Below are 57,671 nucleotides of genomic sequence, written 5' to 3'. Positions count from 1 at the left end.
GAATCAACCTACTTCAAGATCAGGTTTAACGACTTTTACCGTAATTATTATTGGGTTACTGGCGTTATTCCTGTTAATTGGAGGTATTTGGCTCGCTACACTAGGCGGTTCAATTTACTACATTATAGCTGGAGTATTACTCCTCATTGTTGCATGGCAACTCTACAAGCGTGCTTCTACTGCTTTGTGGGTTTATGCTGCATTAATGCTAGGAACTATTATCTGGAGTGTCTGGGAAGTTGGAACAGACTTTTGGGCGCTTGCACCACGTTTAGATATTTTAGGTATTCTTGGTTTATGGTTATTGGTTCCGGCTGTAACTCGTGGAATCAACAACCTTGGATCAAGTAAAGTTGCCTTATCTTCAACTTTAGCAATTGCAATCGTGTTGATGGTTTATTCTATCTTCAATGATCCGCAAGAAATTAATGGTGAAATCAAAACACCTCAACCAGAAACAGCCCAAGCCGTGCCTGGTGTTGCTGAAAGTGATTGGCCAGCTTATGGCCGTACTCAAGCAGGTGTGCGTTATTCTCCATTGAAACAGATCAATGACCAAAACGTAAAAGACTTGAAAGTTGCTTGGACTTTACGTACTGGCGATCTTAAGACAGATAACGATTCTGGTGAAACGACCAATCAGGTTACACCGATTAAAATCGGTAATAACATGTTTATCTGTACAGCTCACCAGCAGTTAATTGCGATTGATCCTGCTACAGGTAAAGAAAAATGGCGTTTTGATCCGAAACTTAAAACGGATAAATCGTTCCAGCATTTAACTTGTCGTGGTGTGATGTATTACGATGCAAACAATACAACTGAGTTTGCAACGAGTCTTCAAAGCAAGAAATCTAGCTCTACACAATGTCCACGTAAGGTATTTGTACCAGTCAACGATGGCCGTTTAGTGGCTGTAAATGCTGACACTGGTAAAGCATGTACTGACTTTGGTCAAAATGGTCAAGTGAACTTACAAGAGTTCATGCCATATGCTTATCCAGGCGGTTATAACCCGACATCTCCTGGTATCGTGACTGGTTCAACTGTTGTTATTGCTGGTTCTGTAACAGATAACTACTCAAATAAAGAGCCATCTGGTGTGATTCGTGGATACGACGTTAACACTGGTAAACTTCTTTGGGTATTTGATACTGGCGCAGCAGATCCAAATGCAATGCCGGGCGAAGGTACTACTTTTGTTCATAACTCACCAAATGCGTGGGCACCTTTAGCATACGATGCCAAACTTGACATCGTTTATGTACCAACAGGTGTAGGTACACCAGACATCTGGGGTGGTGACCGTACCGAGCTGAAAGAGCGTTATGCAAACTCAATGTTAGCGATTAATGCTTCTACTGGTAAATTAGTGTGGAACTTCCAGACAACCCATCACGATTTATGGGATATGGATGTACCATCACAACCATCTTTAGCTGATATAAAAAACAAAGCTGGCCAAACTGTTCCTGCAATCTATGTATTGACGAAAACAGGTAATGCCTTTGTGCTTGATCGCCGTAATGGTCAACCGATTGTCCCTGTAACTGAGAAACCAGTTCCACAAACAGTTAAACGTGGACCACAAACTAAAGGTGAGTTCTATTCAAAAACTCAGCCATTCTCTGACTTGAACTTGGCGCCACAAGATAAATTGACTGATAAAGACATGTGGGGTGCCACTATGCTTGATCAGCTCATGTGTCGTGTATCTTTCAAACGTCTAAATTACGATGGTATTTATACGCCACCATCTGAAAACGGTACTTTAGTTTTCCCTGGTAACTTGGGTGTATTTGAATGGGGCGGTATGTCAGTTAACCCTGATCGTCAGGTTGCTGTAATGAACCCGATTGGTCTGCCATTCGTCAGTCGTTTAATTCCTGCTGATCCAAACCGTGCACAAACTGCAAAAGGTGCAGGAACTGAGCAGGGCGTACAACCAATGTACGGCGTACCGTATGGTGTTGAAATTAGCGCATTCTTATCTCCGCTTGGTTTACCTTGTAAACAACCGGCTTGGGGCTATGTAGCTGGCGTTGATTTGAAAACTCATGAAGTGGTATGGAAAAAACGTATTGGTACAATTCGTGACAGCTTGCCGAACTTGTTCCAGTTACCAGCTGTGAAAATTGGTGTGCCTGGTTTAGGTGGTTCAATTTCTACTGCCGGTAATGTCATGTTTGTTGGTGCAACTCAAGATAACTACTTACGTGCGTTTAACGTTACTAACGGTAAGAAACTTTGGGAAGCGCGTTTACCAGCAGGTGGACAAGCAACACCAATGACTTATGAAATCAATGGTAAGCAATATGTTGTAATCATGGCTGGTGGTCATGGTTCATTTGGTACGAAAATGGGCGACTATTTAGTGGCTTATGCCTTACCAGATAACAAATAAAAAGCTTTTATAGAAAGGGCCTGGATTTATCCGGGCTTTTTTTATATCGATTTATATTAAAGCTTATCAATAAAACCGTTATTAAATATGCAAAAAAAGCATTTTATTGATGAATAAAAGCTCGCTATGCTATCCGCCTTAATAATGAATCTACTAGCCATACGCCATGTATTTATATACCGATTTCGACCAGCAACTGGTTAATGAACGAGTTGCTCAGTTCCGTGATCAAACAGAACGCTATTTAGCTGGCAAACTTTCTGAAGACGAATATCGTCCATTACGTTTGCAAAATGGTTTATATGTGCAACGTTATGCGCCTATGCTGCGTATTGCTGTGCCGTATGGCTTAATGAATTCTAAACAATTACGTAAAGTTGCTGAAGTTTCAACTGCTTATGACCGTGGCTATGCACATGTATCTACACGTCAAAACATTCAGTTAAACTGGCCTGCACTTGAAGATGTGCCAGACATTTTGGCTGAACTTGCAACTGTACAAATGCATGCCATTCAAACCAGTGGTAACTGTATTCGTAACACGACAACTGACCAATATGCAGGTGTGGTTGCTGGTGAAATTGCAGACCCACGTCCAACATGTGAGTTGATTCGTCAGTGGAGTACATTCCACCCAGAATTTGCATTCTTGCCACGTAAGTTCAAAATTGCTGTTTCTGCACTTGAAGAAAAAGATCGTGCGGCAACTGCATTCCACGATATTGGTGTTTATATCGTGCGTAATGAAGCAGGCGAGATCGGCTATAAAATTATGGCTGGTGGTGGTTTAGGCCGTACCCCTATCATCGGTAGTGTGATTCGTGAGTTTTTACCACGTGAAGATTTAATTGCTTACTTAGAAGCGGTTTTACGTGTTTATAACTTGCATGGCCGTCGTGATAACAAATATAAAGCGCGTATCAAAATTCTAGTTAAGGCATTAACTCCTGAAGTGTTTGCACAAAAAGTTGAAGCTGAATTTGAACATACACGTGAAGCATTAAAGATTCAGCCAGAAATCTTGAAAAAACTGGATGAAGAGTTCACTCCATTTGCTTACCAAGATTTAGCAGATGAAGACTTCACAGCTTTATTTGCTGAGCATCCAAAATTCAAACAGTGGTTCAACATCAATACGCATGCACATAAAGTAAAGGGCTATCGTATTGTTACGATTTCTTTAAAACGTGCAGGCATCGCACCGGGTGATATGACCACCGAAGAAATGAATTTTATTGCAGATCTTGCTGATAAATATACGTTTGGTGAACTTCGCACGACTCACGAACAAAACATTGCTTTGGCGGATGTACCTCAAAAAGATTTGTTCGATGTATGGCAAGCGCTTGAACAACAAAATATGGCGCGTGCACATATCGGCTTTATTACCGATATCATTAGTTGCCCAGGCGGTGATTTCTGTTCACTTGCAAATGCGAAATCAATTCCAATTGCTGAAGCGATTACACGTCGTTTTGATGACTTAGACAAAGTTTATGATCTTGGTCATTTGGATCTAAATATTTCTGGTTGTATGAATGCTTGTGGTCACCACCACGTAGGTAACATCGGTATTTTAGGTGTAGATAAGAAAGGTGCTGAATTCTACCAAATTACATTAGGTGGTAATTCAGACCATGATGCATCGATCGGTGACATCTTAGGACCATCTTTTGCAGCAGATGCTGTGCCTGATGTTATTGAAGAAGTATTGAATACTTATCTTGATCTACGTACTGAAGGTGAGCGTTTTGTTGATACATATCGCCGTGTAGGAATTCAACCATTTAAGGAGCGTGCATATGCTTAATACAGCTCTACCAGTGCTTTATAAAGATGGCACGATTACAGATAATACTTATCAAATCATTGCTGAAGATGGTGTTATTCCCCAAGGTGATGTTGTTGTAACAACAGCTCAACTCGATCAATTAGCTAACGTTCAAGGCAAAAAAGCTTTGTATGTGACTGTAAATGATTCACCTGAAGAGCACACATTTCCATTAAATGAACTTGATGCAATCTTCATTGAGTTTGCGGGTTTTGGTGATGGTCGTGGTTATTCATTCGCTGCACTACTACGTCGTCAAGGTTTCCAAGGTGAGTTGCGTGCAACTGGTGATGTGTTTAAGGATGTCTTAAACTATTTAAAACGTTCAGGTTTTGATAGTTTTGTGATTAAAGAAGGTAAAGATGTGCAAGAAGCGGCAGCTGGTTTGCAAGACTTTACCAACCCGTACCAAGCTTCAACAGCCGTACCTCAAGCAAGTTATCAAACTGGCGCTTAAATAGTTTTTAAATATAAAGGCTGAACTCAGGTTCAGCTTTTTTTTATGAATAATTTTTAAATGACTCAACTGAAGAACAACAATGTTAGGTTTAATTTCAAAAATAAATCCTGGTGCTTGGTGGCTACTTTTTGCTATTGCGACAGATGTACTCTCAACATTTTATTCTGCTAAGGGGAATGGCTTAGTCAATAAAACAGCTCAGGGTATTGCTCTGGTCTTGTATATTATTTCTTTTGCATGCGCTGCTATTGCTTTGAAATATATGCAAGCTGGAATCTTATATGTGCTTTGGTCTGGGATAGGTGTATTAGCAACAGCTTTTTTGGCAAAGATTTTTCTTGGTCAGAATATCGATGTGGCAGGATGGGTGGGAATTGGTTTTATTACTGTAGGCTTAATGATTATTGCGCAATATTCCAATATCGATGTTTAAAGCCCTTATAGAAATATTAAGTATCTCTATAAGGGCTAAATATTGAACATATTAGGTATCGAGCTGGCAGTTAACCATCCACTTTATACCGAACTGATCGGTAAAAGCACCGTACAATGCGCCCCAGAACGTTTTTTCTAAAGGCATTTCAATTTGACCATTAACAGATAAAGCATCAAAAAGTTGTTTTGCTTTTTCTTGCTCATCTTTTTCAAGGTTGATCGAGATATAGTGATTATTTCCTTGGGTAAAAACGCTGTTAGGGGCACAAAACTGATCATTTGTATCTGAGGCCATAAGCACAGTGTACTCATTAATTGGTAAAGAAACATGTAGAACCAGATTTTTGTCGGCTTCCGATAAGGTCACACCTTCAGGCGCTGGCATATCACCATAACGGCTTAACATACCGAATTCACCACCAAATACTGATTTATAAAAGTTAAAGGCTTGTTCTGCTTGACCTTGGAAATTGAGATAGTGATTGAGTTGCATTGTTATTGTCCATTGTTGTTTTCGTTTAAAGGAATAAGTTAAAACTTAAAAGTGATTTTGTGGGTCATTTTTTGTAGTTTTTTCATAAAAAATCCCACCGAAGTGGGATTTTAAAATAATGAATTTGGATTAAATGAGTTCAATTGCAACCGCTGTTGCTTCACCACCACCAATACAGAGTGCAGCAATACCTTTTTTACCGCCAGTACGTTTCAGTGCATGAATAAGTGTAAGAATAATACGAGAGCCCGTAGAACCTACAGGGTGACCTAGTGCACAAGCACCGCCATTGATATTCACTTTCTCTGCATCAAGTTTGAAATCATCAATTGGACACATTGTAACCATAGCAAAAGCTTCGTTAATTTCCCAAAGATCGACGTCTTGAGCATTCCATCCCGCTTTTTTAAGAACTTTTTCAATAGCACCAACTGGAGCGATCGTAAATTCTGAAGGATGCTGAGAGTTTGATGCTGTCGCGATAATTTTCGCAAGTGGTTGTAAACCGCGCTGTGCTGCAACTTCACTTGAAGTTAATACTAATGCAGACGCACCATCCGAAATAGAACTTGCATTTGCGGCGGTAATCGTACCGTCTTTTGCAAAAGCTGGTTTGAGTGAAGGAATCTTGTCAATCTTGGCATTTAAAGGTTGTTCATCCTGATCAACAACGACATCACCTTTACGACTAGGTACGGTAACTGGAACGATTTCGTCTTTGAAATAACCTTCAGTAATTGCTGTTTGAGCACGTTTCAAAGAGCGAATCGCAAAGTCATCCATTTGCTCACGTGTATAGCCACGAGTATTTGCCATATCTTGAGCAAAAGAACCCATTAAACGCCCAGTTTCAGCATCTTCAAGCCCGTCAAAGAACATATGATCTTTAATTTCACCATGGCCCATGCGGTAGCCAGCTCGTGCTTTTGGTAAAACATAAGGTGCATTTGTCATAGACTCCATGCCGCCGGCAACAACAACTTCAGCACTACCTGCTTTAATCATATCAGCGGCTTGCATAACAGCTTTCATGCCAGAACCACAAAGCTTGTTAATCGTTACTGCACCTGTAGAGTCTGGTAAGCCAGCTTTACGCATCGCTTGACGTGCTGGGCCTTGCTTTAGGCCAGCAGGCAGTACACAACCCATAATAACTTCTTCGACATCAGTAGGCTGTAAACCTGCTCGTGCGATTGCTTCTTTAATCGTTACCGCACCTAATTCAGGCGCTGTAAGTCCTGATAGTGATCCTTGAAAACCACCCATGGCAGTACGAGCACCATTTACAATTACGATGTCAGTCATTGTTGTAATCTCCGATTGTTCTTAATCTCAAAATAAGAAATGTTTAAAACCTAGGCAGTATATTGCAAAAATCAAAGAGAGATATCTTCTGCATTAGACTGTAGAGTTCTAACAATTTTTAAGGTCTTCTAAACGGGTGTGTCCCATTTTGCTGAGAATTAATTTAAAGTTTTTAAGCTGGTTATAAGAACAGTAAGTAAAAGTGCCGTTAGATTCGCGTGGGAGTCCTGTGTCGCCCTGAAATACAATACTATTTAGTTTTTTTCCAAACTTTTGAAATTTTAAAGAACCGTAGCGATGAGCAAATTCAACATTGGTTAATACTTCTTCATTATTTTCTCTTTGTAGATTCTGATTCGTGTCTACAAAGCTTATAAGACTTGTATCCCAGTTACTATTACATGTAGACAAATCAACACTTGGGCAAAGTACGACACTCTTATGTCGTAGAATTGCGTCGTATTTGGCTTTTTGTATATGAATTGTGAGTAGTCGAGACGAATTTTTTAATTCTACAGAAGCCATAAATTGATGATATAAAGGAAGCGCTATAGTGGCCATAATCATAAGAATTGCGAGCGTTATAGCGAGTTCCAACAACGTGAAACCGGGAGATTTAAACATTAAAATTCCTTAATATATAAATAGGTATTTTGATTTTATGCTTTCTATCAATGATTTATAATGATTTTTATAGTGAGGAAACACAAAATTAAATAAAGGTTATCAGGATGCTAGAATACTGGTAAAATCACCGTAAGCGAAAGAAAGAAGTTGTTCATATTTGCTAGTTGAGTGAAAAATTACCGAATTACAACGGAAATTGTAAGTAATTTTGTCAATAATTTACTTGATTAAAATTATCAAGCACTTGGAAAGTCTATCAAGTGTTTGTATGATTCAAATGTGAATAGCTTAAAAATAATACTGGGGTGAAAATATCTCAGGGGCCAATAAATTTAGGCTGAGCTTGAACAACAATTGTTATCTCTGGAGGATATCCATGAAATTGAGTCGTATTGCACTTGCTATGCTTGTCGCTGCTCCATTAGCTGCTGCTAATGCTGGCGTAACTGTTACTCCATTATTGCTTGGTTACACTTTCCAAGACAGCCAACACAACAATGGTGGTGACAAAGGCGAGTTAACTAACGGACCTGAATTACAAGACGATTTATTCGTTGGTGCAGCTCTTGGTATTGAGTTAACACCATGGTTAGGTTTCGAAGCTGAATATAACCAAGTTAAAGGTGATGTAGATCCTAACTACGGTGAATACAAACAAAAACAAATCAATGGTAATTTCTATGTTACTTCTGATTTAATCACAAAAAACTATGACAGCAAAATTAAGCCATATGTATTGTTAGGTGCTGGTCACTACAAATATGAGTTTGATGATGCTCGTTTAGCATATCATGATGGCGAAGAAGGTACTTTAGGTAACGCAGGTGTAGGTGCTTTCTACCGCTTGAATGATGCTTTATCTCTTCGTACGGAAGCTCGTGGTACTTATAACTTTGACGAAAAATTCTGGAACTATACAGCTCTTGCTGGTTTGAACGTAGTTCTTGGTGGTCACTTGAAGCCTGCTGCTCCTGTAGTGGAAGTTGCTCCAGTTGAACCAACTCCAGTTGCTCCACAACCACAAGAGTTAACTGAAGATCTTAACATGGAACTTCGCGTGTTCTTTGATACTAACAAATCAAATATCAAAGACCAATACAAACCAGAAATCGCTAAAGTTGCTGAGAAGTTAACTGAATACCCTAACGCTACTGCACGTATCGAAGGTCACACAGATAACACTGGTCCACGTAAATTGAACGAACGTTTATCTTTAGCTCGTGCTAACTCTGTTAAATCAGCTCTTGTAAACGAATACAACGTTGATGCATCTCGTTTGTCTACTCAAGGCTTCGCTTGGGATCAACCGATTGCTGACAACAAAACTAAAGAAGGTCGTGCTATGAACCGTCGTGTATTCGCGACAATCACTGGTAGCCGTACTGTAGTTGTTCAACCTGGTCAACAAGCTCAATAATTTGAGTTTTTGAACAGTAAAAAAGCGACTCGTTAGAGTCGCTTTTTTTATTGCGATTTTTAAAATATTTAGTCATTTCTATGTCTCCTTAATAATAATTACTTTCGATCTTGGTTTAAATTATTTACCAAACACCTTTCTTCAATTGCTGTTTAGCGTCTTGTCTATCTCTACGATGTTGAGCACGAGGTTTCTCTGTTTCATGTATTCCACCTTTGTGAAGTAAAGGGGAAAGAGCCACTTGATTACGGACTTTGATTTTTGACATTTCTTTAATTTTCATGTTTTAACCTTTAATACATAAAACTTGTTTAAGTGTGTGAACGACTTCAATGAGGTCTGACTGATTCGCCATGACTTCATCAATGTCTTTATAGGCGCTTGGAATTTCATCGACAACGCCACTGTCTTTACGGCATTCAATACCTTGGGTTTGTTCAATAAGATCTTGCTGATTAAAAAGAACTTTTGCTTTACTTCTGCTCATCTTGCGACCAGCGCCATGAGAACAAGAACAAAATGATTCAGGATTTGCTTTGCCTTTAACGATATAAGATCGTGCTCCCATTGAACCTGGAATAATACCTAACTCATCTAAGCCTGCTCTAATTGCACCTTTTCGGGTAATCAATAGATTTTCGCCAAAATGTGTTTCACGGCTTACATAATTATGATGACAATTAATCGCTTCTTTTGTCATTTGAAAAGAAGGGAGAGGAGGGCGGATCGCTTCTAAAATTAATCGCATCATCTCTTTGCGGTTTTCAAAAGCATATTCTTGTGCCCACTCTACAGCTTCTACATAATCATCAAAACTTTTTGAGCCTTCAGCAAAATAACTTAAGTCTTTATCAGGAACATGGCCAAAGCGATGCTGAGCTTCTTTTTTGGCTAACTCAATAAAGTAAGTACCAATAACATTACCAAGCCCTCTGCTACCTGAATGTAGCATTACCCATACGTCTTGATTCTCATCAATACATAACTCTATAAAGTGATTACCACCACCCAAAGTCCCAAGTTGCTTTTGCCATGTTGCATCAAATTGTCGAAGCATTCGGACAAGACCAGGATGCTTTTTGATAATTGGTTCTAAGCATTTTTCAAGTGGAATAATGCTAGAAGCTTTCGCTTTGACTTGTTTATGCAAAGCAAAGCCAACAGGGACTTTACGTTCAATTGCATCACGCAAACGACTTAAGTTATCAGGTAATTGTGAAGCCTTTAAACTCAAGCGAATTGCATTCATCCCACATCCAATGTCAACTCCTACAGCAGCAGGAATAATGGCGTGTTTGGTTGGAATAACACTACCTACAGTAGCGCCTTTACCCACATGCACATCAGGCATAACTGCAATGTGAGAATAGATGAATTGCAGCTGAGCCATTTTTTTGAGTTGTTCTATACTTTCACTATCTATATCTTGAGTGAAAATTTTAACAGGGACACCATAGAGTGCCTCCTTGTTTAATATTTTTTGTATGCCCATAATTTTTCTCTTATTTTTCCGTCCGAATAGGCATAAAAAAACCTAGCGAATGCTAGGTTCTAAGTTTAAGCATTCGGACAAGTGGTGTGAATTTGTACACTTGTCCGTGAGCTGACATCGTGCCAAATTATTTAATCTGTTTTACCTTGTACTAATGGCATGATGTCCTCCTTATTTAAAAGTGCCGTTGAAAATCTGAACGGCATTTTACGCTTTTTAAATCAAAGATCAAGCTTTTGATCTTTGATTTACTTTAATGAGCAGTTTTAATCTTGCTCAGGTTTGACGTTCATTTGATCGTAAGAGATCAATTTGGTTTTATTTTTCCACTTATAACCTAACCAAATGATCAAGAACAGTGGCAAGCTAATATAAGTTGAAAGTAAGCCTAACCAATCAATTTTTCCACCTAAAATGGCTTGGTAGTTCTGTCCTAAGATAATGATTGAACAGAGAATAAATGCAAACCAAGGTGCAAATGGGAAAAACTTGGCACGATATGCTAAATCTTCTAATTTATAGCCTTGAGCAATGTATCCTTTACGGAAACGATAGTGTGAAATCGCGATTCCTAACCAAACAATAAAACCACACATACCCGACATATTGAGTAGCCAGTTAAATACTTGTTTTTCACCAATAAATGTCGTTAAGAAACAGAATGCAGCAATAAACGTCGTTGCATATAGCGCGTTCATTGGAACGCCACGACCATCGAGTTTTGCAAACCACTTTGGTGCACGGCCTTCTTGAGCCATTTTAAACAACATACGAGTTGAGGAATACATGCCTGAATTACCTGCTGATAAAATAGCAGTAAGAATGACAGCATTCATTAAACTCGCAGCAAAAGCAAAACCTACTCTTTCATAAAGCAATGTAAATGGAGATAGTGCGATATCTTCAGTGGCAGCTGCTTGCAGTAAATTCGGGTCATCATAGGCAATCAGAGTGCCGATAATGAAAATACAGAGGATATAGAATAATAAGATTCGCCAGAAAATCTGTTTGATTGCAAGTGGAATTGTCTTCTTTGGATCTTTTGATTCGCCTGCAGCAACCCCAACCATTTCGGTTCCTTGGAAAGAGAATCCGGCAATCATTGCTACACCAATCATGGCTTGTAAACCGCCTACAAAAGGTGCCTCTTTATAGGTCCAGTTACCAAAGGTTGCAACACCTGGAGTTAGCATAATCTTGATGATCATGGCTAAGCCAATAATAATAAATGCAACAATCGCAATTACTTTAACCATCGAAAACCAGAATTCGCTTTCCCCAAATCCCTTTACTGTCATGGCATTGATCAGAAAGATAACGATAAGGAACAGGGCACTCCAATAGAACCCTGGAATATCAGGGAACCAGAACTTCATAATAAATTGAACCGCAACAAGTTCGAATGCAACCGTAATTGCCCAGTTATACCAATAGTTCCAGCCTAGAGCGAAACCAAAGCCTTCTTCGACATAACGACTGCCGTAAGTAAAAAAGGCACCGGATGTTGGTGTGTGAGTTGCAAGCTCACCTAAGCTGGTCATTAAGAAGTAAATCATAATGCCAATGAGTGAATAGGCGAGTAGCGCTCCACCAGGGCCAGCGTTTGCAATGGTTGATCCAGAAGCAAGGAAGAGGCCTGTACCAATGGAACCACCAATGGCGATCATATTCAGATGACGAGCCCCAAGCTTACGCTGGAGTTTTTCAGGAGCATGTGTTTCGCTCATGGAGATTCCTTACATAGTTTGTTATGCACAGGCATATAACACCTTAAAGCCTTGATGATCAGTTTTAATCTGGCACTGACCAAAGTGCTTCTCAATTAAGATCGGATAGTTTAAAAAACGGTTTGCTACAATCCATAGCTCACCTGATGCCTTTAAATGTTTTTTAGCGTTCTGGCAGAGTCCTTCACTTGCATCATAGTTGGTATGAATACCCTGATGAAAAGGGGGATTACTGACAATGGCATCGAGTTCTGTTGGAGCGTCTGCAATTCCTGTAACAGGCTGCAATCTCAACTGGTCTGAACCTATTCCATTTCGACTAAAAGTCATTTCCGTTGACCGTAAAGCGAAAGCATCAATATCTAGGGCATGAATAATATTACTTGAATTTATTTTTGCCAAATAGCAACTGATAATTCCAGCACCACACCCGAAGTCGGCAATTCTACCTGATTTCACCTGATTAAGATAAGGGAGTAAAACAGCAGTTCCGACATCTAGATGATTTTGACTAAATACACCGGGAAGGGCACAAATCGTAAGCTCTTGTTCATTAACATGAACAGTGTAAGTTTTAAGCCAACTTTCGAGAGGTTTAAGCTGTTCTGTTTTTTCAATCTTTAAGTGCCATAGCTGACAGTGACGTGCACTATCAAGTTTAAGTACTTTGCCGAAGCTTTGTAATTGTTTGGCAGCGCGTTCAACACCACCTTTTTTTTCACCTACTAAAAAAACAGATTGAGCAGTTTTAAGATTGCTCATTACGACATGCAATATGTAATTTAACAGTTCTTTAGATTTGGGAACAAAAATGACAGCTTGATCGAATTCTTGTAATGGAAACTCAACTGAGAAATGCGCATTTGTTCCACTATTTATAAAGCTCTGGTAGTCAGCATGGTTCCATGTCCAGACTGACGCATCAATATCAGCTGGTAGTTGACTAACTAAGGCATCATTCGGTGCATTAATGAACAAGATTCTACCTTTTAAATAGTCTTGCTGTCTTAATATCACTTCACTTCTAGGATCCATGTACATCTCTCATGAAGAAGAATGCCCAGTGGAAACTGGGCAGTAATCAAAATTAAAAAAATAGTTATTTATGTGTTTCAGGAAGTACAACATTTAAAATTAATGCTGCTATACCACCCGTCGCTACGCCAGAGCTAAAAATATTTTTAAATAATTCTGGTAGGTGTTCCAAAATTTGAGGAACTTGAGCAACACCCAAACCTAATGCAAGTGAAATTGCGATAATCAAAAGTGCTCTGCGATCAAGGTGAATCGATGAAAGAATGTTAATGCCTGATGCAGCAACCGCACCGAACATGACCATCACAGCACCACCTAAAACTGCTTGAGGAACTGCTTGTATTACACCAGCTACTGCTGGAAATAAGCCCAATAAAATAAGTAAAGCAGCAATCCAGATACCCACATAACGACTTGCAACCCCAGTGAGTTGGATTACACCATTATTTTGAGCAAAAACAGAACTTGGGAAAGTATTAAATAATCCAGCTAATAAAGAGTTTGCACCATTTACTAAAACACCGCCTTTAATGCGTTTCATCCATTCTGGACCATTAACGGGTTGGTTTGAAAGTTTACTGGTTGCAGTCACGTCACCAATCGCTTCTAAAGATGTAACTAAATAGATAAAAGCCATTGGAATGAATAAGCCCCAAGAAAAGCTTAAACCAAAGTGCATTGGCGTTGGAATCTGTACAAGAGGCACATCTTTAATACCTGAGAAATCTAGGTAACCCATAAATCCTGCAAGAATGTAACCAATTACTAAAGCAATTAAGATTGCTGAACTTTTAATCCAAACCACCCGAATGCGGTTTAGCACAATAATAATAGCAAGTACGGTACATGACATAATAAGGTTGTCTGCACTTGCAAAAGTATGGTCTTGCATGGCTTGGTAGCCACCACCCATACTAATCAAGCCTTCCTTAATAAGCGTTAAGCCAATTAATAGAACAACAATACCAGTCACCAAGGGAGTAATTAATCTTTTTACCCATGGAAGAATTTGCGAAACACCCATTTCAATAAAGGAGCCAGCAATTACTACACCAAAAATTGCAGCCATAACTTGGTTTACAGGAGTTCCTGCGGCAACCATTGCACTACCAATACCAATAATTGGTCCAATAAAGTTAAAGCTTGTGCCTTGTACAATCAGAAGACCTGCACCAAACGGGCCGACTTTTTTACATTGAAGAAATGTAGCAATACCCGAAATCACCAAAGACATAGATAAAATCATGTTAGTTTCGGTGCGTGATACGCCTAAAGCTAAACAAATTAAAAGCCCTGGTGTAACAATTGGTACAATAATCGCAAGCAAATGCTGGAAAGCTGCTAAAAAAGCGATCAAAGGTTTTGGTCGATCATCTAAGCCATAAACAAGGTCAAGATGGTCTTGAGAGTGTTGATTGGACATGGGTGTAGGTACGCCGCAATTTCGCAAATTGGCGCTATTCTAATCGAGATACCTATCTTTACAAAACGAAATACAGGCTATTGGAAAATTTTTTTGTCAATGTCAATAAACTGTCACTACTCAAGAGTAGTGTTTTTCTGTATAATTTGCCCTCAAATTTCAGGCGTTTCGAATTTTCATGTCAGATATCAAAAATCTCCGTAATATCGCAATTATTGCGCACGTCGACCACGGGAAAACCACACTTGTCGATAAACTACTTCAGCAATCTGGTGCTCTCGGTGAACGAGCAGGCGAGATTGAGCGTGTCATGGACTCAAATGCGCTTGAAAGTGAACGTGGTATTACCATTCTTGCAAAGAACACTTCTATTACTTGGTTAGATAAACGTACTGATACAACTTACCGTATCAACATCGTGGATACCCCGGGACACGCCGACTTCGGTGGTGAAGTAGAACGTGTTATGTCGATGGTTGACTGCGTATTACTTTTAGTTGACTCTCAAGAAGGCCCAATGCCACAAACTCGCTTTGTGACACAAAAAGCCTTTGCTCGTGGTTTAAAACCAATTGTTATTATTAACAAAGTTGACAAACCAAGTGCACGTCCAGATTGGGTTATTGATCAAGTATTTGATTTATTTGATAACCTTGGTGCAACTGATGAGCAATTAGATTTCCCAATCGTTTATGCATCAGGTTTACGTGGTGTAGCGGGTCCTGCTCCAGAAGAACTTGCAGAAGACATGACTCCGTTGTTCGAAACGATTGTAGACATCGTTGAACCACCAGCAGTTGACGTTGATGGTCCATTCCAAATGCAGATTTCATCACTTGACTATAACAGCTTCGTAGGTGTTATCGGTGTTGGTCGTATTCAACGTGGTTCAGTAAAATTAAATACTCCTGTTACTGTAATTGACAAAGAAGGCAATACACGTAACGGTCGTATCTTAAAAATCATGGGTTACCATGGTTTAGAGCGTATTGATGTTGAGTCAGCATCTGCTGGTGATATCGTATGTATTACTGGTATCGACGCACTTAACATTTCTGACACGATTTGTGATCCGAAAAATGTTGAAGCATTACCAGCTTTATCTGTAGATGAACCTACAGTATCTATGACTTTCCAAGTAAACAACTCTCCGTTTGCTGGTAAAGAAGGTAAGTTCGTAACTTCACGTAATATCCGTGAACGTCTTGATCGCGAATTAATTCATAACGTAGCTTTACGTGTTGAAGACACTGACAGTCCAGACCGTTTCAAAGTATCTGGCCGTGGTGAACTTCATCTTTCAGTTTTAATTGAAAACATGCGTCGTGAAGGTTTCGAAATGGGCGTATCTCGTCCACAAGTAATCATCAAAGAAATTGATGGTGAAAGACAAGAGCCTTATGAAAACGTAACTTTTGACGTTGAAGAACAGCATCAAGGTGCTGTAATGGAACAAATGGGTCACCGTAAAGGCGAGATGACCAATATGGAAGTTGACGGTAAAGGCCGTATCCGTATTGAAGCAACTGTACCTTCACGTGGTTTGATCGGTTTCCGTTCTGAATTCTTGACCATGACTTCTGGTACAGGGATCATGACTTCAAGCTTCTCGCATTATGGTCCTGTTAAACAAGGTACTGTTGCGAAACGTCAAAACGGTGTATTGATCTCTATGGTTCAAGGTACTTGCTTGGGCTATGCATTGTTCAGTTTACAAGACCGTGGTCGTTTATTCGCTAAACCACAGTTAGAAGTTTACGAAGGTATGATCGTGGGTATTAACTCTCGTTCAGACGATATGGTTGTAAACCCGACTAAAGCGAAACAATTAACTAACGTTCGTGCATCTGGTACAGATGATGCTTTAACTTTAGTACCTGCAATTGAATATACGCTTGAACAAGCGCTTGAATTCATTGAAGACGACGAATTAGTTGAAGTAACACCTAAATCAATCCGTATCCGTAAGCGTTATTTAACTGAAAATGAACGTAAACGTAATCGTGATAAATAATTTTTCTTAATTGAAAAAGAAGAAACCGCTAAATTAATTTAGCGGTTTTTTTAATCGTTATATTTGAAATTAAAGTAAGCTTAAAATCATATTTTTCTTGTAAACGAATATGTTGTTAAAGTGTGAAATAGCTTTCTTTTTTTGATAAAAATATTAAATTATCAATATCATGGCGAGAACTATCTAATTCGATAAGATGCCAATGAAAAAGAAAAATATGACGTGTTTCTGCCCCCGACATCTGGAGATGTTTAGATGAGTATTATTCAAGAATTTAAAGAATTTGCCGTTAAAGGCAATATGATGGATTTAGCCATTGGTGTGATTATTGGTGGTGCTTTTGGCAAAATCGTGGACTCTTTAGTGAAAGATATTATCATGCCACTTATCACTGTAATTACTGGTGGTGGTGTTGATTTTTCACAAAAATTCATTGTATTAGGTGCAAACCCTAATAACTTGCAATCTTTAGATGCTTTGCAAAAAGCAGGTATTAATGTTTTAACTTATGGTAATTTCCTCACCATTTTAATTAACTTTATTATTCTGGCGTGGGTTGTGTTCTTAATGGTGAAATTATTAAATAAACTTCGCCGTAATAAAGAAGAGCCAGAGGCTCCAGCTGCAACTCCAGAAGACATTCAATTGTTGCGTGAAATTCGTGATGAGTTAAAAAAGCAAGCTTAATAAGATTTGAAATAAAAAACGGTGCCTTGAGTACCGTTTTTTATTACTTAGTATTTTATGTTGTACTAAAACTATTGGTAACATTGCCAGTAGAGAGAATTTCAACTCAGCATATTGTAAAAGGTATATAAATTAATGAATCAGCTTTTTGTGTATGGAACATTATGTCCAAATAAAGCAAATGCACATATTCTCGAACAGATTGGGGGAACGTGGACCAAAGCTTCGGTAAGAGGAATCATACATATTTTAGATTGGGGACCAGATCAAGGCTTAAAAGCAATTGTGTTAGATCCTCAGGCGGAGTGGGTAGAAGGCTATCTATTTAGCACAGAAAAACTTGCTGAAAACTGGCAGATGCTTGATGATTTTGAAGGCTTTCAATATGAACGAGTTATAGTAGATGTAATGCTTGAATCAGGGGAAACTGTTAAAGCTTGGACATATCAAATGAATGCTCATGCTAAAAATATTTAAATACAAAAGCTGACTTCACGAACTCAATTTTTCTCTTTTAGATCTAATTTAAAAAATAATATATAGAGGCTCTTGTTTGAGCCTTTTCAAATCACACATAGTCTTCGTTTTCTTTCTAATAATCATTAGTTCTTTTATCCAACCTTGCTTGGAATATAAGTGAGTGTGGAAAACTCACACTTAAAAAGGAATTTTAAATGAAGAAGTCTCCTTGGATTATTGGAACTACGTTTTATGCCATATCGCAAATTACTTTCGCTACTGAAATTGGAGGATATGTACGTACAGGTATAGGAGTTACAGAGAGCGGGGAATTACAAGAATGTTTTCAGCTCACTGGCGCACCTTCAAAATATCGTCTTGGAAATGAATGTGAACAATATGCGGAGCTATTTGCCAAACAGAATCTTCTAAAATTGAATGATAATTCTGAGATTAGTATCAATGGAATGCTTCAATTTTATAATCAGTATGGTCAAAGTTTAAGTTTTAGTGGTGACGATGGCTATACGCGGCTAAATCAAATCTATCTAGATTGGAAAAATATTTCTTATTTAAATGGAGCAAATCTTTGGTTAGGCAGAAGATTTTATAATCGAAATGATATTCATATGTCTGATTTATTTTATTGGAACCAAAGCGGAACAGGGTTCGGGATCGATAATTATAAAATTAATGACCTGTCATTAAGTTATGTTTTTTCTAGAAAAGATAATATATTTCAAAAGAAATATATTAATAGACATGACTTTACCCTAAAAGACATTCAACTAAACGATACAAATAAACTGAATACAGGCTTATCTATTATTGATGCAGATCATACAGGTTGGGCCTTAACATTGCAGAATATAACTTCCGATGTCTTAAATGGTAAGAATACAGTTGCTTTGCAATATGGCGAAGGGACAGGTATGGGGTTAAGTTATACTGGCAACCCTGAGTTGGACCGAGATAATTCTTCTTTAAGATTCATTGAAGTTTTAGATTGGGAATCTGAAAATAAAGTTTTCAATGGACAGGCTCAATTTATATATCAAAAAGATAAATTTAAGAATCAGAATGATAGTGAATGGTTTTCCATAGGCTCCAGAATGGCTTATGTTGTACAAGACCATTTTAAAATATCGACTGAAATTGGCTATGACCGGATAGATAACAATGATCAAAATCGAAGCCTAACAAAATTGACTATTGCACCAACTTGGTCACTAAAAGAGACAGGATATTACGACAGACCTGAACTTCGGTTGTATTACACCTATGCTTTTTGGAACAAGGATGAACAAAATTTGAGAGATCGTTTATATCCTGATAGTGATTTTTATAACACAGGACATGGGTCAAATTTTGGCATGCAACTAGAATATTGGTGGTAAATTTAAAAAATAAAAGAGGTCGGTAATGGCCTCTTTTATTGAGTAACTGGGCTATTGTTTATGAATTTAAATTAACTTGTGAGGGGGCTTATCTTAAGCTACCCATTCTGAATTTAACTTCTAAAAGATGATAGCCAAACTGACTTTTGATCGGACCTTGTAACACACGTTCAGCAGCTGTAAAAACAACTTTGTCGATGACGGGTACCAATTGCCCTTTTTTGATTTCACCAAGTTCACCACCACGTTTTGCCGAATTACAGGTAGAGTATTGCTTGGCAAGTTTGGCAAAGTCAGCGCCACTTTGAAGCTTCTTTTTTAGCTGCTCAGCTAAGTCTTTATCTTTAACTAAAATATGTCGGACAATTGCTGTTTGCATGTTGTCTTCCTCCAAAAAATTAAGGCTTTCTCAGCTTTTTAAGCGGTTGGCACTGTGGGCAAAATACGCTGGCACGCTGACCAAGTTTTAAGTTTTCTAATGTGGTTTCACAGTTAACACACATTTCTCCAGCACGACCATACGCGAGCAATGTTTGCTGAAAATAACCATTTTCTCCCATGGCATTGCTGTAGTCTCGTAATGTCGAGCCACCTAAATCAATTGCCGACTTTAAAATGCGCTTAATCTCGACAACAAGTTTCTCAATTTGTTGCATGCTTAAGTCACCAGCAGGCTGTGCTGGGTGAATACCAACATTAAACAAACTTTCAGTTGCATAAATATTGCCTACACCGACGACTACATGATTATCCATGAGTGCAATTTTTATGCCGACAGATTTATTTTTGAGTTTTGAAGCTAAATATTCTGCATGAAAGTCAGTACTTAAAGGTTCAGGTCCTAAAGTATCTATGAGTTTGCCTTGAGTCTCGGGATTAAGCCAAAGAATACAACCAAAACGGCGAGGGTCATGGTAACGTAATTGCTGATCTTCAAATTGAATAATCAGATGGTCATGCTTTCTCAGTTCGTCATTTGGCTCGGTTAGACGAAAGCTTCCTGACATGCCTAAATGCCAAAGCATTTGATCTTGTTCAAACTCTGCCAAAATATATTTTGAACGTCGATTTAACCCAATGAGACGTTGCCCAACAAGTTTCTGAACATCATCTGGTATAGGCCAGCGTAAGCTAGGATTGCGTACTTCAACACTTAGAACTTTTTGATTCAATAATGGAAATAAACTGGTTTTGGTGGTTTCGACTTCGGGTAACTCAGGCATGCCAACTCGCAGAATTAACAGATATACTGGATTAATCAAGTATAACGTGTGGTATGTAATATTTCAGAGATTACTATGTCAGATATTTTACCATTAAGCTGGTTTCAACGAGAAACCTCAGAAGTAGCTTATGATTTAATCGGCTGCGTATTGTGTAAGCAACAACCTGATGGCCAAGTGATCCGCTGTACAATTAGTGAAACTGAAGCTTATTTGGGCGTTCGTGATAAAGCTTGCCATAGTTACAATAACAAACGCACCGCTCGAACAGAGGTAATGTATTGCCCTGGTGGCACAATTTACGTCTATTTAATTTATGGCATGTATGAAATGCTCAATCTTATTACTCAGACAGAAGGTGTGCCTGAAGGGGTAATGATTCGTTCTGCATTTTTAAATGGTGCTTCAACCAAAAAAGAATATAAGCTTTTAGCTGGGCCCGGCAAATTGACACGCTATTTAGGGATTGATCGATCTTTAAAGGGACAAATCTTGGGAGAGGAGTCTGGACTGTGGGTTGAAGCAGCATCAACGCAACCAGAAGTTGTTTTAACACCACGGATTGGAATTGATTATGCCGAAGAAGCAAAACATTGGCCTGAACGATATTGCTGGAAAGATCATCCATCTTTGAGTCGATAATTTTAATCTGGAAATCAGTTTTTAGATATCGAGGAAGAGTGTTCCAGATTTACAACAATGCAGATCGAATTCAATATCCAGACAAGACACCGCTTTTTGTTATCATAACTACAATATAAATAAAGGAAATAAGCATGTCCTTATTACGCTTAGACCGACTTCATTACTGTATTTTGATGAGTATGGGCTGTATTTCTAGCCCACTTGTTTGGGCAGAAGATTTAACACAAGACGTAACTGTATTGCCAACATTACATGTGGAAGCAACTCGTACAGATACAACCTATTTACAGACACCAGCTTCGATTTTCCGGATAGATGCACCTCAAGTCGATACTTCTTCACAAGTAAATTTAACCGAAGTTGTAAAGGGTATACCGAGTTTACAGCTTCGCAATCGTGAAAATTATGCACAAGATTTACAGTTATCTATGCGTGGTTTTGGTGCACGTTCTACTTTTGGTGTTCGAGGCATTCGCCTATATGTGGACGGTATTCCTGCAACAATGCCGGATGGACAAGGCCAAACGTCTAATATCGATTTAAGTAGTCTGGACCATGTCGAAGTTCTAACAGGACCTTTTTCTTCACTTTATGGAAACTCATCGGGTGGGACAATTTTAACTTCTACTAAAGAAGGGCAAGGCAAAGATTCAATTGAGCTGAGCTATTCGGGAGGCAGTCACGATAAAAGCCGAGCAGGGCTCGTGCTACAAGGTGGAGCAAAGGGTGCGAATGAACCAAGCTATGTTATTAGTTCATCGTATTTCGATACTGATGGTTACCGAGAACATAGCGGTGCAGAAAAAGTACTAAATAATGCAAAGCTCAGTTGGGATCTTGATGATGGTAGCAAAATCAACTGGATAACCAACTATGTCAAAATTCATGCAGACGACCCGCAGGGTTTAACGCATGACCAGTGGAATGCTAATCCAAAGCAACAAGTTCCATTTTTAAAGCAATTTAATGTCCGTAAAGATATTGAACAAACTCAAACGGGGGTGACATGGTCTAAACCGATTAATGATAAAAATGAACTCTATGCCATGGTATATTTAGGTAATCGCCAAGTTACTCAATATCAATCTATACCTAAATCAACACAAGATGCCAGCATCAATCATGCAGGCGGGGTGATTGATTTTGAACGTGATTATTATGGCGCTGACTTCCGTTGGACGGGCAAAGAGTTACTTCCTAATACCACGCTAAGTGTCGGTGTTGCACTCGATGCAATGGATGAAGATCGTAAAGGTTTTGAAAACTTTAATTTAGTAAACGGACAGCCTTCTTATGGTGTCAAAGGTAATTTGCGCCGTGATGAAGATAATACTTTGTGGAATATCGATCCCTATTTACAAGCGTCATGGCAGTTCTTACCAGCGTGGCGTTTAGATACAGGCGTACGCTATAGCAATGTCCATTACAAATCTAAAGATAACTATTTAAGTAATGGCGACGATAGTGGTAAGACTGATTACAGTAAAGTTTTGCCTTCGGCTGCTTTAAGCTGGCAAATTTTACCTGAACTCATGGCCTATGTGAGTTATGCCAAAGGATTTGAAACGCCAACTTTTACTGAAATGGCATATCGTCCAGATGGAGAAAGTGGTTTTAATTTTGATTTAACAGCATCTACAAGCGATACCTATGAAACAGGCTTAAAGTCACAAAATCAATTCGGTGATTTCACTTTGGCGGTTTTCCAAACTAAAACCAAAGATGACATCGTTTCAGCAGGAAACTCAAATGGCCGATCAAGCTTTCGTAATGCAGATAAAACCTTACGTGAGGGCGTAGAGTTTGCATGGAATAAAAAGTTGTGGCGAGATTTAACAGCGACTGCTAGCTATACATATTTAGATGCAACTTTTGATGCTGATATTCCAGCTTTAGGAAGTATTGCTCAAATCCCATCAGGCAATGCTATTCCTGGAATTGCTAAAAACCAAGCTTATGCTTCTTTAGCTTGGCAGCCATCACACGGTCTATATGGCGGTGTAGATGTACAGTATATGGATAAAGTATACGTGAATGATACCAACAGTGACGCAGCACCAAGCTACAGTGTAACCTCAGCTAATGTGGGTTATGCCTGGGTAATGGGTGACTGGAAAGTGAATAGCTTTGCCCGTGTAGATAACCTATTTGATAAAAACTATGCAGGTTCAGTGATCGTAAATGATGGTAATGGACGTTACTTTGAACCAGCGGATGGACGTAACTGGAGTGCAGGTTTACGTGTAATTAAGCAATTCTAGGAATTAAAAATGGCAAAATTATTTGAAACGGTTAACTTTGGTTCACTACAACTGGTCAATAGAATTGTAATTGCTCCGATGTGCCAGTATTCGGCAACAGATGACGGTGAAATTACCTATTGGCATGAACAGCAATGGGCAAATTATGCATTGTCTGGTGCGGGCCTTTGTATTGTAGAGGCGACTGCTGTACAACCTGAAGGTCGGATTAGCTATGCTGATCTTGGGCTTTGGAATGATCAGCAACGTGACCAAATCAAAGCGTTGTTAGCTAAGGTTCATACACTTTCACCGATGCCATTTGGAATTCAGTTAGCTCATGCAGGGCGTAAAGCATCTACTGAAAAACCGTGGTTAGGTAAAGGTCAGATTGCAAAAAATCAGCCTCATGGTTGGCAAACGGTTGCTCCAAGTGAAAGTACCTTTTCTGTTCATGATGCAGCGCCCCATGCTTTGACTATTGCTGAGATTAAACAAGTTCAGCAAGACTTTGCAGCGGCTGCAAAACGTGCTGTAGAAGCTGGGTTTAAGTTGATTGAAGTTCATGCTGCGCATGGTTATTTACTACATCAATTCTTATCGCCAATTGCCAATCAGCGTACTGATGAATATGGCGGTTCTTTAGAAAACCGTATGCGTATGACTCTTGAGGTTCTTCAGGCAATTAAACTCGCTGTACCAGAAGGTTATCCTGTTGGTGTTAGACTGTCTGCAACCGATTGGTTAGAGAGTATCGAGCACTGGGATGTTGAATCTACGGTTGGTTTATCAAAAGCTTTAGAGCAATTGGGCGCAGCCTATGTGCATGTGTCTAGTGGTGGTTTGCACGAGCATCAATCTATTACGATTGGGGCTGGTTACCAAGTTCCATTTGCTGAACAAGTTAAAAAGCATGTGTCTATTCCGGTCATTGCTGTAGGGCTAATTACTGAGCCAGAACATGCTGAACAAATTTTGGAAAACCAGCAAGCTGATGCTATTGGTCTTGCTCGTGCAATGTTATATGACCCAAGATGGCCTTGGCATGCAGCAGCGGCTTTAGGGGCAGAAGTTAAAATTGCGCCTCAGTATTTACGTTGCCAACCACATGGATTAAAGCAGCTTTTTAACTCTTTTTAATTGTATTGGGCAAAGTCATCTTTGCCCATTTTTCTTTCGCTAAGTGAGGACGGTCAGTGGTTTTTCAGGTTATTTTACCTATCTTGATATTGCTATTGATGGGCTATGTTTGTGTCCTCATCAAATTGGTAACACCTGAACAGATCAGGGCTCTTAGCGCATTCGTAATTAAAATTTCCTTACCAGCTTTTTTAATTCACTCATTAGCAAATAAAAACTTACAAGACATTTGGCACCCAGCTTATTTTCTTGCTTATGGTGGCGGGTCTTTAATTTTATTTTTCTTTGCTTTTATTCTCTATAGAAAATATTTTAAAAATAGCTTAACCCATAGCGCCGTCATATCGATGGGGGCATCTATGTCGAATACTGGATTTATGGGAACAGCTATTCTAACCATGTTGATAGGTAATCACGCTGCGATCTATATTTCTTTAACACTCATCATTGAGAATTTATTGATTGTGGCGCTGATGCTCATTTTGGCCGAAGCTGGTTTACATCAACAACAAAATCTTTTACCGCTTTTAAAACAGACATTTTTAAACTTACTCAAGAATCCTGTCATTATCGCGATTTTGGTTGGGATGGGGTGCATTCTTTTAGATGTTAACCTTCCTGCGACGCTTGATCAGTCTCTAGAGTTACTTGGGCGTACAGCTTCGCCTTTGGCCTTGTTTGCAATTGGCGGAAGTTTAGTAGGTATTGGAATAACAACGATAAATATAGAAAGCGTTTTGTTAGCGACATTTAAAGTTGTGCTAATGCCATCTGTTATTTTTGCACTTTTTTTAATAACCCCAAATGTAAGCCGTGAAATGCTTTACGCAGGAACATTAATCGCTGCTTTACCAATGCCGATTGCTTTTGGAATTTTTGGACAAGCCTATGGCTTAAATGAAAAAGCGTTAACACCGCTTATGATTAGTACAATTGTTGGTTTTATTGGGGTGAGCTGTCTTATTGCTCTGTGGTGGTAAAAGAAAAGCCCCATAAGGGGCTCATCATTTATTATTTTTTCGGTGCTGGCTGTGCGGGAGCATTTGCAGCCTGTTTGCTCTTTTCTGCAATAATCTTATCAACCGAAGCTAACGATTCTTTAGCGTTAGGCACATTTTGATTGGCAAGTTCAGTAAAGATCTTTTTAGCCTGCGGTAGGTTTTGCGGAATGATATTGCCATTCGCCATCATGGTTGCTAAAGCCATCGACGCAGGCGCATAACCTTTTTGCGCAATTGACTGTAAAGCTTCGATACCTTGGCGTTTCATTAAAGGATTTTTATTTTCAACCCCTTGGCTAATGTCATAGAGTGCTTTGACCTGAATAGCAGGGTAGTTACCTTTTCGAATTAAAGGTGCCAATTTTTGAAGGGCAATTTGATGTGACTGCGGTTTTTTCTGTGCAAATAAAATTGTCGCAATTTTCACAGTTGCATCATCAGAACCTTGAGCCGATGCCTTTTGAATATATTGACTGAATTTGTTGCTGTCTTTGGCAACCCCTAATTCACCAGTCTCATAAATTTGTGCAAGCGTGTAACTCGCTTGAGCATAACCTTTATTAGAGGCATCTTCATAATATTTAATAGCTTTAGAAGAATCTTTTGCTGTACCTTGGCCCATTTGAGTCATATAGCCTAAGTTATAGATGGCTTGGGCATTACCTGATTGAGATAAGCGTTGCATTTCCTGAAATGCAGCAGAATAATTTTTTGCTGCGTAGAGTTGTTCAGCTTGTTTGAAAACATCGGTTTTAGCAGCAGTCGCTGTGTTATCAGCTGCAAAAATTGATGCACTTGAAAGGGTGATTAGGCTTGCGATTAGTAATTTCTTCATTTCTTTTTAACCTTTTACTTCGTAGCTACATCATTCCATTGATGCATGAAAGAGTCTCAATTTCTCATCATAAATATTGATTGATGAAAGTAAACAGCCGATTTGTATATAAAGCACTGCACTTTGGGCAAATTGTGGAGAAAAAATACCCACTCACATTCATATAACGGAGTGGGTAATATTGTTATTTTGCAGTCTGGAGTAATGCTTCAATTTGTTTGGCATCACTTGGTACACCAGAGAGTCTTTGGCCATCTTGCAAGAACAGGGTAGGTGTTCCATCAATATTTAATTTTTGACCTAAAGCGATATTTTTCTGAATTGGGCTTGAGCAACTTTTGCTATTAGTCGGCAATTTGCGATTAAGCATATAGTTTGTCCAAGCTTCTGCCGGATTTTTTGAACACCAGATTTGATTTGAAACTTTTTCAGCATTTGGATGCAAACTAGTAAGAGGATAAAGGAACACATATACGGTTACGTTATCAACCCCAACCATATTTTGTTCTAGGCGCTGGCAATATGGGCAATCTGGGTCACTAAAGACATAGAGCGTACGTTCGCCTTTACCTTTTACATATTTAATCGCCTGATTTAATGGCAAACTTTTAACGTCAATCTTGCCCAATTCGGCAATACGTTCTTCAGTCATGTTTTTTTGTTGTTTGATGTCGACTAAATTACCAACAAAAAAGTACTTCGCATCTTGATTAGTATAAACAATGCGGCCGCTTGTATAGACTTCATAAATGCCCTGTACAGGCGATTGATAAACACCTTTTACAGGCAAATCGGGATAATTCGTCTTAAGATTTTGTTCAAGTGTTTTAACATCAGCATGAGCAGAACCGAAAATAGCCAGACTCAACATGAGTGTAGCAAGTTTAGTTTTCATCTTTTTTCTCTTTAATTTCAATAGGGCTAATGATGGCATATAAAGCTTAAAAAATTGACGTTCTAATCTAATGAAATCATTAGTGTTTTGTATCTATAAAAAAGCCCACTAACTTAGCAGTGGGCAGTTTGAACTAATAAAAGTTATTATTGTGGTCTTGCTACGTCGCCACTTAAAGCTTCTGGTAACTCAAGAACTTGAATCCCTAACTCTTGAAGAGCAGCAGGTTTAGCTACAACTAAAGCAAGATAGCCTTCATCATTTGCAATACTATTGACGACTTCAACATCATTATTTAATTGAGTTGCTGAAGCAGGCGCTTCACCTGTACCCTGAACCAGATGTAACCAGTGTTTTGGTTTTGCTTTAAACCAAAGACGCGCCACAATTTCCTGACCTAGGTAACAGCCTTTGTCGTAATTGACGCCTTCACGTTGATGTAAACGTAATTCCTGTGGTTGGAATTCATGTTCAGTAGCCTGTGTAATCCAAGCTTGACCAGTCATAATGGCTTGTTTTTGCCATTCGGAAATATCAGTTTCAGCAGTAGTGAATTCAGTTTGATGATCCTCAACTTTTGGGAACACAGTGCCTTGTTCACTTAAGGTCATTTTTGAAAAGGCACCATACTTTTTAATATGCTTGGCAAACTCTTCAGCTTGATCTTGAGTAACTACAATTTCAAAACTTTCAGGATTCATCTTCTTTAGCCATAAGCCAAAGTGAATACGGCCTTTAAGATCACAAATCGCTGTATAGCGAGTTTCATTTTCAGCTAAACGTTCAGTATCTACAGTAACTTGGCCTTGTAAAAACTTTTGTGCATCTACACCGTTTAAAGCATATGAGGAGAAAGCGAGCAGACTCATGATTAATCTCAAATTCAATATGTTTCTTTATGATTGCTGACTATTTTGCTCCATTTTTACTAAAAAATCAGCCATAGTTTTCGTAATTTGAGTTTGTCCTGAAGCTGGCTTTTTTGTTTAAAAAAACACCAAAAATATACGTTCGGATAAATCGGAAGGTTTAAGCTAATAGCCATAATTTCAATAATTTTAAGGAAATTAAAATAAGGAGAATATGATGGCAACAGGAACAGTGAAATTTCATCGCGTGTTTAAGGCTCCAGCCGAGCGAGTTTACCGTGCATTTTTAGATCCAGATGCTTTAGTCAAGTGGTTACCGCCCCATGGTTTTACTGCGAAAGTTCATAGTTTTGATGCAAATGTTGGTGGCTCATACAAAATGAGTTTTACCAATTTTTCAACAGGTTCAACCCATGCTTTTGGCGGAACATATGTGGAATTAGTTCCAAATGAACTAATTCGCTACAACGATCAATTCGATGACCCAAATTTACCTGGGACTATGCAGGTTACTATTACATTAAAAAGCGTATTGGTAGGTACAGAAGTGCATATTACGCAAGAAGGAATACCGGAAGTTATTCCTGTAGAAGCTTGTTATTTAGGGTGGCAAGAATCCCTATCTTTGCTTACCTTATTGATTGAAGCTGAAATTCCAGATCAATAAAGTCACTCTACTTTCTTATAAAAGAGTAGGTCGTATGACCTACTCTTAACATAGTTCAAATTGGTTTTGTTGTTCCAATAGCTTAACTATGGCTGAAAAATCAACTTGTTGTGCATCGGGTTTGGAAACCTGATTAAACTGTTGCTGAATAAGATTAAAAGCTGGGAGTTCCAAATTATTTTGAGTAACGAGATTTAGTGCAATTCCAATATCCTTTTGTAATAAATCTAATGCAAAAGTTTTTTCAAATTTGCGGTTTAAAACGCGTTGCATCATGATGTGTTCTGAAACATTACTTTTGCCGCTAGAGTGGTTAATGCAGTTCATTGCGGAGTGTAAATTTACGCCTTGGGATTTAAGGATACTTAATCCCTCTGCCAACGCCCAAAGATGTGTTGCCATTAACGTATTATTAATGGCCTTTACTGCAAAGGCAGCACCACTTTCGCCGACATATTCAACTAAATTAGCAAAGGCTTGAATGATTGGTTTTGCTCTTTTAAAAGCAGACTCGTTACCTCCGACCATTACCGTGAGAGTTCCTCGTTCAGCCCCAATCGTTTGTCCTGAAACTGGTGCATCTAAATAATCAACTCCACTTAATTTGAGCTGTTGGCTGAGTTTTCTTGCAGTCTCTGGCACACCGCTAGTGCAATCCACCCAAATACAGCCTTGTTTTAGTTGAGAATTCGCAATTAAATTTTCTACATCTTGGCTAGTCGGTAGGCATGAAAAGATAATATCTGCTTGTAGAGCTTGTGTCAGGTCTACAGCCTCCGTACCAAAGGTTTGTTCATGTTGCTTTGCTTTAGCAAAAGTACGATTCCAAACATAGACTTGGCTACATACTTGGGTTAAATGGGAAGCCATGTGCCATCCCATTGCACCTAAACCGATAAATGAAACACTTTGAATCAAGGAGTTTCTCCAGAATTAGAGATGTGGGACAGAATTAAGCGGTTCTACTGATTTTTCAATAGATTGACTTTCAGATTTTTCCGTTCTGTTGAGTAATAGGTTAAGCACAATTGCTGCAAGTGTCGCAGTTCCAATACCCCCTAGGTCAAATGGCCCAATATGTAGGCTTAAATTACCAGCACCCATAATCAGGCTGACTGCTGCAATAATTAAAGTACTATTTTTGGTGAAATCAACTTTGTTATCGATCCAAATTTTTGCTCCAGCCACAGTAATTAAACCAAAGACAACAATGGATGCACCGCCTAATAAAGCGACAGGGATGGTACTAATGATTGCTCCAAATTTAGGAGATAGACCGAGTAGAATTGCAAATAGTCCCGCAACCACAAAAATAGTCGTTGAATAGACTTTAGTTACAGCCATTACTCCAATATTTTCAGCATAAGTCGTCATGCCTGTACCACCAACAGAAGCTGATAAACTTGTACAGATACCATCTGCAAAAAAAGCACGCCCCATATATGGCGATAAATTACGTTCTGTCATGGCAGAAACCGCTTTAAAATGTCCCAAGTTTTCAGCGACTAAAATAAGCGCAACAGGTGCAATCAATAAAATAGCTTTGGCATTAAAAACAGGTGAGTGAAAAGTGGGTAGGCCAAACCATGCAGCTTGACTGATTGCATTAAAATCGATGGGTTTGCCTAACCCTAAGATATTGGTGAGTAGAAAATAAATAAAATAAGCACTGATGAGCCCGATGAGTAATAGAAGGCGGCGAATCATACCTCTTGTAAAAACAGCAACAGCACTAATGCATAAAATGGTAATGACAGCCATCCACGTGTCAAAGCTATTTGTCGAAACGCTTTTAATTGTTACAGGTGCAAGGTTTAAACCAATAATCATGACAATTGCACCAGTGACCACGGGTGGCATGAGTTTTTCAATCCATGCAGTTCCAGTTTTCATCACAATTAAACCGATGCATGCATAAACCAAACCGCAAATGATTGTACCGCCAAGCGCCACAGCTAAATTGGGATTTGATCCAACCCCTGCATAGCCTGTGGCGGCAGCGACTGCGCCAATAAACGCGAAGCTTGATCCGAGATAGCTAGGCATACGCCCACCTGTAATTAAAAAGAACAAGATGGTGCCAATACCAGTAATAAAAATGGTGAGGTTCGGATCAAAGCCCATGAGTAACGGAGCTAAAACAGTTGCTCCGAACATAGCAAAAGCATGTTGTAACCCCAAAACAATACTTTTACCGGGAGGGAGATATTCATCAATTTGTACGGGAGTTTCTAAATTACCTGTGTGCGGCTTAAATTTAGGAAACCAAGATTCTTTTGTTCGCATAACAGATCCTCTTTTTCATTTTTATCTGCATTAGCATGCTGTTTGTAATTCGCAATAACTGCGGTTGAAGTACATAAGTGCATTAAGTCCACTTTGGTGTTTCATTGCTTTGACTGCACAAAACAAGACGTCATGACTACCGATACTCATGCTTTGTACAATTTCACAATCAAATGACACCAAGGCCTCATTCAAAATCGGAGAACCAGTGAGTAGCTTGCTCCATTCCCCATGAGCAAAGCGTTCTGGCATTGGTGTTTTTCCGCCGAATATTGTAGATAGCGTACTTTGATGGGCAGCTAAAGTATTGACACAAAGCACCTCGTTTTGTTTAAAAGTATTAAACACAGATGCTGAGCGATTGAGACAAACCAATAGTGTCGGTGGTGTATCGGTTACGCTACATACAGCGGAGGCTGTAAAGCCAGCCTGTCCCGCAGGTCCATCTGTCGTGATGACATTCACTGCTGCTCCAAGATTTGCCATGCCTTGTCTAAAAGTATGCTGATCTACTTCTAAGTGTGTTGAGCATGTTTGAGCCTGCTGAATAGCAGATGGAGTTAAAACCTGTTTCTCTTCTCTTTTTTGCATGATTGCTCTCCAACCCCAATGCATGATCATTACAATGAATCGAGGCTAAAACATCACATCAGTTATGATGCTGAAGGTTTTTATCAGTGACATCGTTTATCCCACATGGGCAATCGATGCAATTTCAATTAAGGCATCAGGTTTCACCAAGCCGCACTGGATACAAAAGCGAGCAGGTTTGTCACCCGGAAAATATTCTGCATATACCGTATTTACTGCGCTATAGTCGGCCCAATCTTTAATGAAAATGGAATTGAACGTTACGTCATCCATGGTGCCACCTGCAGTTTCAATCACTTTTTTGATCGTTTCTAAAATATGGCGAGTCTGTCCTGCGGCATCACCAATACAGACCACATTATTATTTTCATCAAAAGCCAATGTGCCTGAGACATACACAATATTGTCTGCTTTGGTTGCAGGAACATAGGGTGCAAGTGGTGCCGCTGTTCCTTCAGGAATAACAACTTGTTTAGACATAAGATGCTCCAAATCAAAAAATTTAGATAAAATTAAATGCATGAATTAGGCAGATTGCTGTAGCAATGTTGATGCCGAATCAAAGGTTTCAATAAAGCTATTGGTGTCAGATACCCAGCCAAAAAAAGTTTTAATGTTATATAGCGCTGCGTCGTGAGCCTCTTGAGGTCCGGCTTGATAGCAAGCATCTTTAAGTGCAACACCGAAATATTCCAAAAAGAAACCATCACGTAAGGTCGACTCGACACAGACATTGGTGGCAATACCTACAAAGACCAAATTACGAATGCCACGAGCACGTAAAATGCTGTCGAGAGCGGTGTTAAAGAAACCGCTATAACGTGGCTTTTCAATAATGATGTCTTGTGGAAGAGGTTTTAACTCATCAATTAAAGCAAAGTCCCAACCGCCTTTAGATAAAAGTTGGCCTTGTAACTCGGGGCGTTTACGCATGGTTTTTAAGGCATTGGATTTATGAAAATTTGGTGAGCCTAAACCACCAGCCTCAACGTAGTTTTTATCCCAACCATTTTGGAAATAGATGACCTGAATCCCTGCACTATGTGCAGCATCGATCGCCTTTTTAATATTTTCGACTACAGGTTTAGTCTTTGAAACATCAAAACCTGCTAAATCTAAATACCCACCTAAAGAGGTGTAGGCATTTTGCATATCAATGACAACAAGCGCAGTTTGTTCTGCTGCTAGTTGAATATGTTCAGGTTCGGCTTTTAATACTTTGCCTGTACCAATCTGTGCCGTGAATTCTGCACACACAATATTAGACATTTCATTCATGCGCTTTTCTCCAAAACAGTTGGTTCGGCTTGCTCTGCCAGTTCGGTAACGACACTTTCACGACATTTCATGAGCGGTTGAATGCGTTGACCAAAATCTTCTACACCTTGTACAAAGTCATCAAAGGTCAACAAAATTCCTTCTGTACCTTCAATCTCGGAAATTTGATCAAGCATTTTTGCGACATTTTTAAAAGAGCCAACAATGGTGCCCATATTGATATTGACTGGAGAAACACTAGAGGCCATGTGACGAATATTGGTGTCAGTGCCAGACACTTTATCTTTTGCACCTTGGTCTTGTAGCCAACGAATAGCTTCCATGTCCGCACCATCGTTATAGTGTTGCCATTTCTGCATTGCAGCAGCATCTGTTTCGGCTGCAATTACCATAAACAACACATAGGTCTGTACATTCCGTCCAGTTTTGTCAGTTTGAGCTTTTAAACGATCATTAATTTCGGCATAGGCTGTCGGTGTGTTTAAACCTTTTCCAAAAACAAAGTTGTAATCGGCATATTTTGCGGAAAAAGCTAAACCAGCATCAGACTGTCCTGCACAGATAATTTTCATATCAGCTTGAGGCTGTGGTTTGACCTGACAATCATTCATCTGGAAGAACTCGCCTTTTAGGTCTGATTTTCCGGTTGCCCAAAGTTCACGCAAAACTTCGACATACTCAGATAAGTAGTCATAGCGCTTAGCAAAATATTCATCGCCAGGCCACATACCCATTTGGGAATATTCAGGCATTTGCCATCCCGTCACGACGTTTAGTCCAAAGCGACCGTTGGAAATCGAATCTATGGTCGATGCCATACGTGCCACAATTGCAGGAGGCATGACTAGTGTTGCAGCGGTTGCATAAATTTGGATTTTACTGGTGACAGCGGCGAGACCTGCCATGAGGGTAAATGTTTCCAGGTTATAGTCCCAAAACTCAGTTTTTCCGCCAAAACCACGTAACTTAATCATGGAAAGGGCAAAGTCAAAACCGTAGTGTTCAGCACGCTGTACAATTTGTTTGTTTAATTCAAAGGTAGGTTTATATTGCGGTGCATTTTCTGAAAGCAGCCAGCCATTATTTCCAATTGGACAAAAAACGCCGATCTTCATCTTGATTCCCCATCGTGAGTTTAGGAAGTCGAACTGAAAGCTATAAACGATATAATTTTCAGTATTTGTTTGTATTTTTAATAATGCATAGCGCGTGCCAACTTTAATATTTATATATTTATCAATGTATTGAGTTTATTGTTTGGTATAATTTTTATCAAATGGTAAAAAATAATGCGATTGTGCACCAAGGAGGAACTAACTTGCTTCATTGTGCATCATTTGATCAATTTTACTTTTGGAGTGTGTATTACATCCAATTTTATAAAACAGCAGAACAAAAAAAGGCGACATTGAAGTCGCCGTGTAGGACTAAAGTATTTCTCTTTTGAGATTGAAGAGGGTGTTATGGACTTAACTCATTCCACTCGACAAGCCTCTTCAAAATTTAAACGAGGAAGGCGTGTATAAACTTTCTGAGGGTCGCCATAGCCGATGTTAATGATGAGATTAATATGATGATTTGTCCCTGCAAAAAATAGCTCATCAACTTGTTTCGCATCAAAACCAGACATTGGACCCGTATCTAAACCTAAACTACGGCATGCCATAATTAAATATGCAGCTTGCAATGAACTATTACGAAAGGCAGTTTCATGTGCTACGGCATCACTTGATGTAAACCATGATTTTGCATCGGCATACGGAAATAGTTCTGGCAGTTTGTCATAAAATCTTGCATCGGTTGCAACCAAAACAGTGACAGGAGCTGTTATCGTCTTTTCTACATTGCCAGACGACAATGCTGGCTTGAGTTTTTGTTTAGCTTCAGGTGTTGTTAAAAATACAAAACGAGCAGGACTACAGTTGGCAGAAGTCGGTGCCATTTTGACCAGATCATAAATTTGTTGAATTTGCTCGGGGCTGACGGCTTTATCTAACCACGTGCTGTGGGTTCTAGCTTCTAAAAAGAGTTGATCTAACATATTTAATGTTTTTGCATTCATGATAAGGCCTTAATGCTATGGAAAAATTGAATGAAAGTTTGATTTAGTTGTTGAGATTCGATCACTGTGGAAGCATGGGCACCAGAGGGTAAAATGCAGAGTTGACCATGACCAAGTTTGGTAAAAAGATCTTGTGATTTATGTGCTGGAACTAAAAAATCATCTTGATTGGCAACGATATGAATTGCAGTGTCTTGTAGTGCTTGTACGTGCTCTGATTGTAATTGAAAGCGCATCAATGCTTTGAGTCGTGCAAATACATTTGTCTTGGGCGGAAAACCTTGGAGCTGAATATCTTCGGTACTTTTAATGTGGCTATGATTCTGAGAAATCCATGCTGGAGGATACAAAAATAATGCCTGTGCACGCACATAGGCTTCAGCACCTGCTGACGCTAATAATGCGATACGGGCATCAAAACATTTTTGTGTATGGGCATCTAGCTCATCCCACGCATTAATCAGTGTCAGGCTGAGCATGGTAATTGAGCTAGATTGTAGTTGCTTTGCGAGTTCCATTCCGATGATGCCACCCAAAGCATGCCCGATCATATGGAATTCATGAATTTGAAGATGTTCTAATAAATGTAGTACTTGATTGGCCATGTCACACATATGGTAATGTGAAGGTAATAAAGCACTGTCTTGATGACAGCCTTCTTGGTCATAAGTCACAATGTTGAAATGCGTACTCAACGATTCAAGTTGTGGGCTCCAAAAACTAGCATGACCACCTAACCCAGATGAGAAAATCAAATAAGGGGCATCTTTTTGAGATGAACACGGATAAATATAATATTTCATTTTTTACCATTTGATAAAATAATGAAAAATTCAAAAGCAATTTATATGCCTGAATTAATCAGTAATGGCAAATTGAGACAATATTTAGCACAAAAGATTTAGATTGTAGAGGAAGGCAAATCAATGTGATGATTAAGCCAATGATATTTAGATTGAGCTGAGTAGGTGTCAGAAATGGATATACATATTAAAAGAATTTATGAAACTGCTGAGCCCAGTGATGGAAAGCGGATTTTGGTTGACCGTTTATGGAGTAGGGGAATTAGTAAGGAAAATGCTCATTTGGATTTGTGGCTAAAAGAAATAGCACCCTCGACAGAACTTAGAAAATGGTTTCATGCTGCAACGCCAGATCATTGGCAAGAGTTTAAACAGCGTTATTTAAAAGAGCTTGAAACCAACTCCGCCGTTGAAGAGCTACAACACATCATAGCAAAACATACAGTTACGCTTTTATATTCAGCAAAAGATGTTGAAAATAACCATGCAATTATTTTGAAAGAATATTTATTAAGTAAAAACTTAAAATGAATATATAAATTTTTTTTTGGTAAAAGTCTATTATTTAAAACTTTAAAAAATGAGTCATATCTCGCATAATATACTTTTTGAGATTTTTTTCATGTCTTTGCCAAACTGCCCAAAATGCCAATCAGAATATACTTACCAAGATGGCGACTTATTGATTTGTCCTGAATGTTCACATGAGTGGAAAGAAGGAGAAGCATCAGCAACTGAAGAACAAGAAATTATTAAAGATGCAAATGGAAATGTCTTGGCAGACGGTGATAGCGTCACTGTAATTAAAGACTTAAAAATTAAAGGCTCTTCTTCAGTCGTTAAAGTAGGGACAAAGGTAAAAACGATTCGTTTAGTTCCAGATGCAAGTGATGGCCACAATATTGATTGCAAAATTGATGGTATTGGTCAGATGAAACTTAAATCTGAATTTGTAAAAAAAGCTTAAACTGTTAATTATTATTACATTTCAGCAGAGATATACGTTTATATCTCTGCTTTTTAAATTCCTAACATCATTATAATTTTATTACGAAAAAGTATAAAAAATGGACTGTTCAAGGGATATTTACGCCTTTATATTGTCATTAATAACAAATAACTTTCGTCCAGAATAATAACGAAAGTCATACCCACACCAACAAAAAAATGAGGTTTTTATGGCAGGATGGTACGAAATTTCACAAGCGAGTGATGGACAATATCGTTTTATTTTGAAGGCAGGAAATGGTGAGCCTATTTTAAATAGCGAGCTATATAAGGCAAAAGCCTCTGCTGTAAATGGTATTGAGTCAATTCAGAAAAACAGTGGTGATGATGCCCGATATGAGCGTTTAACTGCAAAGAATGGGAAACCTTATTTCAATTTAAAAGCTGCAAATCATCAAATTATTGGCACGAGTCAGTTCTATGCGAGTGAAGCTTCACGAGATAAAGGAATCGAGTCGGTTAAAAACAATGGTTCATCAACCAATATCAAAGACTTAACCGTTCAGGCATAAAATTGAGTTAAAAAAAGCAGCTTCGAAAAGCTGCTTTTTTATTTAGGTATTTATTAACGCGCTAACTTAGCTAAAAGTTCTTCTTTAGTTAAATTGCTCGCTTCAGCATCGCGGCGACCTTTATATTCAAAAGTACCCGCATCAAGACCTTTTTCACCAATCACAATACGGTGTGGAATACCCATTAATTCAAGGTCAGAGAATTTAACGCCTGGGCGTTCGTTACGATCATCAAGTAACACATCAAAACCTTGAGCTTGAAGTTCTGCATAAAGGGATTCTGCTGCTTCAAGAGTACGTGGTGATTTGTGCGCATTCATTGGAACAATTGCAATTTCAAATGGTGCAATGGCTTGAGGCCAGATAATACCTTTGTCATCGTAGTTTTGTTCAATTGCAGCTGCAACAACACGTGTTACACCAATACCGTAGCATCCCATAGTTACTGTAAATGGTTTGCCATCTTCACCTAAAACTTTACAGCCTAAAGCTTCAGAGTATTTAGTACCTAGCTGGAAAATATGACCTACTTCGATACCACGTTTAATTTGTAGTGTACCTTTGCCATCTGGAGATGGATCGCCTTCAACCACATTACGTAAGTCAAAAATTTCGCTAATTTGCGCATCACGTTCCCAGTTTACGCCAACCGCATGTTTGTCCGCTTCATTTGCACCAGCAACGAAGTCAGAAAGAACCGATGCAGCACGGTCAACAATTACGGTTAAGCCTTTTTCGACTAAACCTTGTGGACCAGTAAAGCCAGCAGTTAAACCAAATGCTTGAAGTTGTTCTTCAGTTGCAAAAGTAAGAGGCGAAGCAACTAAAGGATGCTTCTCAGCTTTAATCTCATTAAGTTCGTGGTCACCACGTACAAATAGAGCAACGACAGGAACATTACCTTTTTCATCAGCAATGCCTTGTACCAATAATGCTTTAACAGATTGCTTTGGATCAGCATTTAAGAATTGGCAGACATCATCAATCGTTTTTTGGTTTGGCGTTTCAACCAATTTAAATTCTTGTGTCGGTGCTGCACGTTCATCCACTAAAACAGCCTCAGCCATTTCAACGTTTGCTGCATAATCAGATTCAGTTGAAAATGCGATGTCATCTTCACCACTAGCAGCCAATACGTGGAATTCGTGGGAAGCTGAACCACCAATAGAACCTGTATCAGCTTGTACTGGACGGAAATCCAAACCTAAGCGAGTGAAAATACGGCTATAAGTGTCGTACATCACATCATAAGTTTCTTGTAATGATTCTTGAGTTGCATGGAAAGAATAAGCATCTTTCATGATGAACTCACGTGAACGCATTACACCAAAACGTGGACGGATTTCATCACGGAATTTAGTTTGAATTTGATAGAAATTTACAGGAAGCTGCTTATAACTTTTTAATTCGTTACGCGCCATATCTGTAATAACTTCTTCATGCGTTGGCCCAAGTACAAATGGGTTCGTATGACGATCTTTAAAACGTAATAACTCAGGGCCATATTGTTCATATCGACCTGATTCTTCCCAAAGACTTGCGGGTTGAGTCACGGGCATGAATACTTCCATTGCGCCTGAACGGTTCATTTCTTCACGAACAATCGCATCTACTTTTTTAAGCACACGTGTTCCCATCGGCAGCCATGTATATAAACCAGATGCCAATTTACGAATCATCCCCGCACGTAACATGAGCTGGTGTGAAATCACTTCAGCATCATTTGGGGTTTCTCTCAACGTTGCAAATAAAAAGCGGCTTGCGCGCATGGAAAAAGTCCTAAAAGTTAAGCGTTATAAAAACGCAGATTATACGATAATCGCTGCATTATGACATGAATCGTCGTGTTTGACGCAGCATAAAGTTTTTCAAGTCATCCAGATAAGTGAAAATGACGGGTACAACCACAAGAGTCAACAGAGTAGAGGTTATCACACCACCAATAACCGCATGAGCCATTGGTGCGCTTTGCTCACCGCCTTCGCCCAGACCTAAAGCTAAGGGAACCATCCCCATCACCATAGCACTTGTGGTCATCAAAATTGGACGTAAACGGGTCTTACCAGCTTGTAAAATAGCGTCATAACGGCTCACACCCTGATCCATCGCTTTCTTAATAAAATCGATCAGCAAAATTGCATTTTTAGTGACAAGCCCCATCAGCATAATAATACCAATAATCGAAAACAGATTTAGCGTGCTTTGGAACAGGAATAAGGCAAGAAAAACACCAATCAATGACAAAGGTAAAGAGGCCATAATTGCTGCGGGATGAATAAAGCTATTGAACTGAGAACCTAACACGATATAAATAAATACAATCGATAGGGTAATGGCTGTTAATGCGTATCCCGCAGATTCAGCCATATCGGCGTTTGCTCCTTGAGTATCGAATGTATAGCCCGCAGGTAACTTAAATGCCTTTTGCATTTTATCGATGTCTTGACCAATATCTCCGCTCGGGCGACCAGAGGTATTCGCCTCAATAAGAACCTCACGTTCAAGGTCACGTCTGTTAATTTGTGAAGCACCGAGCTTTTCTTCGGTCGTTGCGACTGCACTCAATGGAACTAATATATTTTGTCCAGCTGTATTGGTTTTATTAGAGTTGATATATAAATTTTGAACATCTTGCGGAAGCATACGTTTATTTTCATTTAAACGTAAATTCACATCATAAGTTTCGCCATCACGATCTTCCCAAGTGGTGACATTATCGCCCGCAATTAATGGTCGAATGGCATTCGCAATTTGGGAAACAGATAAGCCCAAATCACTTGCTAGCACGCGATTAATATGAACACCCAAAGTAGGTTTGGGTTCTTTCAATGAACTTTCTAAATCAACTACGCCTTTAATTTTTTCCATTTCAGCAATAAAGCGATCTGAAATTTTTTGTAGTTCATTTAGGTCAGATCCTTTAATAGAAATCATGATTGGCTTTTGTCCGCCAGAGACAGAGTCTTGTGCTGCGGCAACAGAAGTTACTCGAATACCCGCTACAGTTTGCAAACGATCACGGAACTCATTGTTGAGTGTATTCAGATCTGAGCTACGTTCTTGTTTTGGCTTTAAGGTCACCCCTAAACCAGCATGGTTTTTACCAGAGTCTACTTCACTGTTAACCACACCATACGTAGAAACCACATCAGGGAATTGTCTAATAATTTGATCGACCTGATGTAATTTGGCTTGGGTATATTCTAAAGAAGAATCTACAGGAGTCTCGAACTGGATACGGACTTCACCTTTATCTGGTGTAGGTACAAATTCGGTTCCGATGAGTTTAGATAGTCCTAATGCAGCAAATAATGAAGCGATTGCAACAATGACTGTAATGAAACGGAAGCGTAGAGCAAGCTTTAATAGCTTTTCATAAACATGAGTAAGCCGATCTAACAAATTAGAAATATGGTTAAAAAAACGTTGTAGCCAATTATCTTTTTTCTTTACAGGATCTTTCCAATGAGCTGAAAGCATTGGATCCAGCGTAAAGCTAATAAACATTGAAATTAAAACAGCCGTACTGACCGTTACACCAAATTGATAAAAGAAGCGTCCAATCAGACCACCCATAAAGGCTACGGGTAGAAAGACTGCCACAATAGTAAGCGTGGTTGCGAGTACAGCTAAACCAATTTCTTTTGTCCCTTCAAGAGCAGCGGTCACATGGTCTTTGCCCAGTTCAGTATGTCGGACGATATTTTCGCGAACTACAATTGCATCATCAATGAGTAAACCAATACTGAGTGATAAAGCTAACAGCGTCATCATATTAATGCTAAACCCGAAAGCCCAAATAAAAGTTAAGGTTCCGAGCAAAGTAATCGGTAAGGTTAAACCAGTAATAACTGTAGAGCGGAAAGAGCCTAAAAAGAGTAAAACAATGAGAACTGCTAAAGCAGCACCTTCAATAATTGTTCGAACCACATCTTTGATTGAAGCGCGAATACCTTTAGAGCTATCAGCTACGACTTTGTAATCTAAGCCCGCAGGCATTTGATCTTTTAATTTCTCTAACGTTAGATAAGTCTGATCGACGACTTTAATTACATTGGCATCGGAACTTTTTAAGATATCGACTGAGACCGCAGTTCTTCCATTATAAAAGGCACTCGATTGTAGTTCGGCTTGTGTGTCCTCAACAGTTGCCACTTGCTTTAAAAAAATGGGTGAACCATTTTTATTGGCAATGACCAAATCACCAAATGCAAGGGGATGAATAACTTTTGATTGAATCTGTACAACCAGTTCAGAATTTTTTTGCTGTAAGGTCCCTGCAGGCACTTCAATATTTTCATTTTTTAGCGTGTTAATGACCTGATCAATACCAATGCCGTAGCTTTGCAATTGTGCAGGAATAACCTTTATTCGTATTTGCCGTTTAGCGTCGCCCAATAAATTCACATTACCGACACCCGAAACCGTTTTAAGCTGAGGTACGATTTTTTTATCTACATACGAACTTAATTGCGCCAAACTCATGCTGTTTGATTCAAATACGACTGACATGATTGGGCTAGAAGAGGGGTCATAGCGTTGCACAATCGGTGTATCAATTTCATCACGGAACTGCGCTGTGACGGGTGCAATTTTGTCACGAACGTCTTGTGCCGCAATCGCCGAAGAAGTATCAAGATTAAACTCGGCAATCACCATTGAAAGGCCTTCACTTGAGCGTGAAGTAATCTGTTTAATTCCCGAAATTGTATTGATTTGATCTTCAAGTTTTTTTGTTATATCTGACTCAACAGCCTCAGGCGACGCACCCGCATATTGTGTAGTGACTACTACGAATGGGAAATCTATATTCGGAAACTCTTCGACAGTCATACGTTTCCAAGATGCCAACCCGAGTACCATTAAGCTGAGCATCATCATAATGGTAAAAACGGGGTATTTCACACTGATTCGAGTAAACCACATACGCTATTTGCTACCTTATTTATTTTTGTCGGTTGTAACCGTCACTTTTTTATTAATGTCGGAATCTTCAAATTGAATACGGCTGACCAGATCTGTGCTTTGTAAACCTTCGACTAAAGCAATATTGTCGTTATAGCGCTGTTCAACCACCCGAATTTTAACTTTTTGAATAGTGTGATTGCGTATCACCCATACAAATGGATCATGTTGTATATTTTGAATGCTGTCTAAAGGAATAGTTTGGCCTTGATGAGTGTCATTGCGCAAAATGTTTCCATTAATGAAGGCTCCAATACTTAACGAGTCAATTTTTTCTTTAGGAGCAGCAAAAAACTCAATTTGTCGACTGTCTTGATCGGCAACAGGTGAAATGCGAGTTAGCGTTGCATTTAATTGTTTAGAATTGCCCTGAATTTGATATTGAATGTTACTACCGATCTTAAGCGCAGATTGCTGTTCAATTGGCAACTTGGCTTGTATTTCAAGTTGATCAGGATTTACGATTTCAAATAGTGTTTGTCCAACTGAAACTGTTTGACCGGGTTCAACTTGGCGTTTAGTAATCACACCTGAAATTGGACTAGTAATAATTCCGTCTTGATCCGCTTTTTTAGCAATATCAACATTGGCTTGTTGTGCTTTTACACTTTCAAGCTGACCTTTATAGTCAACCTGACTCTGTTCAAACTCGACACGAGCAATAAAACCTTGATTAAATAATCTTTGTTTTCGGTTCATCAAATTACGAGCAAGTTCAGCTTGTGATTGAGCCGATGCAAGGTTGGCGCGTGCTTGCGCTAATCGTGCAACATTGTCCTGATTATTCAATCTCACCAGAACTTGACCTTTTTGTACCTGTTGGCCGACATTTGCAGTGACATTCGTCGCTGTTGCACTCACTTGTGCCTGAATGGAACTTTGCTGAACCGCACGAATAGTTCCTGTAAATGCAGTTTGAGAATCAAGAGCTCCTTCTTTAACTGCAATAAGATCTTGAGGAATAAGCTCAATTTTGACAGGAGCTGATTCAGTAGTTTTGGTTGTTTCTTGCTGATTACATGCAGCTAAAATTAAACATAAACTAATAATACTCAGTTTAAAAAAAGTAGAAGGGGTGAGATGCATTGTGTGCATACAGCATCATCCTATAATTCAAATTTTATTTTGCCCCTATTCTTGATAAACCTTTGCAGTTATTCAAGCTTTTTTAAACGATCGATAATATTTTCATACTCATTGTTGGTTCGATTATAGGTCTTGGAAAGTGTTTCAAGTGTTTGTTTAACCCGATTAATATTATTTAGATTGTTTTCAATCAACGCCTTATGACGCTCAGGAATCGGTTCTCCTTTTCTGAAATACTCCATTTCCTGACGCTTAAATAAAATTTTGTCTTGTTGTAATTGATTAAGTTGTTCCTGTTGATAATTAATTTGCTTTTTTATAGACACTAATGCCTGATCTCTTTTAATCGAAGCTGTCTTACTATTGCTATAAGCTTTTTTTAATTTGATATCTTGTTCTTTATGTCGCGCCAATAATGCCCGTTGACTTGATTGATTTAAATCAGCTTCAGCATTATAAGAATGGTTTCTTTTTATCACTTGCATATTACGATCTAGAGCTTCATAACCATAACGAATATGAGCAGGTGTGACCGATGTACTAATATTGGCAATACCATGTTGGTCATAATAACGATACCAAACCGCTTTAGGTGTATCGGCAACAGCAACACTAAAGGGTAAGAAAAAGAGTGATCCGAAGGAAATAATGCCTATAGATACAGACAAACAGTTCCTGTAAAAGGCATATTTCATCCTGTCATTCATTGAAAATCCCCAAAAAAGATAGCTAAGTCGCTTATTTTTAAATATTTAATCTTCATTATATTAATTATTATTTAGCTGAATAAAAATATAGTCATTATAAAAAAAATGATAATTTTAATTAAAGTGTGATGAGGTTAAAAGTTATTGTTTATAAATGAGAAAGTAGACAAAAATGCCTCATTGAAAATAGAACGTGAGATATGTTAAAAATGCGTATAAATGTGTAAAAACAAATTTAAGTTAAATTGCATTTATATTTTATTTTTATGGGGATGGAAGATTAAATGGAAGATGCATTCCAAAATCTGAAAGTAATGGTGATTGATGACTCAAAAACCATTCGCCGTACAGCAGAAACCTTATTACAGCGCGAAGGCTGTGAAGTGATTACTGCTGTGGATGGATTTGAAGCTTTGTCCAAAATTGCAGAAGCAAATCCGGATATTGTTTTTGTCGATATCATGATGCCTCGTTTAGATGGTTATCAAACTTGTGCTTTGATAAAAAACTCTCAAAATTATCAGAACATTCCCGTTATCATGCTCTCTAGTAAAGATGGTTTATTTGATCAGGCAAAAGGGCGTGTGGTAGGTTCAGATGAATACTTGACGAAACCTTTTAGCAAAGATGAATTGTTAAACGCGATTCGTAATCATGTAAGTTCATAAACAATAATTTGAGGGCAAAAAAATGGCACGTATTCTCATTGTAGATGATTCACCAACCGAAACTTTTCGTTTTAAAGAAATCCTAACCAAACATGGTTATGACGTGCTTGAAGCATCAAATGGTGCAGATGGTGTAACTCTTGCAAAAGCAGAGCAACCAGATCTTGTATTGATGGATGTTGTAATGCCGGGTGTAAATGGTTTTCAGGCAACACGTCAGATTACTCGTGATGAAGACACTAAGCATATCCCTGTTGTGATTGTGAGTACTAAAGATCAGGCAACTGACCGTGTATGGGGCAAGCGTCAAGGTGCAATCGATTATTTGATTAAGCCAATCGAAGAAAATCAATTGATTGATGTAATTAAACAATTTCTAAATTAACTCATCCATCCATAAAAACATAAATAACGGGCATTTTGTACCCGTTTTATAGGATCGAGTATGGCAGCGAATGGATTTATCGAGTTACTTCGTTTGTCTAAACGGGGTAATAAGAATTACGCTTCAGTTCAAAATGAAGCACAGCGATGGTCAGGAATTGCTTTTGAAATGAGAGGGCAATACTTCGTCGCACCACTTGGGGAAGTGTCAGAAGTAATCTATCCACCAAAATATACACCAGTTCCAAATACCCAAAGTTGGGTAAAGGGATTGGCAAATATTCGAGGAAGACTACTTTCAGTGTCTGATTTGGCGCATTTTATTTTAGGGCAACGAAGTTCATTTTCGTCAACTCAAAAAGTATTGTGTATTAGCCATCGCGACCAGTATGTGGGGTTGGTCGTGGATCAGGTTTTGGGGATTCAGCACTTTAATAAAAAAAGCTTTTTTTCTCAAAGCTTAGACTTAGAGGAAAATCTAAAAGAATATTGCCAAGGTTATTTTCATCAACATAACCAGCATTGGCATGTCTTTTTATTTAGTCGTTTATTGCAAAACCCACATTACATGAATGCATCGACAAAATTTATAAACTAATTTTTACGCTGTGAAAACAGAGTATTTTTCTGGGGAAAAGCTATGGGCTTTAAGCTTAAAAAGAAAGGCAGCAGTCGGGTTGCGTCCGAAAAATCGGGTGTCAATTTTATTGCAACAATCCAGTCAAAAATTGAGCAGTTTGCCAGTTTATTTGGGGAAAGTGAAAAGTCCAAGCCAATCCTATATGCAGCACTTTTATGTTTTGTGCTTGCATTAGTTTCTCTAGCCTATCTGTTCTATAACGTTCCACGTCATAACCAGTTAATTCGAAGTCTCGGTGAGTTGCGTTTGTTATCTCAAACGATTTCTAAACAAGCAACTGAAGCAACTGAGTCTGGCTCTCAAGAGGCAATCACCAAGCTACAGCAGTCTCAAAAAGACTTTAATGAAAACTTACTTGAGATTGAAAATATTCACGGTAAATCGACTGATGAATATCAAAAAGTTCAAGTTATGTGGACTGAACTTTCAAAAAACATCGATTTGATTTCAGCACATCAAAAAGTCCTTAACCAGTTATATGACACCAACATCTCTATTAGCGAAACCGTCCCTGAGATTCAGGCAGAATATAACTTGATGGTTGACCAAATGGCGCGTCAAGGTTTGCCAAGTAGTCAGGTAATTATTGCTAAAAACCAGGTATTTATTGCCGAACGTATTTTACGTTCTATTAACTCGGTATTAAGTGGTACCGATGGCAATGTATCGACTAGCGATTTTGGTGTAGACATTGATACGTTTGGTACGTATTTAAATGCTGAACTTAATGGTAATGCTGAATTGGGTGTTGATCGTATTGCTGATCCGGCTTTACGTGAATCATTAGAAAGTATTAAATCTGAATATGACAAAGTCTTAAAATCTGCTGCTGCCACGGTATTAAAAAATGGTAACCAGATTGTCAATGTTCGTCAGGCATCTTCTCAGATCTTCTCTAAATCAGATGTGATGTTAGATAACTTGGGGCATTTATCTGATGTAGCAAGAAAGAACTGGCTTACTTTATTGTTAGGTGCGGTGCTAATCAGTTCTTTAGCAGGCTTAATCTTCTCTGTATTTAAATTGATCACATTACGTAGTGTGATGGATAAGCAACGTGTTACTCGATTACAAGACGAATATGACCGTAACCAAAACGCGATTTTACGTTTACTTGATGAAATCGCCGATCTTGCAGATGGTGACTTACGTTCATATGCAACTGTATCTGAGGATTTTACGGGAGCAATTGCCGACTCGATTAACTTTGCGATTGACCAACTACGTGACCTTGTATCCCGTATTCATGAAACCTCTCAAGAAGTTGCTCGCTATACGCAAGATACGCAGAGTATTACGAACCAATTAGCAGAGGCGTCTGAGCATCAGGCTCAAGAAATTGCTGGTGCATCAACAGCAATGAATGAAATGGCGCAATCGATTGACCAAGTATCTTCAAATGCATCTGAATCTGCTGAGGTAGCAGAGCGTTCGGTACAAATTGCCTCTAATGGTGCGCAAGTGGTAAACCGTTCAATTGAAGGTATGGACACAATCCGTGAACAGATTCAAGAAACGTCTAAACGTATTAAGCGATTGGGTGAGTCTTCACAAGAAATTGGTAACATCGTATCGCTCATTAACGATATTGCCGACCAAACTAACATTCTTGCATTAAACGCAGCAATTCAAGCATCTATGGCTGGTGAAGCAGGCCGTGGTTTCGCCGTAGTTGCTGACGAAGTACAGCGTCTTGCAGAGCGTTCTGCATCGGCAACTAAACAGATCGAAACTCTGGTTAAAACAATTCAGACTGATACAAATGAAGCTGTTATTTCGATGGAACAAACCACCACTGAAGTTGTGCGTGGTGCAAACTTGGCAAAAGACGCGGGTATTGCCTTGGATGAAATTCAAAAAGTATCGGGTGACTTGGCAAACTTAATTGCCAGCATTTCTGATGCAGCAAAACTTCAATCTGCATCTGCCAGCCATATTGCGACCACCATGACAGTCGTACAAGAAATTACTTCACAAACGACAACTGCAACCTTTGATACAGCACGCTCTGTTTCTGAACTAGCAAACATGGCAGAGTCATTACGTGAATCGGTAACGGACTTTAAATTACCTGATTAAATTGGGGATGAGAATAGCTGTTTCAGTACCGCTATTCTTCTAAAAAGTATTAACAACACCAGATAAATATTGGGGAAACAGCTATTTTTCTGGTGTTGACTCTGTCGTTTTTCTCCATTTAGGAGACAAGCAAAAGAAGCCTTTGCTATGAAAGAAATATTAAAAACTTTAACTGAAGCAATGATGCTACCGGAAGATAGCTACTCTCAACAAGATGATGAATTTCTTGAAATATTTGTCGAAGAAATTGAAGAAATTTTTGTTGAATTACAATCTTTGATTCACGAATGGATGCAATCTGAAAATGTTGCTACGCTTACTGAAATCCGCCGTCATTTTCATACATTGAAAGGTTCAGGGCGAATGATTGGGGCCAAATCTTCTGCTGAGCTTGCTTGGACTGTGGAAGATACGCTTAATCGGGTAATCAATCAGAGTCTCGGATTAACTCCTGACATCCAACAATATGTTCAGTTGGTATTTAAGTTCTATTTCTTTAAGTTAGTAGATGACTTCGAATCTAAAAAAAATCATACCCTAGACTTTAGGCCCCTAATTTTATTGGGACAACAATTACAGCAACAGCAAAGTATAGAACCCGCGTTAGACGAACTTTTATTATTATCAGATATTCTTACTGCTGAAACTCAAACTGGTTTAGAAGCGAATGACTTAGAACCAGAATCTACAGAAGTTTTAACTATTTTGACTCCAGAAGTTGCTATAGAAACTGAACAGACTCTTGCTGAAACCTTAATTTTATTTATGGAAGAAGCAGAAGAGCACTTAGCGACAATTGATCAGTTTTTGGAAAAAGAAATACATCAGCATGAAAGTTATAATGCTCTAATACGTGCGTTACATACATTACGTGGCAGCTCTGCCATGGCTCATGTAGAACCAATCTTTGAAGCTAGTACCAAAGTTGAGCATTTATTTAAAATACTATTACAAGAAGAGCTTTCTTCTCATTCAGAAGAAGTTTCATTACTCCGTGATTATCGTCAGTTTATTCGAAATAGTTTAGATCTATTGGCTGCACATTGCTCTACTGAGCAATTGGAATCTGATCTACAAAAATTTAATCAGGTTTGGGATGCTTACATGGAGCAGCATGGTGAGCATTCGAGCCCACTCATGCCTCCACATGGTTTAGTGTCTCAGCTATTACAGCTAGATGTTGCTGAATTACTTGATGCGGAATTAGACTTTGAGAAGGGAATACGTACAGAGTTTCCTCATTATCTTGAACGTTTAAGTGAACAAGCAGATGTTTTGCTGCAACATACTCAGTCGCAGGCAATGATTGGTTTATATGAATATACTAACCAGTTGAAAGAAAGCTACGACATATTGCTTGATCGACCTGATTTATTGCAATCAGATTATATTTTTGAAATTTATCAAAAAGCGCACCAACAATTAATTCAGTTATTTGATGCATTAGCTGCGGGACAAAGAGTAAGTATCATCGAGCAACACCAAAATGTCTTGGATGAGCTAAAACTATATACTCAATATATTCCAAATCTTAATTCCGAATCATTAGAAACTCATCAAGACGTTTTTGAACCATTGTTTAATGCTGAAGTTGAACAAACGGCGAATGAACCTCTGATAGAAAATGTATTCACTGATCAGGTCACCATAGGACAGAGTGTACAACTAGATCGACAGTTTATTTCGTCTGAGCATGTAAACCGTCATTTTGATCCAGATCTTTTAGATATTTTTCTTGAAGAAGCCGATGAGTTGCTTGAGGGAATGGATACAGATCTTAATCTTTGGGTTAATGATCAAGAAAACTTTGCCGCTCTCAATAATCTGATGCGTTATTTGCATACCTTAAAAGGTGGGGCAAATATGATTCAGGCAACTTATATTGGTTTAATTGCACATGAGTTAGAAAGTATTTATGAGCGTTTAATTCAAAAACAGTTGATAGTTTCGTCTGCTCTCATTGATTTTATTCGACTAGTTCAAGATGACTTGGCTGACCGTCTTCAAATAGTGCGTGAACAGCACCTAGATTATGCTGCTTCTCATACTATTCAAGCACTTAAAAATGCAGGTCAGGTATTTGATTCTCATATTAAAGAGAGCAAAACAGAACCTGAAACGTATGTTATACCTGAATTAAATTTTGAAGTATTACAACAAGAAGCGATAAATAATACGGCGTTAAACCTCAGTGAGTTAACTTCTGCTTCTGAGCAGATTGCTAAGTCTAATAATCAACTTGTTGAGCAAACCGAATTACAAGTTCTTTATGCTGATCACGATCATACAGAGAGTATCCCAGATCAAGATATTAATACTGTTGTCGAGCAGACATTCATGGAGGAAGCGGCCGAACTATTAGAAATGGCCGATCACTTATTAAAACAATGGTTCGAGCAACGTACTAACCGTAGTATCTTGCTTCAACTACAAAGAGCAGTGCACAGCTTGAAAGGCGGTTCCCGTATGCTGGGACTTGAAACCGTGCAAGCGATTGCTTATCAACTTGAGAATGCTTTTGAACAATTTGCGCTTCATCATTTCAGCTCAAATATTTATGACAACTTATTAGAGAGTGCAATTGTCTGGTTAAAAGAGGCAATTTTTAAACAAAATTATCAACACTTCGATGGTTTACAACAAAGTCTGGAAAATATCCAGTTCATTGAAAGAGCAATTCAAATTCCTAGTAAGTTAACTAGAACTGATCTATTCAGCACGGAACCTGTAATGAGTTTTGTGCAAGGTGACGGTACAGAACCACCGCCAATGATGGGTGAGTGGGAACAAGCACAACGCCTTGATCAAAATAATGAGATGATTCGAGTCTCGGCAGATTTAATTGAAAAAATGATTGATCTGTCTGGTGAAAATTCGATTAACCGTTCGCGAATTGAAATGGATTTAAGCCAATTTGGTCATACCTTAGCGGAAATGGAATTGGCTATTCAGCGACTTGCAGATCAGTTGCGTCGAATGGAAGGTGAATTGGAAACCCAAATTATTGCAAAGCACGGTATTGAGAACTCACGTTATACGGAATTTGATCCTTTAGAGATGGACCAATATTCTTCATTAAATCAGTTATCAAAGTCTCTTGCCGAGTCTGCATCGGATTTAGTAGATTTTAAAAATACATTATCTGAAAAGATCAGAGACACTGAAGGTTTATTGGTACAGCAATCGCGTATTCAGGCTGAAATTCAAGAAGGTCTTATGCGAACACGCTTAGTACCATTTTCTCGATTATTGCCTCGTCTGCAAAGAATTGTGAGGCAGACTTCTACCACGTTAAATCGACCAGCGGAGCTTTTTGTTAATAATACAGAAGGCGAGCTGGACCGGACAATGTTAGAACGTTTGGTTACGCCACTTGAGCACATGCTTAGAAATGCAATTGACCATGGATTAGAAGACCGTGCGCAACGTGAACAAGCTAAAAAACCAGAAACTGGACGCATTGAACTCAATATTCATCGTCAAGGTACAGATGTTGTAGTTACATTTAAGGATGATGGGCAAGGTATTGATATCGAGAAGGTTCGTCAAAAGGCGTTAATGTCTGGTTTGATTAATCCAGAGCAAGTATTAGAACATCAAGATATTTTACAGCTGATTTTCCATCCTGGTTTAAGTACAGCCGATCAAGTCACTCAGATTTCAGGCCGTGGCGTCGGACTGGATGTCGTGCAAAGTGATATTAAGGCCTTAGGTGGCCATGTGAGTGTCGACTCTGTATACGGGCAGGGAACTGTCTTTACCATACGTGTTCCAACGACAGTAGCTGTTAGTGATGCTTTAATGGTTAAAGTTGCTGATCAGCAATTTGCAATCCCACTGGCGCAGATTGATCGAATTGTACGAGTTTCACCAGCATCATTAGAACAATATTTCGGAAGTGAACAAGAGCTCTTTGAATTTGAAAATAAGCGCTATCCATTACGTTATTTATCTGAGTTTGTTGGTAATCAACCAATTCCGCGCTTAAGTGGAATGATGTATTCATTACCAGTATTAATGATTAAGGCAAATAATGGACAAACCGTCGCCTTATTAGTTGACCAACTGATTGGCTCACGCGCACAGATTGTAGTTAAGCCAATAGGACAACAATTCTCTAGCATTGGTGCGATTGCAGGAGCAACTATTTTAGGTGATGGTCAAGTTTGTCTAATTTTAGATGGACAAAATATTGCTCGCCAAATTCAATCTACTCGCCGACATAAATCGCTTAATGAAACTATCTATAGACAACGCGAGTCTGATGAGCGACGTCTTATCATGATTGTAGATGACTCGGTAACTGTACGTAAGGTGACGTCTCGCTTACTTGAACGTCAGGGCTATGATGTAGTCACAGCTAAAGATGGGGTTGATGCGATTGAGCAATTGGAAAATATTAAACCAGATCTCATGTTACTTGATATTGAAATGCCACGAATGGATGGCTTTGAGGTACTTAATCTCGTTCGACATCATGATCTACATCAAGATATACCAGTGATTATGATTACATCACGAACTGGTGAAAAACACCGTGAACGAGCATTTACTTTAGGTGTGAACCAATACATGGGTAAACCTTTCCAAGAAGAAGACTTACTTGACAATATTGATGCGTTATTCATGACATTTGAAGGGAGACTTGCCTAATGAAAAGTAATATAAGTACATCCTTAATTAATGAAATGGACCAGCAAGAGCTTCAGCATTTAATTACTGTCTCAACTGGTTTTATTGATGCATATATTATCGAGTGTCATCAGCAAGTGCCGATGCTATTGCCGCAAAATATAGTGTTATCTGCTATGGATGTTAAAAACGGTATCAAGCATATTGAATGGCATGATGTAAAACTCCCTGTTTATTCGGTTCACAACGAAATAGATTCTCGAGCAGTAGCTTTAGTCATTGAAAGCGAAGACATTAGTCAACGTTTTGCACTTGTGTGTAAATCGATGCCAGTTTCAGTTCGCCTGCGTATTTCTGAAGTCGTAGATGAAAATGACGATATACAAGAGTCTTTACAGCACCCAACTGTATTTAAATATATTCGTATGGACAATCAACGCTACCATGTTCCTAATTTGCAATATATTCAAAATTCATTTCATCTATAAAAAAAGGAACTCATTTTGAGTTCCTTTTTAACTTTTACTTAGCTAATAAATTTTCCAAAATTTGCTCATAAATATCAGTTAGTGGATCAAGGTCTTGTACATCAACATGTTCGTTAATCTGATGAATTGTTGCGTTTAGAACACCTAATTCCAATACCTGTGCGCCTGTTGGAGCAATAAAACGACCATCAGAAGTACCACCACTCGTTGAAAGCTCAGTTTCAGTACCCGTTACGTTCAAAATAGCAGTTTGCGCTGCATTAACGAGTTCACCCACAGGTGTTAGGAATGGTAAACCAGAAAGATTCCAAACGATTTCGTACTGTAAACCGTGTTTATCTAAAATCTCATGCACACGTTGTTTAAGTTGTTCTGCTGTTACTTCTGTTGAATAACGGAAGTTAAAAGTAACTTCTAGTGCACCAGGAATGACATTTGTTGCGCCAGTGCCAGCATGAATATTTGAAATCTGAAATGATGTTGCTGGGAAATATTCATTTCCATTATCCCAAACAGTTTGGCACAGTTCTGCTAAAGCTGGTGATGCTTCATGAATTGGATTGCGCGCCAAATGTGGGTAAGCCACATGACCTTGCTTACCTTGAACTTTTAATACGGCATTAAGTGAACCACGACGACCATTTTTAACAATATCACCCAATTTATGAGTACTAGAAGGTTCGCCTACCAAACACCATGTCATCTTTTCGTTACGTTTTTCAAGAGTCTCAATCACTTTAACCGTACCGTTAATAGCAGGTCCTTCTTCATCAGAAGTAATTAGAAAAGCAATCGAACCCTTGTGATCAGGATGTTTTGTGACAAAACGTTCAGATGCAACGACCATAGCTGCAAGTGCTGTTTTCATATCGGCCGAACCACGACCATATAATTTTCCATCGCGAATTTCAGGTACAAACGGATCTGAATTCCATGCTTCTAACTTACCTGTCGGAACTACGTCAGTATGACCGGCAAAACAAAATACAGGTTCTTCAGTTCCGCGACGCGCCCAAAGATTGTCAACTTCACCAAAACGCATTGGTTCAATATGAAAACCAATTTTGGCTAAACGGTCTGCCATGATGGTTTGGCATGTATGATCAATAGGAGTAACAGAAGGTTGTTGTAACAGTTCTAAGCTAAGCGAGAGAGTGTCTGAATGGTTCATACCGAAAATTGCGTGCTGATCAGGTGAAATATAGTCCGATATAATAGGCGAATCTCTAAGGGATGGGTACGTAAAAATAAAAAAACCTTATCGGAATGATAAGGTTTTTGAAGTAACAACTCTAACTTACATTTTATCTTGTGTTTTTTCAGCAGTATTTGTTACAGCATCACCTGCTTTAGAAACATCTTGCCCAAAACCTTTAAACGTATTACACCCTGTTAAAATAACAGCAACCATTACAGACGCAGCTAAAACTTTTTTCATCATTTTCTCCGTTTAAATTTAATAATGAAGTAAATTTAGATTAAAAAACAAACGGAAAAAGAAACATGACTGTTTAATAGTAAAAACGTTATAAAATGTTTCTAGAAGCTTAAAACTTATTGTTAATTAGCTTAATTTTTGCAGGTGAGGCTTAATGTTTAAGTACGAAGGATGTCTAAACATATAAAACAAAACCTCTTCACTATTTTTACAATATAGACCGTCTGTCCACCAATGTGCTGGATTTGAAGTCTGCTCTTTATTTGGACACAACCATTCGTGTCTTTCCAATCGATAAAAAGAAGAATGGGGAATGGTATTCCCCCAATATCCCAAACGACGCTTTAAATTTATCCAGTCTGGTAGCGACTTTTGAGAATTTAACTGAACTGGCAGGTAGAGTTGTCCTTTTAAAACCGCAAAACGTTGTTGAATCTTAAAATTTAATGCTTCAGAAAATTGAAATTGCTTATTCGTAAAATGATAAAGTTTCTTGCTTAAAGTATCCTGACGATTCAATCCAATCCATTGTTCTAAATGTAAGTCTGCCTCGCCCAAATAGTATTTTAACGCGACCTCCCAATGTTCAATTTGTTGAGTTTCTTTATTTAAAATTAAAAAATCTAGCTCACCTAAAGTTTTTGCTCCATCAATTTTTTGAATACTATGACCTAACAGTTGGTAAGGATGATAATTATCCTCTTGTAGCCAGAACCAAAGTAAATTCTCAAAGCGTAAACCTAAGCGTGTACTTTTAAGTTGAGATAAAAACTGGATTAAAGGCTCTGGTGACTGATCGAGCTCATTTAACCGTGGTAAATAATTTTGGAAATGCTCTTCCCATACTTCGGTTGGGTGCAGCTTAAAGTCGTGTTGTATAGAAAAACTTTTTGGTAATTGGCAAAGTAAATTTGGACTAGCAATACAAAAAGCCAACTGTCGCACTATAGGATGTTGAAATTGAAGCCATGGTTCGAAATAGGAAGTTTTCACTGAGGCAATATTCATATATTTAATACTCGAAGTAATTCATCCTAATTTCATAAGGGATCAACAAACAATATTAGAAAAACACTTTATACTAACGCTAACAGCAGGTTAAGGTTTATATATGCGAACATTGTTCTGGCGCTCTTTGGTCGTGATTTTTATCACACTAGGCATTATTGGAGCAATTTTACCAGGTATGCCCACAACAGTGTTTTTGATTCTAGCTGCATGGGCAGCTTCGAAAGGATGGCCACAAATGGATGATTGGTTATTAAACCATCCCAAATACGGCCCAACATTACGTGATTGGCGAGCCAATGGTACAGTACCACGTAAAGCCAAATGGATTGCAAGCATAATGATGGCAATCAGTGGCCTTATAATGCTGTTTACTTCAGCACCGCTTTGGGTCAAGGTTTTTACTGATACTACCATGTTCATCGTTGCAGTTTGGTTATGGCTACGCCCTGAGCCAAAATTAAAAGATTGATAATCTTTTAATTTTGGCGCAAGACAAGCAGTGAAACTGCGCGTAGATAAGAGAAGATTGATAATCTTTTAATTTTGGCTCAAGACAAGCAGCGAAACTGCGCGTAGATAAGAGAAGATTGATAATCTTTTAATTTTGGCGCAAGACAAGCGGTGAAACCGCGCGTAGATAAGAGAAGATTGATAATCTTTTAATTTTGGCGCAAGACAAGTTCTTCATATAAATTTTTACTTAAACTCAAAGTATTTGAGTTGATATAAGAGAATAAGTTCAATGTCTCAATTTAAGCTCGAAGATGTAGATGTCCTCATCGATTTAGCAAATCAAACATTAACTTTGCCTAAACATAATAAATTTTATGTCATTTCTACCGGAAAGAACGGAATCGGTGAGCAAGAGAATACTGGTAGGACTCCACGTGGATGGCATAGGGTTGCAAAAAAAATTGGTGCACAATCTCCTCAAAATGCGGTTTTTATTGCACGTAAGCCCACAGGGGAGGTCTATAGTAGTGAACTAGCAGCACAATTCCCTGAAAGAGATTGGATATTGTCACGTATTCTTTGGTTAGATGGCTTAGAAGAAGGCTTTAATAAAGGCGAAGGTCATGACACCATGCAGCGTTATATCTATATTCATGGCACTCCTGATAAAGAACCGATGGGCGTTCCCATGTCACATGGCTGTATTCGAATGCGTAATGAAGAAATCATTGAACTGTTTGATTTAGTCGCTGAAGATGCATTGGTTTATTTGTCTGAGCAATCTTTAACCTAAAATAAGATTTTAAAAATTTTTATTTAATTAGCTGAATGATCAAAATATTAAAATAAGTGCTTAAATAAAATACAAAAAATTGTTTTTTACTTAATAATGACTTATTTTTAATCATTCATTCGCATTTTTTTGAAAAGTTGTCGAAAAGCGTTTGACACCTGTTAAAGATTCTCTATAATGCACCTCACAAACGATGAAGACGTTAAGGGCGCTTAGCTCAGTTGGTAGAGCGTCTGCCTTACAAGCAGAATGTCGGCGGTTCGATCCCGTCAGCGCCCACCATATATGTGACCATACTTTATTTTAAAGTATTGTAGTGCAGCGGTAGTTCAGTTGGTTAGAATACCGGCCTGTCACGCCGGGGGTCGCGGGTTCGAGCCCCGTCCGCTGCGCCACTTTTCAGTTCGGGTTGTGTTTGGAAGAAGATTTGAGATGTAAAAGTTTTAAATCGAAAAATTAATAATTTATTAGTTTTTTCTTCTTGGGGCGCTTAGCTCAGTTGGTAGAGCGTCTGCCTTACAAGCAGAATGTCGGCGGTTCGATCCCGTCAGCGCCCACCATATATGTGACCATACTTTATTTTAAAGTATTGTAGTGCAGCGGTAGTTCAGTTGGTTAGAATACCGGCCTGTCACGCCGGGGGTCGCGGGTTCGAGCCCCGTCCGCTGCGCCACTTAAGACTTAACATCGTTTACCCCACAATTTCGACATTGTGAAAGTGCAGCGGTAGTTCAGTTGGTTAGAATACCGGCCTGTCACGCCGGGGGTCGCGGGTTCGAGCCCCGTCCGCTGCGCCACTTTTCAGTTCGGGTTGTGTTTGGAAGAAGATTTGAGATGTAAAAGTTTTAAATCGAAAAATTAATAATTTATTAGTTTTTTCTTCTTGGGGCGCTTAGCTCAGTTGGTAGAGCGTCTGCCTTACAAGCAGAATGTCGGCGGTTCGATCCCGTCAGCGCCCACCAAGCCTTTACGTTAAGCTCTCAAGTGCAGCGGTAGTTCAGTTGGTTAGAATACCGGCCTGTCACGCCGGGGGTCGCGGGTTCGAGCCCCGTCCGCTGCGCCACTT

54 protein-coding genes and 7 tRNA genes (1 of these 61 running past the window's edge) are annotated in these 57,671 nt (G+C 38.8%); 32 read left to right on the top strand and 29 right to left on the bottom strand.

Annotation, left to right across the window (positions count from 1 at the left end):
* The 4 genes from J536_RS08180 to J536_RS08165 form a co-directional block, all read left to right on the top strand.
* Positions 1-2,404: the 3' portion of a glucose/quinate/shikimate family membrane-bound PQQ-dependent dehydrogenase gene (locus J536_RS08180; RefSeq protein WP_005064285.1), read on the top strand. 2 nt of this gene lie to the left of the window's left edge; the window shows 2,404 of its 2,406 coding nt (coding positions 3-2,406); its start codon straddles the left edge of the window (only 1 of its three bases is visible, at position 1); it ends in the stop codon at positions 2,402-2,404.
* 166 nt (positions 2,405-2,570) lie between these two features.
* Complete coding sequence (locus J536_RS08175; RefSeq protein WP_005064287.1) at positions 2,571-4,214, top strand: nitrite/sulfite reductase; 1,644 nt, start codon at positions 2,571-2,573, stop codon at positions 4,212-4,214.
* Complete coding sequence (locus tag J536_RS08170; RefSeq protein ID WP_017385604.1) at positions 4,207-4,692, top strand: DUF934 domain-containing protein; 486 nt, start codon at positions 4,207-4,209, stop codon at positions 4,690-4,692. The genes J536_RS08175 and J536_RS08170 overlap by 8 nt, the downstream gene beginning before the upstream one ends.
* Before the next feature lie 82 nt (positions 4,693-4,774).
* On the top strand, positions 4,775-5,128 hold the full coding sequence (locus J536_RS08165) for a DMT family transporter (protein WP_002116446.1): 354 nt from the start codon (positions 4,775-4,777) through the stop codon (positions 5,126-5,128).
* 51 nt (positions 5,129-5,179) lie between these two features.
* Here J536_RS08165 and J536_RS08160 read toward each other — a convergent pair whose 3' ends face one another.
* From J536_RS08160 to J536_RS08150, 3 genes are all read right to left on the bottom strand, one after another.
* Entirely contained in the window at positions 5,180-5,623 is a 444-nt protein-coding gene (locus tag J536_RS08160) for a VOC family protein (RefSeq protein WP_005072758.1), read from the bottom strand.
* A 129-nt stretch (positions 5,624-5,752) separates the two neighbouring features.
* Positions 5,753-6,928 carry a thiolase family protein gene (locus tag J536_RS08155; RefSeq protein ID WP_014207591.1) on the bottom strand — a complete coding sequence of 392 codons (1,176 nt, stop codon included), beginning with the start codon at positions 6,926-6,928 and terminating at the stop codon, positions 5,753-5,755.
* Positions 6,929-7,036: 108 nt separating this feature from the next.
* A complete protein-coding gene (locus J536_RS08150; protein WP_017400271.1) occupies positions 7,037-7,552 on the bottom strand; it encodes a GspH/FimT family pseudopilin in 516 nt (171 codons plus the stop codon).
* Positions 7,553-7,931: 379 nt separating this feature from the next.
* Here J536_RS08150 and omp38 point away from each other — a divergent pair, with 379 nt between their 5' ends.
* Positions 7,932-8,972 carry an outer membrane protein Omp38 gene (gene omp38 / locus J536_RS08145; protein WP_002116311.1) on the top strand — a complete coding sequence of 347 codons (1,041 nt, stop codon included), beginning with the start codon at positions 7,932-7,934 and terminating at the stop codon, positions 8,970-8,972.
* Positions 8,973-9,096: 124 nt separating this feature from the next.
* On the opposite strand, the gene J536_RS25845 is transcribed toward omp38, so the two are convergent.
* The 5 genes from J536_RS25845 to J536_RS08120 form a co-directional block, all read right to left on the bottom strand.
* Entirely contained in the window at positions 9,097-9,255 is a 159-nt protein-coding gene (locus J536_RS25845) for a hypothetical protein (RefSeq protein WP_002116121.1), read from the bottom strand.
* 3 nt (positions 9,256-9,258) lie between these two features.
* Positions 9,259-10,464: an RtcB family protein gene (locus J536_RS08135; protein ID WP_005064298.1), complete on the bottom strand. Its 1,206-nt coding sequence runs from the start codon at positions 10,462-10,464 to the stop codon at positions 9,259-9,261.
* Positions 10,465-10,730: 266 nt separating this feature from the next.
* Positions 10,731-12,191 carry an amino acid permease gene (locus J536_RS08130; protein WP_014207587.1) on the bottom strand — a complete coding sequence of 487 codons (1,461 nt, stop codon included), beginning with the start codon at positions 12,189-12,191 and terminating at the stop codon, positions 10,731-10,733.
* Between the two features lie 21 nt (positions 12,192-12,212).
* A complete protein-coding gene (locus J536_RS08125) occupies positions 12,213-13,226 on the bottom strand; it encodes a methyltransferase (RefSeq protein ID WP_002116028.1) in 1,014 nt (337 codons plus the stop codon).
* A 64-nt stretch (positions 13,227-13,290) separates the two neighbouring features.
* A complete protein-coding gene (locus tag J536_RS08120) occupies positions 13,291-14,649 on the bottom strand; it encodes a uracil-xanthine permease family protein (RefSeq protein WP_032056691.1) in 1,359 nt (452 codons plus the stop codon).
* Between the two features lie 178 nt (positions 14,650-14,827).
* Between J536_RS08120 and typA the strand changes: the two genes are divergently transcribed.
* The 4 genes from typA (at position 14,828) to J536_RS08100 (ending at position 19,206) form a co-directional block, all read left to right on the top strand.
* Positions 14,828-16,663 (top strand): translational GTPase TypA, encoded by a 1,836-nt coding sequence (typA, locus tag J536_RS08115; RefSeq protein ID WP_002116501.1) that lies wholly within the window; start codon positions 14,828-14,830, stop codon positions 16,661-16,663.
* A gap of 255 nt (positions 16,664-16,918) precedes the next feature.
* Positions 16,919-17,350 (top strand): large conductance mechanosensitive channel protein MscL, encoded by a 432-nt coding sequence (gene mscL / locus J536_RS08110; protein ID WP_002116334.1) that lies wholly within the window; start codon positions 16,919-16,921, stop codon positions 17,348-17,350.
* Positions 17,351-17,485: 135 nt separating this feature from the next.
* Positions 17,486-17,827: a gamma-glutamylcyclotransferase family protein gene (locus tag J536_RS08105; protein WP_032036936.1), complete on the top strand. Its 342-nt coding sequence runs from the start codon at positions 17,486-17,488 to the stop codon at positions 17,825-17,827.
* A gap of 197 nt (positions 17,828-18,024) precedes the next feature.
* Entirely contained in the window at positions 18,025-19,206 is a 1,182-nt protein-coding gene (locus tag J536_RS08100) for a maltoporin (RefSeq protein WP_032056690.1), read from the top strand.
* A gap of 88 nt (positions 19,207-19,294) precedes the next feature.
* Here J536_RS08100 and J536_RS08095 read toward each other — a convergent pair whose 3' ends face one another.
* Positions 19,295-19,585 carry a peptidylprolyl isomerase gene (locus J536_RS08095; RefSeq protein ID WP_032056689.1) on the bottom strand — a complete coding sequence of 97 codons (291 nt, stop codon included), beginning with the start codon at positions 19,583-19,585 and terminating at the stop codon, positions 19,295-19,297.
* 19 nt (positions 19,586-19,604) lie between these two features.
* Positions 19,605-20,429, bottom strand: a complete 825-nt coding sequence (gene mutM, locus J536_RS08090) for a bifunctional DNA-formamidopyrimidine glycosylase/DNA-(apurinic or apyrimidinic site) lyase (protein ID WP_032056688.1) — start codon at positions 20,427-20,429, stop codon at positions 19,605-19,607.
* A gap of 75 nt (positions 20,430-20,504) precedes the next feature.
* Here mutM and J536_RS08085 point away from each other — a divergent pair, with 75 nt between their 5' ends.
* From J536_RS08085 to J536_RS08070, 4 genes are all read left to right on the top strand, one after another.
* Entirely contained in the window at positions 20,505-21,071 is a 567-nt protein-coding gene (locus tag J536_RS08085) for a DNA-3-methyladenine glycosylase (RefSeq protein WP_032056687.1), read from the top strand.
* Between the two features lie 134 nt (positions 21,072-21,205).
* On the top strand, positions 21,206-23,335 hold the full coding sequence (locus J536_RS08080; RefSeq protein ID WP_032062562.1) for a TonB-dependent receptor family protein: 2,130 nt from the start codon (positions 21,206-21,208) through the stop codon (positions 23,333-23,335).
* A 9-nt stretch (positions 23,336-23,344) separates the two neighbouring features.
* Positions 23,345-24,454 (top strand): NADH:flavin oxidoreductase/NADH oxidase, encoded by a 1,110-nt coding sequence (locus J536_RS08075; protein ID WP_032056685.1) that lies wholly within the window; start codon positions 23,345-23,347, stop codon positions 24,452-24,454.
* 56 nt (positions 24,455-24,510) lie between these two features.
* Positions 24,511-25,434, top strand: a complete 924-nt coding sequence (locus tag J536_RS08070; protein WP_032056684.1) for an AEC family transporter — start codon at positions 24,511-24,513, stop codon at positions 25,432-25,434.
* Positions 25,435-25,465: 31 nt separating this feature from the next.
* Here J536_RS08070 and J536_RS08065 read toward each other — a convergent pair whose 3' ends face one another.
* The 4 genes from J536_RS08065 to J536_RS24970 all read right to left on the bottom strand — a co-directional run bounded on the left by J536_RS08065 (position 25,466) and on the right by J536_RS24970 (position 28,230).
* Positions 25,466-26,290 carry a tetratricopeptide repeat protein gene (locus tag J536_RS08065; RefSeq protein ID WP_032056683.1) on the bottom strand — a complete coding sequence of 275 codons (825 nt, stop codon included), beginning with the start codon at positions 26,288-26,290 and terminating at the stop codon, positions 25,466-25,468.
* Positions 26,291-26,474: 184 nt separating this feature from the next.
* Positions 26,475-27,185, bottom strand: a complete 711-nt coding sequence (locus J536_RS08060) for a DsbC family protein (protein WP_014207575.1) — start codon at positions 27,183-27,185, stop codon at positions 26,475-26,477.
* A 146-nt stretch (positions 27,186-27,331) separates the two neighbouring features.
* Positions 27,332-28,054 carry a YgfZ/GcvT domain-containing protein gene (locus tag J536_RS08055; protein WP_032062561.1) on the bottom strand — a complete coding sequence of 241 codons (723 nt, stop codon included), beginning with the start codon at positions 28,052-28,054 and terminating at the stop codon, positions 27,332-27,334.
* Between the two features lie 59 nt (positions 28,055-28,113).
* Complete coding sequence (locus J536_RS24970) at positions 28,114-28,230, bottom strand: hypothetical protein (protein WP_002116161.1); 117 nt, start codon at positions 28,228-28,230, stop codon at positions 28,114-28,116.
* Positions 28,231-28,268: 38 nt separating this feature from the next.
* Between J536_RS24970 and J536_RS08050 the strand changes: the two genes are divergently transcribed.
* Positions 28,269-28,721, top strand: a complete 453-nt coding sequence (locus J536_RS08050) for an SRPBCC family protein (RefSeq protein WP_014207573.1) — start codon at positions 28,269-28,271, stop codon at positions 28,719-28,721.
* A 45-nt stretch (positions 28,722-28,766) separates the two neighbouring features.
* Here J536_RS08050 and J536_RS08045 read toward each other — a convergent pair whose 3' ends face one another.
* The 8 genes from J536_RS08045 to rutD form a co-directional block, all read right to left on the bottom strand.
* Positions 28,767-29,639 carry an NAD(P)-dependent oxidoreductase gene (locus J536_RS08045; protein ID WP_080776809.1) on the bottom strand — a complete coding sequence of 291 codons (873 nt, stop codon included), beginning with the start codon at positions 29,637-29,639 and terminating at the stop codon, positions 28,767-28,769.
* A 15-nt stretch (positions 29,640-29,654) separates the two neighbouring features.
* Complete coding sequence (gene rutG / locus J536_RS08040) at positions 29,655-31,007, bottom strand: pyrimidine utilization transport protein G (protein ID WP_032056680.1); 1,353 nt, start codon at positions 31,005-31,007, stop codon at positions 29,655-29,657.
* 30 nt (positions 31,008-31,037) lie between these two features.
* A complete protein-coding gene (gene rutF, locus J536_RS08035) occupies positions 31,038-31,628 on the bottom strand; it encodes an NADH-dependent FMN reductase RutF (protein ID WP_078210294.1) in 591 nt (196 codons plus the stop codon).
* Between the two features lie 66 nt (positions 31,629-31,694).
* Positions 31,695-32,078: a pyrimidine utilization protein C gene (gene rutC / locus J536_RS08030; protein ID WP_032052667.1), complete on the bottom strand. Its 384-nt coding sequence runs from the start codon at positions 32,076-32,078 to the stop codon at positions 31,695-31,697.
* A gap of 45 nt (positions 32,079-32,123) precedes the next feature.
* Entirely contained in the window at positions 32,124-32,876 is a 753-nt protein-coding gene (rutB, locus tag J536_RS08025) for a pyrimidine utilization protein B (RefSeq protein ID WP_032056679.1), read from the bottom strand.
* Positions 32,873-33,991 (bottom strand): pyrimidine utilization protein A, encoded by a 1,119-nt coding sequence (gene rutA / locus J536_RS08020; RefSeq protein ID WP_004705762.1) that lies wholly within the window; start codon positions 33,989-33,991, stop codon positions 32,873-32,875. The genes rutB and rutA overlap by 4 nt, the downstream gene beginning before the upstream one ends.
* Positions 33,992-34,350: 359 nt before the next feature.
* Entirely contained in the window at positions 34,351-34,938 is a 588-nt protein-coding gene (locus J536_RS08015) for a malonic semialdehyde reductase (protein ID WP_032005458.1), read from the bottom strand.
* Positions 34,935-35,741 (bottom strand): pyrimidine utilization protein D, encoded by an 807-nt coding sequence (gene rutD / locus J536_RS08010; RefSeq protein WP_032005456.1) that lies wholly within the window; start codon positions 35,739-35,741, stop codon positions 34,935-34,937. The genes J536_RS08015 and rutD overlap by 4 nt, the downstream gene beginning before the upstream one ends.
* 174 nt (positions 35,742-35,915) lie before the next feature.
* On the opposite strand from rutD, the gene J536_RS08005 reads away from it, so the two are divergent.
* From J536_RS08005 to J536_RS07995, 3 genes are all read left to right on the top strand, one after another.
* The gene (locus tag J536_RS08005) at positions 35,916-36,272 is read left to right on the top strand and encodes a DUF488 domain-containing protein (protein WP_032005454.1); all 357 of its coding nucleotides are present in this window, start codon (positions 35,916-35,918) and stop codon (positions 36,270-36,272) included.
* A 91-nt stretch (positions 36,273-36,363) separates the two neighbouring features.
* Entirely contained in the window at positions 36,364-36,708 is a 345-nt protein-coding gene (locus tag J536_RS08000) for a zinc ribbon domain-containing protein YjdM (protein WP_002116259.1), read from the top strand.
* A 211-nt stretch (positions 36,709-36,919) separates the two neighbouring features.
* Positions 36,920-37,261 (top strand): YegP family protein, encoded by a 342-nt coding sequence (locus J536_RS07995; RefSeq protein WP_002116533.1) that lies wholly within the window; start codon positions 36,920-36,922, stop codon positions 37,259-37,261.
* A gap of 53 nt (positions 37,262-37,314) precedes the next feature.
* Here the strand turns inward: J536_RS07995 and J536_RS07990 are convergent, their stop codons facing one another.
* The 4 genes from J536_RS07990 to J536_RS07975 form a co-directional block, all read right to left on the bottom strand.
* Entirely contained in the window at positions 37,315-39,030 is a 1,716-nt protein-coding gene (locus J536_RS07990; protein ID WP_002116382.1) for a proline--tRNA ligase, read from the bottom strand.
* A gap of 58 nt (positions 39,031-39,088) precedes the next feature.
* Positions 39,089-42,187 (bottom strand): efflux RND transporter permease subunit, encoded by a 3,099-nt coding sequence (locus J536_RS07985; protein ID WP_032062560.1) that lies wholly within the window; start codon positions 42,185-42,187, stop codon positions 39,089-39,091.
* 15 nt (positions 42,188-42,202) lie between these two features.
* Positions 42,203-43,312: an efflux RND transporter periplasmic adaptor subunit gene (locus J536_RS07980; protein ID WP_081404103.1), complete on the bottom strand. Its 1,110-nt coding sequence runs from the start codon at positions 43,310-43,312 to the stop codon at positions 42,203-42,205.
* 68 nt (positions 43,313-43,380) lie between these two features.
* Positions 43,381-44,019: a hypothetical protein gene (locus tag J536_RS07975; protein WP_032062557.1), complete on the bottom strand. Its 639-nt coding sequence runs from the start codon at positions 44,017-44,019 to the stop codon at positions 43,381-43,383.
* A gap of 284 nt (positions 44,020-44,303) precedes the next feature.
* Between J536_RS07975 and pilG the strand changes: the two genes are divergently transcribed.
* From pilG to J536_RS07945, 6 genes are all read left to right on the top strand, one after another.
* Positions 44,304-44,687, top strand: coding sequence for a twitching motility response regulator PilG (pilG, locus tag J536_RS07970; RefSeq protein WP_000389061.1), 384 nt, complete (start codon positions 44,304-44,306; stop codon positions 44,685-44,687).
* 22 nt (positions 44,688-44,709) lie between these two features.
* Positions 44,710-45,072, top strand: a complete 363-nt coding sequence (locus tag J536_RS07965) for a response regulator (protein WP_002116220.1) — start codon at positions 44,710-44,712, stop codon at positions 45,070-45,072.
* A 60-nt stretch (positions 45,073-45,132) separates the two neighbouring features.
* Positions 45,133-45,669, top strand: coding sequence for a chemotaxis protein CheW (locus tag J536_RS07960; protein WP_002116439.1), 537 nt, complete (start codon positions 45,133-45,135; stop codon positions 45,667-45,669).
* A gap of 42 nt (positions 45,670-45,711) precedes the next feature.
* Positions 45,712-47,790 (top strand): methyl-accepting chemotaxis protein, encoded by a 2,079-nt coding sequence (locus J536_RS07955; protein ID WP_005072794.1) that lies wholly within the window; start codon positions 45,712-45,714, stop codon positions 47,788-47,790.
* 147 nt (positions 47,791-47,937) lie between these two features.
* The gene (locus J536_RS07950) at positions 47,938-52,443 is read left to right on the top strand and encodes a hybrid sensor histidine kinase/response regulator (protein ID WP_032062555.1); all 4,506 of its coding nucleotides are present in this window, start codon (positions 47,938-47,940) and stop codon (positions 52,441-52,443) included.
* Entirely contained in the window at positions 52,443-52,910 is a 468-nt protein-coding gene (locus tag J536_RS07945; protein ID WP_002116250.1) for a hypothetical protein, read from the top strand. Before J536_RS07950 ends, J536_RS07945 begins: the two co-directional genes overlap by 1 nt.
* A 34-nt stretch (positions 52,911-52,944) precedes the next feature.
* On the opposite strand, the gene dapE is transcribed toward J536_RS07945, so the two are convergent.
* The 3 genes from dapE to J536_RS07930 all read right to left on the bottom strand — a co-directional run bounded on the left by dapE (position 52,945) and on the right by J536_RS07930 (position 55,356).
* Positions 52,945-54,081: a succinyl-diaminopimelate desuccinylase gene (dapE, locus tag J536_RS07940; RefSeq protein WP_032056673.1), complete on the bottom strand. Its 1,137-nt coding sequence runs from the start codon at positions 54,079-54,081 to the stop codon at positions 52,945-52,947.
* A gap of 126 nt (positions 54,082-54,207) precedes the next feature.
* Entirely contained in the window at positions 54,208-54,351 is a 144-nt protein-coding gene (locus J536_RS07935; RefSeq protein ID WP_014207555.1) for an entericidin A/B family lipoprotein, read from the bottom strand.
* Between the two features lie 123 nt (positions 54,352-54,474).
* Positions 54,475-55,356, bottom strand: coding sequence for a DUF1853 family protein (locus J536_RS07930; protein ID WP_032062553.1), 882 nt, complete (start codon positions 55,354-55,356; stop codon positions 54,475-54,477).
* A 103-nt stretch (positions 55,357-55,459) separates the two neighbouring features.
* Here J536_RS07930 and J536_RS07925 point away from each other — a divergent pair, with 103 nt between their 5' ends.
* From J536_RS07925 to J536_RS07885, 9 genes are all read left to right on the top strand, one after another.
* A complete protein-coding gene (locus J536_RS07925; protein WP_017400240.1) occupies positions 55,460-55,828 on the top strand; it encodes a YbaN family protein in 369 nt (122 codons plus the stop codon).
* Between the two features lie 273 nt (positions 55,829-56,101).
* Positions 56,102-56,605, top strand: a complete 504-nt coding sequence (elsL, locus tag J536_RS07920) for a cell wall-recycling L,D-carboxypeptidase ElsL (RefSeq protein WP_032062551.1) — start codon at positions 56,102-56,104, stop codon at positions 56,603-56,605.
* 206 nt (positions 56,606-56,811) lie between these two features.
* Positions 56,812-56,887: transfer RNA gene (locus tag J536_RS07915), tRNA-Val, on the top strand.
* 36 nt (positions 56,888-56,923) lie between these two features.
* Positions 56,924-57,000 (top strand) — tRNA-Asp (locus J536_RS07910).
* 89 nt (positions 57,001-57,089) lie between these two features.
* Positions 57,090-57,165: transfer RNA gene (locus J536_RS07905), tRNA-Val, on the top strand.
* A 36-nt stretch (positions 57,166-57,201) separates the two neighbouring features.
* Positions 57,202-57,278: transfer RNA gene (locus J536_RS07900), tRNA-Asp, on the top strand.
* Between the two features lie 47 nt (positions 57,279-57,325).
* Positions 57,326-57,402: transfer RNA gene (locus J536_RS07895), tRNA-Asp, on the top strand.
* An 89-nt stretch (positions 57,403-57,491) separates the two neighbouring features.
* A tRNA-Val gene (locus J536_RS07890) sits at positions 57,492-57,567 on the top strand.
* 24 nt (positions 57,568-57,591) lie between these two features.
* Positions 57,592-57,668 (top strand) — tRNA-Asp (locus J536_RS07885).
* Positions 57,669-57,671: the final 3 nt, after the last annotated feature.

Source organism: Acinetobacter sp. 809848, assembly GCF_000581275.1.
Lineage (GTDB): Bacteria > Pseudomonadota > Gammaproteobacteria > Pseudomonadales > Moraxellaceae > Acinetobacter > Acinetobacter pittii.
Note: the sequence above shows the minus strand (reverse complement) of the source record. Positions and strands in the feature narration are given on the sequence as shown.

What these genes read in the sequence shown, in the direction of transcription:
- J536_RS08175 (WP_005064287.1), top strand. Translation starts at nt 2,571, where the DNA reads ATGTATTTATATACCGATTTCGACCAGCAACTGGTTAATGAACGAGTT.
- J536_RS08170 (WP_017385604.1), top strand. Translation starts at nt 4,207, where the DNA reads ATGCTTAATACAGCTCTACCAGTGCTTTATAAAGATGGCACGATTACA.
- J536_RS08165 (WP_002116446.1), top strand. Translation starts at nt 4,775, where the DNA reads ATGTTAGGTTTAATTTCAAAAATAAATCCTGGTGCTTGGTGGCTACTT.
- J536_RS08160 (WP_005072758.1), bottom strand. Translation starts at nt 5,623, where the DNA reads ATGCAACTCAATCACTATCTCAATTTCCAAGGTCAAGCAGAACAAGCC.
- J536_RS08155 (WP_014207591.1), bottom strand. Translation starts at nt 6,928, where the DNA reads ATGACTGACATCGTAATTGTAAATGGTGCTCGTACTGCCATGGGTGGT.
- J536_RS08150 (WP_017400271.1), bottom strand. Translation starts at nt 7,552, where the DNA reads ATGTTTAAATCTCCCGGTTTCACGTTGTTGGAACTCGCTATAACGCTC.
- omp38 (WP_002116311.1), top strand. Translation starts at nt 7,932, where the DNA reads ATGAAATTGAGTCGTATTGCACTTGCTATGCTTGTCGCTGCTCCATTA.
- J536_RS25845 (WP_002116121.1), bottom strand. Translation starts at nt 9,255, where the DNA reads ATGAAAATTAAAGAAATGTCAAAAATCAAAGTCCGTAATCAAGTGGCT.
- J536_RS08135 (WP_005064298.1), bottom strand. Translation starts at nt 10,464, where the DNA reads ATGGGCATACAAAAAATATTAAACAAGGAGGCACTCTATGGTGTCCCT.
- J536_RS08130 (WP_014207587.1), bottom strand. Translation starts at nt 12,191, where the DNA reads ATGAGCGAAACACATGCTCCTGAAAAACTCCAGCGTAAGCTTGGGGCT.
- J536_RS08125 (WP_002116028.1), bottom strand. Translation starts at nt 13,226, where the DNA reads ATGGATCCTAGAAGTGAAGTGATATTAAGACAGCAAGACTATTTAAAA.
- J536_RS08120 (WP_032056691.1), bottom strand. Translation starts at nt 14,649, where the DNA reads ATGTCCAATCAACACTCTCAAGACCATCTTGACCTTGTTTATGGCTTA.
- typA (WP_002116501.1), top strand. Translation starts at nt 14,828, where the DNA reads ATGTCAGATATCAAAAATCTCCGTAATATCGCAATTATTGCGCACGTC.
- mscL (WP_002116334.1), top strand. Translation starts at nt 16,919, where the DNA reads ATGAGTATTATTCAAGAATTTAAAGAATTTGCCGTTAAAGGCAATATG.
- J536_RS08105 (WP_032036936.1), top strand. Translation starts at nt 17,486, where the DNA reads ATGAATCAGCTTTTTGTGTATGGAACATTATGTCCAAATAAAGCAAAT.
- J536_RS08100 (WP_032056690.1), top strand. Translation starts at nt 18,025, where the DNA reads ATGAAGAAGTCTCCTTGGATTATTGGAACTACGTTTTATGCCATATCG.
- J536_RS08095 (WP_032056689.1), bottom strand. Translation starts at nt 19,585, where the DNA reads ATGCAAACAGCAATTGTCCGACATATTTTAGTTAAAGATAAAGACTTA.
- mutM (WP_032056688.1), bottom strand. Translation starts at nt 20,429, where the DNA reads ATGCCTGAGTTACCCGAAGTCGAAACCACCAAAACCAGTTTATTTCCA.
- J536_RS08085 (WP_032056687.1), top strand. Translation starts at nt 20,505, where the DNA reads ATGTCAGATATTTTACCATTAAGCTGGTTTCAACGAGAAACCTCAGAA.
- J536_RS08080 (WP_032062562.1), top strand. Translation starts at nt 21,206, where the DNA reads ATGTCCTTATTACGCTTAGACCGACTTCATTACTGTATTTTGATGAGT.
- J536_RS08075 (WP_032056685.1), top strand. Translation starts at nt 23,345, where the DNA reads ATGGCAAAATTATTTGAAACGGTTAACTTTGGTTCACTACAACTGGTC.
- J536_RS08065 (WP_032056683.1), bottom strand. Translation starts at nt 26,290, where the DNA reads ATGAAGAAATTACTAATCGCAAGCCTAATCACCCTTTCAAGTGCATCA.
- J536_RS08060 (WP_014207575.1), bottom strand. Translation starts at nt 27,185, where the DNA reads ATGAAAACTAAACTTGCTACACTCATGTTGAGTCTGGCTATTTTCGGT.
- J536_RS08055 (WP_032062561.1), bottom strand. Translation starts at nt 28,054, where the DNA reads ATGAGTCTGCTCGCTTTCTCCTCATATGCTTTAAACGGTGTAGATGCA.
- J536_RS24970 (WP_002116161.1), bottom strand. Translation starts at nt 28,230, where the DNA reads ATGGCTATTAGCTTAAACCTTCCGATTTATCCGAACGTATATTTTTGG.
- J536_RS08050 (WP_014207573.1), top strand. Translation starts at nt 28,269, where the DNA reads ATGATGGCAACAGGAACAGTGAAATTTCATCGCGTGTTTAAGGCTCCA.
- rutG (WP_032056680.1), bottom strand. Translation starts at nt 31,007, where the DNA reads ATGCGAACAAAAGAATCTTGGTTTCCTAAATTTAAGCCGCACACAGGT.
- rutF (WP_078210294.1), bottom strand. Translation starts at nt 31,628, where the DNA reads ATGATCATGCATTGGGGTTGGAGAGCAATCATGCAAAAAAGAGAAGAG.
- rutC (WP_032052667.1), bottom strand. Translation starts at nt 32,078, where the DNA reads ATGTCTAAACAAGTTGTTATTCCTGAAGGAACAGCGGCACCACTTGCA.
- rutB (WP_032056679.1), bottom strand. Translation starts at nt 32,876, where the DNA reads ATGAATGAAATGTCTAATATTGTGTGTGCAGAATTCACGGCACAGATT.
- rutA (WP_004705762.1), bottom strand. Translation starts at nt 33,991, where the DNA reads ATGAAGATCGGCGTTTTTTGTCCAATTGGAAATAATGGCTGGCTGCTT.
- J536_RS08015 (WP_032005458.1), bottom strand. Translation starts at nt 34,938, where the DNA reads ATGAATGCAAAAACATTAAATATGTTAGATCAACTCTTTTTAGAAGCT.
- rutD (WP_032005456.1), bottom strand. Translation starts at nt 35,741, where the DNA reads ATGAAATATTATATTTATCCGTGTTCATCTCAAAAAGATGCCCCTTAT.
- J536_RS08005 (WP_032005454.1), top strand. Translation starts at nt 35,916, where the DNA reads ATGGATATACATATTAAAAGAATTTATGAAACTGCTGAGCCCAGTGAT.
- J536_RS08000 (WP_002116259.1), top strand. Translation starts at nt 36,364, where the DNA reads ATGTCTTTGCCAAACTGCCCAAAATGCCAATCAGAATATACTTACCAA.
- J536_RS07995 (WP_002116533.1), top strand. Translation starts at nt 36,920, where the DNA reads ATGGCAGGATGGTACGAAATTTCACAAGCGAGTGATGGACAATATCGT.
- J536_RS07990 (WP_002116382.1), bottom strand. Translation starts at nt 39,030, where the DNA reads ATGCGCGCAAGCCGCTTTTTATTTGCAACGTTGAGAGAAACCCCAAAT.
- J536_RS07985 (WP_032062560.1), bottom strand. Translation starts at nt 42,187, where the DNA reads ATGTGGTTTACTCGAATCAGTGTGAAATACCCCGTTTTTACCATTATG.
- J536_RS07980 (WP_081404103.1), bottom strand. Translation starts at nt 43,312, where the DNA reads ATGCATCTCACCCCTTCTACTTTTTTTAAACTGAGTATTATTAGTTTA.
- J536_RS07975 (WP_032062557.1), bottom strand. Translation starts at nt 44,019, where the DNA reads ATGAATGACAGGATGAAATATGCCTTTTACAGGAACTGTTTGTCTGTA.
- pilG (WP_000389061.1), top strand. Translation starts at nt 44,304, where the DNA reads ATGGAAGATGCATTCCAAAATCTGAAAGTAATGGTGATTGATGACTCA.
- J536_RS07965 (WP_002116220.1), top strand. Translation starts at nt 44,710, where the DNA reads ATGGCACGTATTCTCATTGTAGATGATTCACCAACCGAAACTTTTCGT.
- J536_RS07960 (WP_002116439.1), top strand. Translation starts at nt 45,133, where the DNA reads ATGGCAGCGAATGGATTTATCGAGTTACTTCGTTTGTCTAAACGGGGT.
- J536_RS07955 (WP_005072794.1), top strand. Translation starts at nt 45,712, where the DNA reads ATGGGCTTTAAGCTTAAAAAGAAAGGCAGCAGTCGGGTTGCGTCCGAA.
- J536_RS07950 (WP_032062555.1), top strand. Translation starts at nt 47,938, where the DNA reads ATGAAAGAAATATTAAAAACTTTAACTGAAGCAATGATGCTACCGGAA.
- J536_RS07945 (WP_002116250.1), top strand. Translation starts at nt 52,443, where the DNA reads ATGAAAAGTAATATAAGTACATCCTTAATTAATGAAATGGACCAGCAA.
- dapE (WP_032056673.1), bottom strand. Translation starts at nt 54,081, where the DNA reads ATGAACCATTCAGACACTCTCTCGCTTAGCTTAGAACTGTTACAACAA.
- J536_RS07935 (WP_014207555.1), bottom strand. Translation starts at nt 54,351, where the DNA reads ATGATGAAAAAAGTTTTAGCTGCGTCTGTAATGGTTGCTGTTATTTTA.
- J536_RS07930 (WP_032062553.1), bottom strand. Translation starts at nt 55,356, where the DNA reads ATGAATATTGCCTCAGTGAAAACTTCCTATTTCGAACCATGGCTTCAA.
- J536_RS07925 (WP_017400240.1), top strand. Translation starts at nt 55,460, where the DNA reads ATGCGAACATTGTTCTGGCGCTCTTTGGTCGTGATTTTTATCACACTA.
- elsL (WP_032062551.1), top strand. Translation starts at nt 56,102, where the DNA reads ATGTCTCAATTTAAGCTCGAAGATGTAGATGTCCTCATCGATTTAGCA.